Origin of the sequence: Nocardia grenadensis NBRC 108939 (assembly GCF_001613445.1) — a bacterium.
In the GTDB taxonomy this organism is placed as follows: domain Bacteria; phylum Actinomycetota; class Actinomycetes; order Mycobacteriales; family Mycobacteriaceae; genus Nocardia; species Nocardia grenadensis.
Window position 1 is genome coordinate 1 of sequence record NZ_BDCJ01000001.1, and the last position, 56,751, is coordinate 56,751.

At 65.2% G+C, this 56,751-nt stretch carries 53 protein-coding genes, 1 tRNA gene, 2 pseudogenes and 1 riboswitch (1 of these 57 only partly in view); of the genes and pseudogenes, 33 read left to right on the forward strand and 23 right to left on the reverse strand.

Annotated features, from left to right (window positions below):
• From NGR01S_RS00005 to NGR01S_RS33050, 8 genes and pseudogenes are all read right to left on the reverse strand, one after another.
• A pseudogene (locus tag NGR01S_RS00005) lies at positions 1 to 201 on the reverse strand (hypothetical protein); the annotation flags it as partial.
• The gene (locus tag NGR01S_RS30685) at positions 198 to 767 is read right to left on the reverse strand and encodes a hypothetical protein (RefSeq protein WP_157107055.1); all 570 of its coding nucleotides are present in this window, start codon (positions 765 to 767) and stop codon (positions 198 to 200) included. The gene NGR01S_RS30685 and the pseudogene NGR01S_RS00005, both read right to left, overlap by 4 nt.
• A 62-nt stretch (positions 768 to 829) precedes the next feature.
• Complete coding sequence (locus tag NGR01S_RS00010) at positions 830 to 1,498, reverse strand: HEAT repeat domain-containing protein (protein ID WP_169811844.1); 669 nt, start codon at positions 1,496 to 1,498, stop codon at positions 830 to 832.
• Positions 1,495 to 1,857: a hypothetical protein gene (locus tag NGR01S_RS00015; RefSeq protein WP_063034034.1), complete on the reverse strand. Its 363-nt coding sequence runs from the start codon at positions 1,855 to 1,857 to the stop codon at positions 1,495 to 1,497. Before NGR01S_RS00015 ends, NGR01S_RS00010 begins: the two co-directional genes overlap by 4 nt.
• Before the next feature lie 886 nt (positions 1,858 to 2,743).
• On the reverse strand, positions 2,744 to 3,592 hold the full coding sequence (locus tag NGR01S_RS00025; protein ID WP_063034038.1) for an isocitrate lyase/phosphoenolpyruvate mutase family protein: 849 nt from the start codon (positions 3,590 to 3,592) through the stop codon (positions 2,744 to 2,746).
• Between the two features lie 228 nt (positions 3,593 to 3,820).
• Positions 3,821 to 4,132, reverse strand: a complete 312-nt coding sequence (locus tag NGR01S_RS00030; RefSeq protein WP_063034230.1) for a hypothetical protein — start codon at positions 4,130 to 4,132, stop codon at positions 3,821 to 3,823.
• An 87-nt stretch (positions 4,133 to 4,219) separates the two neighbouring features.
• Positions 4,220 to 4,762 carry an enoyl-CoA hydratase-related protein gene (locus tag NGR01S_RS31840; RefSeq protein ID WP_281179675.1) on the reverse strand — a complete coding sequence of 181 codons (543 nt, stop codon included), beginning with the start codon at positions 4,760 to 4,762 and terminating at the stop codon, positions 4,220 to 4,222.
• Positions 4,696 to 5,358 carry an enoyl-CoA hydratase-related protein gene (locus NGR01S_RS33050; protein ID WP_373861372.1) on the reverse strand — a complete coding sequence of 221 codons (663 nt, stop codon included), beginning with the start codon at positions 5,356 to 5,358 and terminating at the stop codon, positions 4,696 to 4,698. Before NGR01S_RS33050 ends, NGR01S_RS31840 begins: the two co-directional genes overlap by 67 nt.
• Positions 5,359 to 5,683: 325 nt before the next feature.
• On the opposite strand from NGR01S_RS33050, the gene NGR01S_RS00040 reads away from it, so the two are divergent.
• Entirely contained in the window at positions 5,684 to 6,097 is a 414-nt protein-coding gene (locus NGR01S_RS00040) for a hypothetical protein (RefSeq protein ID WP_157107056.1), read from the forward strand.
• Positions 6,098 to 6,105: 8 nt separating this feature from the next.
• A complete protein-coding gene (locus NGR01S_RS00045; protein ID WP_157107057.1) occupies positions 6,106 to 6,294 on the forward strand; it encodes a DUF6186 family protein in 189 nt (62 codons plus the stop codon).
• Positions 6,295 to 6,548: 254 nt separating this feature from the next.
• On the opposite strand, the gene NGR01S_RS00050 is transcribed toward NGR01S_RS00045, so the two are convergent.
• Positions 6,549 to 6,625 (reverse strand) — tRNA-Pro (locus tag NGR01S_RS00050).
• Positions 6,626 to 7,130: 505 nt separating this feature from the next.
• Positions 7,131 to 7,362: riboswitch (cobalamin riboswitch) on the forward strand.
• A gap of 284 nt (positions 7,363 to 7,646) precedes the next feature.
• Between NGR01S_RS00050 and NGR01S_RS00055 the strand changes: the two genes are divergently transcribed.
• The 4 genes from NGR01S_RS00055 (at position 7,647) to NGR01S_RS00070 (ending at position 12,983) form a co-directional block, all read left to right on the forward strand.
• On the forward strand, positions 7,647 to 9,074 hold the full coding sequence (locus NGR01S_RS00055; RefSeq protein WP_174551642.1) for a short-chain fatty acyl-CoA regulator family protein: 1,428 nt from the start codon (positions 7,647 to 7,649) through the stop codon (positions 9,072 to 9,074).
• A gap of 332 nt (positions 9,075 to 9,406) precedes the next feature.
• Positions 9,407 to 10,909, forward strand: a complete 1,503-nt coding sequence (gene prpD, locus NGR01S_RS00060) for a 2-methylcitrate dehydratase PrpD (protein ID WP_063034046.1) — start codon at positions 9,407 to 9,409, stop codon at positions 10,907 to 10,909.
• On the forward strand, positions 10,909 to 11,823 hold the full coding sequence (gene prpB, locus NGR01S_RS00065; RefSeq protein WP_063034048.1) for a methylisocitrate lyase: 915 nt from the start codon (positions 10,909 to 10,911) through the stop codon (positions 11,821 to 11,823). The genes prpD and prpB overlap by 1 nt, the downstream gene beginning before the upstream one ends.
• Positions 11,823 to 12,983, forward strand: a complete 1,161-nt coding sequence (locus tag NGR01S_RS00070; RefSeq protein WP_063034050.1) for a bifunctional 2-methylcitrate synthase/citrate synthase — start codon at positions 11,823 to 11,825, stop codon at positions 12,981 to 12,983. The genes prpB and NGR01S_RS00070 overlap by 1 nt, the downstream gene beginning before the upstream one ends.
• Here the strand turns inward: NGR01S_RS00070 and NGR01S_RS00075 are convergent.
• Positions 12,962 to 13,474, reverse strand: coding sequence for a DUF6194 family protein (locus NGR01S_RS00075; protein WP_063034052.1), 513 nt, complete (start codon positions 13,472 to 13,474; stop codon positions 12,962 to 12,964). The genes NGR01S_RS00070 and NGR01S_RS00075 overlap by 22 nt on opposite strands.
• Before the next feature lie 27 nt (positions 13,475 to 13,501).
• Between NGR01S_RS00075 and NGR01S_RS00080 the strand changes: the two genes are divergently transcribed.
• Positions 13,502 to 14,254, forward strand: coding sequence for a MerR family transcriptional regulator (locus tag NGR01S_RS00080; RefSeq protein ID WP_063034054.1), 753 nt, complete (start codon positions 13,502 to 13,504; stop codon positions 14,252 to 14,254).
• A gap of 11 nt (positions 14,255 to 14,265) precedes the next feature.
• Here NGR01S_RS00080 and NGR01S_RS31395 read toward each other — a convergent pair whose 3' ends face one another.
• Both NGR01S_RS31395 and NGR01S_RS32070 read right to left on the reverse strand, forming a co-directional pair.
• On the reverse strand, positions 14,266 to 14,514 hold the full coding sequence (locus NGR01S_RS31395) for a hypothetical protein (protein ID WP_063034056.1): 249 nt from the start codon (positions 14,512 to 14,514) through the stop codon (positions 14,266 to 14,268).
• Between the two features lie 6 nt (positions 14,515 to 14,520).
• A pseudogene (locus NGR01S_RS32070) lies at positions 14,521 to 14,932 on the reverse strand (globin domain-containing protein); the annotation flags it as partial.
• A 274-nt stretch (positions 14,933 to 15,206) separates the two neighbouring features.
• On the opposite strand from NGR01S_RS32070, the gene NGR01S_RS00095 reads away from it, so the two are divergent.
• From NGR01S_RS00095 to NGR01S_RS00105, 3 genes are all read left to right on the forward strand, one after another.
• On the forward strand, positions 15,207 to 17,231 hold the full coding sequence (locus NGR01S_RS00095; protein WP_063034060.1) for a CocE/NonD family hydrolase: 2,025 nt from the start codon (positions 15,207 to 15,209) through the stop codon (positions 17,229 to 17,231).
• A 338-nt stretch (positions 17,232 to 17,569) separates the two neighbouring features.
• A complete protein-coding gene (locus tag NGR01S_RS00100) occupies positions 17,570 to 18,856 on the forward strand; it encodes an ATP-binding protein (RefSeq protein WP_063034062.1) in 1,287 nt (428 codons plus the stop codon).
• Positions 18,857 to 18,942: 86 nt separating this feature from the next.
• Positions 18,943 to 20,280 (forward strand): NAD(P)/FAD-dependent oxidoreductase, encoded by a 1,338-nt coding sequence (locus NGR01S_RS00105; RefSeq protein WP_245664361.1) that lies wholly within the window; start codon positions 18,943 to 18,945, stop codon positions 20,278 to 20,280.
• Between the two features lie 52 nt (positions 20,281 to 20,332).
• Here NGR01S_RS00105 and NGR01S_RS32755 read toward each other — a convergent pair whose 3' ends face one another.
• The 3 genes from NGR01S_RS32755 to NGR01S_RS00115 all read right to left on the reverse strand — a co-directional run bounded on the left by NGR01S_RS32755 (position 20,333) and on the right by NGR01S_RS00115 (position 22,540).
• Complete coding sequence (locus NGR01S_RS32755; protein ID WP_281179676.1) at positions 20,333 to 20,461, reverse strand: hypothetical protein; 129 nt, start codon at positions 20,459 to 20,461, stop codon at positions 20,333 to 20,335.
• 86 nt (positions 20,462 to 20,547) lie between these two features.
• Complete coding sequence (gene menE, locus NGR01S_RS00110; protein WP_063034064.1) at positions 20,548 to 22,071, reverse strand: o-succinylbenzoate--CoA ligase; 1,524 nt, start codon at positions 22,069 to 22,071, stop codon at positions 20,548 to 20,550.
• Positions 22,072 to 22,096: 25 nt separating this feature from the next.
• Positions 22,097 to 22,540, reverse strand: coding sequence for a MarR family winged helix-turn-helix transcriptional regulator (locus NGR01S_RS00115; RefSeq protein WP_063034066.1), 444 nt, complete (start codon positions 22,538 to 22,540; stop codon positions 22,097 to 22,099).
• 318 nt (positions 22,541 to 22,858) lie between these two features.
• On the opposite strand from NGR01S_RS00115, the gene NGR01S_RS33055 reads away from it, so the two are divergent.
• Both NGR01S_RS33055 and NGR01S_RS00130 read left to right on the forward strand, forming a co-directional pair.
• On the forward strand, positions 22,859 to 23,401 hold the full coding sequence (locus tag NGR01S_RS33055) for an amidohydrolase family protein (protein WP_507762088.1): 543 nt from the start codon (positions 22,859 to 22,861) through the stop codon (positions 23,399 to 23,401).
• Positions 23,398 to 25,221 carry an acyl-CoA dehydrogenase family protein gene (locus NGR01S_RS00130; RefSeq protein ID WP_063034072.1) on the forward strand — a complete coding sequence of 608 codons (1,824 nt, stop codon included), beginning with the start codon at positions 23,398 to 23,400 and terminating at the stop codon, positions 25,219 to 25,221. The genes NGR01S_RS33055 and NGR01S_RS00130 overlap by 4 nt, the downstream gene beginning before the upstream one ends.
• 176 nt (positions 25,222 to 25,397) lie before the next feature.
• Here NGR01S_RS00130 and NGR01S_RS00135 read toward each other — a convergent pair whose 3' ends face one another.
• Positions 25,398 to 26,102 carry a hypothetical protein gene (locus NGR01S_RS00135; RefSeq protein ID WP_157107059.1) on the reverse strand — a complete coding sequence of 235 codons (705 nt, stop codon included), beginning with the start codon at positions 26,100 to 26,102 and terminating at the stop codon, positions 25,398 to 25,400.
• 93 nt (positions 26,103 to 26,195) lie between these two features.
• Positions 26,196 to 26,726 carry a hypothetical protein gene (locus NGR01S_RS00140; RefSeq protein WP_063034076.1) on the reverse strand — a complete coding sequence of 177 codons (531 nt, stop codon included), beginning with the start codon at positions 26,724 to 26,726 and terminating at the stop codon, positions 26,196 to 26,198.
• Between the two features lie 142 nt (positions 26,727 to 26,868).
• Here NGR01S_RS00140 and NGR01S_RS00145 point away from each other — a divergent pair, with 142 nt between their 5' ends.
• The 4 genes from NGR01S_RS00145 (at position 26,869) to NGR01S_RS00160 (ending at position 32,269) form a co-directional block, all read left to right on the forward strand.
• Positions 26,869 to 28,470 carry an amidase gene (locus NGR01S_RS00145; RefSeq protein WP_218020686.1) on the forward strand — a complete coding sequence of 534 codons (1,602 nt, stop codon included), beginning with the start codon at positions 26,869 to 26,871 and terminating at the stop codon, positions 28,468 to 28,470.
• 75 nt (positions 28,471 to 28,545) lie between these two features.
• The gene (locus tag NGR01S_RS00150; protein WP_169811845.1) at positions 28,546 to 29,667 is read left to right on the forward strand and encodes a substrate-binding domain-containing protein; all 1,122 of its coding nucleotides are present in this window, start codon (positions 28,546 to 28,548) and stop codon (positions 29,665 to 29,667) included.
• On the forward strand, positions 29,664 to 31,226 hold the full coding sequence (locus NGR01S_RS00155) for a sugar ABC transporter ATP-binding protein (protein ID WP_169811846.1): 1,563 nt from the start codon (positions 29,664 to 29,666) through the stop codon (positions 31,224 to 31,226). The genes NGR01S_RS00150 and NGR01S_RS00155 overlap by 4 nt, the downstream gene beginning before the upstream one ends.
• 2 nt (positions 31,227 to 31,228) lie before the next feature.
• A complete protein-coding gene (locus NGR01S_RS00160) occupies positions 31,229 to 32,269 on the forward strand; it encodes an ABC transporter permease (RefSeq protein WP_157107060.1) in 1,041 nt (346 codons plus the stop codon).
• 85 nt (positions 32,270 to 32,354) lie between these two features.
• Here NGR01S_RS00160 and NGR01S_RS00165 read toward each other — a convergent pair whose 3' ends face one another.
• Positions 32,355 to 33,131 (reverse strand): IclR family transcriptional regulator, encoded by a 777-nt coding sequence (locus NGR01S_RS00165; RefSeq protein ID WP_063034084.1) that lies wholly within the window; start codon positions 33,129 to 33,131, stop codon positions 32,355 to 32,357.
• Between the two features lie 556 nt (positions 33,132 to 33,687).
• Here NGR01S_RS00165 and NGR01S_RS00170 point away from each other — a divergent pair.
• The 12 genes from NGR01S_RS00170 to NGR01S_RS00225 all read left to right on the forward strand — a co-directional run bounded on the left by NGR01S_RS00170 (position 33,688) and on the right by NGR01S_RS00225 (position 48,150).
• Entirely contained in the window at positions 33,688 to 34,809 is a 1,122-nt protein-coding gene (locus tag NGR01S_RS00170; protein WP_063034086.1) for an NAD(P)/FAD-dependent oxidoreductase, read from the forward strand.
• 1,936 nt (positions 34,810 to 36,745) lie between these two features.
• Positions 36,746 to 37,939, forward strand: a complete 1,194-nt coding sequence (locus NGR01S_RS00175; RefSeq protein WP_063034088.1) for an amidohydrolase family protein — start codon at positions 36,746 to 36,748, stop codon at positions 37,937 to 37,939.
• Between the two features lie 132 nt (positions 37,940 to 38,071).
• Positions 38,072 to 38,809, forward strand: coding sequence for an NIPSNAP family protein (locus tag NGR01S_RS00180; protein ID WP_063034233.1), 738 nt, complete (start codon positions 38,072 to 38,074; stop codon positions 38,807 to 38,809).
• Between the two features lie 114 nt (positions 38,810 to 38,923).
• Entirely contained in the window at positions 38,924 to 39,337 is a 414-nt protein-coding gene (locus tag NGR01S_RS00185; protein WP_084480242.1) for a nuclear transport factor 2 family protein, read from the forward strand.
• Positions 39,338 to 39,491: 154 nt separating this feature from the next.
• Positions 39,492 to 40,343: an ABC transporter ATP-binding protein gene (locus tag NGR01S_RS00190; RefSeq protein WP_084480243.1), complete on the forward strand. Its 852-nt coding sequence runs from the start codon at positions 39,492 to 39,494 to the stop codon at positions 40,341 to 40,343.
• Position 40,344: 1 nt separating this feature from the next.
• Positions 40,345 to 41,208, forward strand: coding sequence for an ABC transporter permease (locus tag NGR01S_RS00195; RefSeq protein ID WP_063034092.1), 864 nt, complete (start codon positions 40,345 to 40,347; stop codon positions 41,206 to 41,208).
• A 328-nt stretch (positions 41,209 to 41,536) separates the two neighbouring features.
• Positions 41,537 to 42,403, forward strand: a complete 867-nt coding sequence (locus NGR01S_RS00200; protein ID WP_063034094.1) for an ABC transporter substrate-binding protein — start codon at positions 41,537 to 41,539, stop codon at positions 42,401 to 42,403.
• A 211-nt stretch (positions 42,404 to 42,614) separates the two neighbouring features.
• Entirely contained in the window at positions 42,615 to 44,744 is a 2,130-nt protein-coding gene (locus NGR01S_RS00205; protein WP_084480245.1) for an acetate--CoA ligase family protein, read from the forward strand.
• Positions 44,741 to 45,907, forward strand: a complete 1,167-nt coding sequence (locus tag NGR01S_RS00210) for a thiolase C-terminal domain-containing protein (RefSeq protein ID WP_063034103.1) — start codon at positions 44,741 to 44,743, stop codon at positions 45,905 to 45,907. Before NGR01S_RS00205 ends, NGR01S_RS00210 begins: the two co-directional genes overlap by 4 nt.
• Entirely contained in the window at positions 45,904 to 46,338 is a 435-nt protein-coding gene (locus NGR01S_RS00215) for a Zn-ribbon domain-containing OB-fold protein (RefSeq protein ID WP_084480246.1), read from the forward strand. The genes NGR01S_RS00210 and NGR01S_RS00215 overlap by 4 nt, the downstream gene beginning before the upstream one ends.
• Positions 46,339 to 46,366: 28 nt before the next feature.
• Positions 46,367 to 47,026 (forward strand): TetR/AcrR family transcriptional regulator, encoded by a 660-nt coding sequence (locus tag NGR01S_RS00220; RefSeq protein ID WP_063034107.1) that lies wholly within the window; start codon positions 46,367 to 46,369, stop codon positions 47,024 to 47,026.
• A 185-nt stretch (positions 47,027 to 47,211) separates the two neighbouring features.
• Positions 47,212 to 48,150: a TIGR03619 family F420-dependent LLM class oxidoreductase gene (locus tag NGR01S_RS00225; RefSeq protein ID WP_063034109.1), complete on the forward strand. Its 939-nt coding sequence runs from the start codon at positions 47,212 to 47,214 to the stop codon at positions 48,148 to 48,150.
• Between the two features lie 166 nt (positions 48,151 to 48,316).
• Here NGR01S_RS00225 and NGR01S_RS00230 read toward each other — a convergent pair whose 3' ends face one another.
• A complete protein-coding gene (locus NGR01S_RS00230; RefSeq protein ID WP_063034111.1) occupies positions 48,317 to 49,657 on the reverse strand; it encodes a sensor histidine kinase in 1,341 nt (446 codons plus the stop codon).
• Positions 49,650 to 50,324, reverse strand: a complete 675-nt coding sequence (locus NGR01S_RS00235) for a response regulator transcription factor (RefSeq protein ID WP_063034112.1) — start codon at positions 50,322 to 50,324, stop codon at positions 49,650 to 49,652. The genes NGR01S_RS00230 and NGR01S_RS00235 overlap by 8 nt, the downstream gene beginning before the upstream one ends.
• A 186-nt stretch (positions 50,325 to 50,510) precedes the next feature.
• Here NGR01S_RS00235 and NGR01S_RS00240 point away from each other — a divergent pair, with 186 nt between their 5' ends.
• From NGR01S_RS00240 to NGR01S_RS00250, 3 genes are all read left to right on the forward strand, one after another.
• A complete protein-coding gene (locus tag NGR01S_RS00240; protein ID WP_063034235.1) occupies positions 50,511 to 51,086 on the forward strand; it encodes a TerD family protein in 576 nt (191 codons plus the stop codon).
• 27 nt (positions 51,087 to 51,113) lie between these two features.
• The gene (locus NGR01S_RS00245) at positions 51,114 to 51,794 is read left to right on the forward strand and encodes a TerD family protein (RefSeq protein WP_063034113.1); all 681 of its coding nucleotides are present in this window, start codon (positions 51,114 to 51,116) and stop codon (positions 51,792 to 51,794) included.
• 62 nt (positions 51,795 to 51,856) lie between these two features.
• Positions 51,857 to 52,336: an RDD family protein gene (locus NGR01S_RS00250; protein ID WP_063034114.1), complete on the forward strand. Its 480-nt coding sequence runs from the start codon at positions 51,857 to 51,859 to the stop codon at positions 52,334 to 52,336.
• A gap of 428 nt (positions 52,337 to 52,764) precedes the next feature.
• On the opposite strand, the gene NGR01S_RS00255 is transcribed toward NGR01S_RS00250, so the two are convergent.
• Entirely contained in the window at positions 52,765 to 53,457 is a 693-nt protein-coding gene (locus NGR01S_RS00255) for an alpha/beta fold hydrolase (RefSeq protein WP_218020688.1), read from the reverse strand.
• A 242-nt stretch (positions 53,458 to 53,699) separates the two neighbouring features.
• On the reverse strand, positions 53,700 to 54,644 hold the full coding sequence (locus NGR01S_RS00260; protein ID WP_063034115.1) for a TIGR03564 family F420-dependent LLM class oxidoreductase: 945 nt from the start codon (positions 54,642 to 54,644) through the stop codon (positions 53,700 to 53,702).
• A gap of 63 nt (positions 54,645 to 54,707) precedes the next feature.
• Between NGR01S_RS00260 and NGR01S_RS00265 the strand changes: the two genes are divergently transcribed.
• Positions 54,708 to 55,355 carry a TetR/AcrR family transcriptional regulator gene (locus NGR01S_RS00265; protein ID WP_063034237.1) on the forward strand — a complete coding sequence of 216 codons (648 nt, stop codon included), beginning with the start codon at positions 54,708 to 54,710 and terminating at the stop codon, positions 55,353 to 55,355.
• A 160-nt stretch (positions 55,356 to 55,515) separates the two neighbouring features.
• Complete coding sequence (locus tag NGR01S_RS00270) at positions 55,516 to 56,337, forward strand: SDR family oxidoreductase (protein WP_063034238.1); 822 nt, start codon at positions 55,516 to 55,518, stop codon at positions 56,335 to 56,337.
• 68 nt (positions 56,338 to 56,405) lie between these two features.
• Here NGR01S_RS00270 and NGR01S_RS00275 read toward each other — a convergent pair whose 3' ends face one another.
• On the reverse strand, positions 56,406 to 56,751 hold the end of the coding sequence (locus tag NGR01S_RS00275; RefSeq protein WP_063034116.1) for a mycofactocin-coupled SDR family oxidoreductase. The gene runs 497 nt beyond the window's last position; only the last 346 of its 843 coding nucleotides appear in the window; its start codon lies off the right edge, out of view — the gene reads right to left on this strand; the stop codon is at positions 56,406 to 56,408.

Genomic DNA, 56,751 nt, shown 5'->3' on the forward strand with positions numbered 1-56,751 from the left:
CGTGGTAACGATCCGGCTCAAGGCTTCCAAGTCCGCGCCGCGCTGCTGGTCATACAACGCGGCCAGAACGTCGTAGCCACCCCCAGCAGGTGCCTGACCAGTCCATTCGTGATACCGCAGGAGAAAGGCCTCGAAGTAGCGCAGCCCTTCAGCGCCAGCATCCAGGATCGTGTCGACCCTGTCGGCATCGGAAGGTCTCACTCGAACGCTCCTGCGACAGCACCGAGGTTGGTCGCGGTCGACTGATCGACTCCGACGCAGCTGTCTGCGTCGGCCTGAAGTGCTGAGCCGCAGTCGTGTATACAGTTGGCCCAGGAGAAGAGAAAGCGACCAAGATCGTGAAGGCCATTGCCCAGTCGCTCGCCCATAGCCTGATATTCCCGACCTGTGTCGCTGGTCTCGAATCCCCGCGAACTGTCGGAGACACGCAGTGCTGCGTCGTTAACCGTCCCCGCCGACTGTTGTAAGGAATCGGCGATCCCCCGGATCGCTGCTATATCCATCAGCACCTGAGTCAGTCCTCCCCTGTACGGTGGTGGCCCTGCACCACCTGCCCGCCCAAGCGTGAGCCGTTTACCAAAATCTGTTCTGTTACAGGCTTCGACGCGGCGCGCCATCGCTCGGTTCCATCGTTTTGAGATTCTCCGGTAAGTGACCAGCGCAAGCGCCTGGATGCCGACGATGTCCGAAGGCGGCACCCGAAATCGGTGATCCGGGGCCGCCTTCGTTCGTGTCTCACATCTTGCGAGCTCGACGTCCGAGCTCACAGTTCGTCAGTACGACAGAAAGGACACCGTTCCGCCGCGCTCCCGAATCGCGCGCCCGCCCTTCAGCCGGCGGAGCCGGCACGCTCGCGCAGATTGTCCACGGCAGTCCGCGCAGCCTGGCGGACATCCTCGTGAGAGTCTTCCAACAGCGGCTCGATCAAGGCGATCGCCTCTGTCGAGTCAAGGTCGTCGAGCGCGTCGACCGCGGTCTCACGCACGACGTAGTCGCTGTCGCGAAGACCCTGCACCAGCGCCGCATACGCCGACTCCGGCTCCGCCCGAGCGAGATAGTCCAGCACGCTGGCCCGCACAAACGGCGACGGGTGGTTACCCATTCCACGGATGCGTTCCCCCAGTTCTGTGACACCGAGTGAACCGAGAAGCCTGATCGCATCCCCTGCTATCACCGGTTCGGAATCACCTGCCAGCAACTTGAGCTTCTCGACGAACGCCGGCGCACTGCCCTGGTGCATCGCCAAGACTGTGAGCGCTGCACGCAGCTGCGGAATCCGTCGGCCGTCCAGCTCCTGGGTGAGCACCTCGATACCCGGTTCGCCCTGCTCGTACAGCTCTCGGGCGACGGCCTCGTAGTAGTCATCGTACTCGTCACCGGCCGACCACCTGGCCACGAGCTCGGTCATCGACAGACCCGCGAGGCGTTCGCGCATCTCTTCGGCCGTCAGCTCCTCCGACCATGGACTGTCGCCCGTCGACCCTTCCTCTGTGGTCACTTGATCCCACATTCCTTCCTGATGTCATTGAGAGTCTTGCCCTTGAACTCGCCCGGAAACTCCGACTGGATCTTTCCCGGGAGGTCGTTCGAGGTGATGGTGCCGTTGTTGATCTTTGCCTGCAGCTCGCTCTTCCGCTTCGCTGACAGCTTGATCTTGTACTTTTCGGCCAATCGCACAACCTGGGTGAGCAGCTTCACAGCCTTGTCACACGTCGCCTTCGACGGAGCAGCAAGCACCTGTGTATCGACCGCGGTGTAGCCCGGCGCAGCCGCGGCAACGGCACCCGATCCCACCGATACCCCCATCAGCGCCATTCCGACCACAACAGCCGCGCTGACCAGTCTCTTACCGTACATTCCGTCTCCCCTTCTACAGCTCCGAGCGAGGCATCGAAACTCGATGCAGCCCTACGGGCCGTACCCCTGCGGGTTCAGCCGGGCTCGAAAGGATCGGAGCTCCTCCCTTCACCAATATTCGATGCGCAAGCCACGAATCCGGTTCCCCCCGACTGAGATTCCCTATATATGACTCCCATTACACAGGCGTGGCAGAGGCGTCGAGTGACGTTTCGACACGGCGAGCCAATCGACGACAAAAGTCACGCTTAGCGAGTTACCGCAGATAGCCGCGCACTATGTGCGGCAACTCGGCCACCGAGCTGGCGCAACCGCCCCCGGTGTCGCGGTCGACTAACGAAACTATGCGCGATAGTGCCCCGGTTCGGCACAGCTCTCGGCCCTTGGAAGGCCAATTGGGTGCTGCCGGGACTCTTCGCGCCGATGCTCCTCGACCCCCGATATCGCGCCGATCAGGCCAGTGTCCGACGCAGCGTCCGCAGCCTGCAGCAGCGCGGCCTCGTAGATTGTCAGATGATGGACGTACCGGTTCCCCAGAGAGACTCCCAGTACGCGAAGACGCATGACATCGTGCGCAATGTCCTGGTAGCCCGCCTCACTCCCGCCGGCAGGGCATACCTGAGGAACCTGCACAGCCGCTGAACCCGGCGCTGGGCCGGATGGCTCGATCACCCCGCCCCCCATTCCAGCTGCCTAACAGAGCGACTCGACCTCCGATCGGGTGTAGATGGCGCCGATGCCGTGGGCGTGCAGATCGATGTGGATCCCGGCTCGACGCGCGGCTTCGAGAATTTCGAGGCGCCCGAGCAGCGCGTTTTCCCGTCACCGCCGGCATCTAGGTGCCCCCCTTTTACAAGTCCCCAGGCTGCCGCGCGGGCGAGCTCGGTCAGTTCTTCCACAGCGCGGGTACTGGGCTGGATGAGGACTTTAGCGCCGGGGGCGCGGTGACCACCGCGGAATCACCATCGCCGATGGCCAGGGTGAATTCGCCGACGGTGGCACGACGTTGTTCCGGCTCGGCGGTCGCGGTTTCCGCGAGTACGACACGAGTGTCGAGATACTGGACGGGCCTCGCCATACCTCGAACCCAGGGCTTACCCGGGTTGGGTGTGCCGATGAGAGAGGCCCAACGCTGCGACGGCCGACCCTCGAAGAGCTGTGTCCCGGCGAGGTGCCCGCAGCGTTTGGGCGCGACCTGGTCCTCGAACTGCACCGCTGCGGCTCCGGCCGCTTCGAATCTGGCCCTCGTCTCCTCGACCTGCAGGATTCCGCCGTAGCCGGTGTCGGCGTCCACGATCAGCGGCAGATCACTGACCGCGGTCATCCGACGCACCTGCTCGGCCATCTCCGCAAGACCCAGATAGCCGAGGTCCGGCCGGCCCAGCGCGGTAGCCGATAGGGCCGCGCCCGACACATAGGCCGCGCGGAAACCCGCTGCCGCCGCAGCGCGAATCGTCAGACCGTCGTAGACGCCGGGTGCGGTGACCGTTCCGTAGCACAGCATTTCCGACAGCCGCCGCCCGGCGGAGCGGACCGTATCGGGAACCGCACGCAGTTCCCGGCCGAGTCGCCCGCGAGTGATACGCAGGGATGTGAACATCGCGGCCCGCCGCTGGTGCTCCCGCTTGTCGAACAGGTCGCGGTCCAGTGCGGACTGCGATTCGGCCCGTGCCTCGCGGGCCGCCGAATCCGATTGCCGCATACCGTCGTAGTTGCGCTGCACGACCGCCTGCACATGGTTGACGCGGCATCACGGCGGAGTTCGCTGTACAACCGGCCTACATGGGTGTCCTCGGTACCGGTGAGGGCGGCATCGATGCACCGGGCGGCGGCCCACACGTTGTGGATACCGCTGTTCATCTCCATTCCGCCGAGCTGATCTCACAGCCATCGCCGTCCGTCGGTCGTGTCCCGTGGCCGTGTCGAGCCCGTCCGCCTCCGGTCGAGGCGCCCGGGCTCGGCGTCAACTTGCTGCCGCCAGCACCTGCCATACCTTCCTGGAACGCGAGCGGGCCTGTGGGGCCGCACAGTTGATTCGTCGGCGCGCCTCGTGGGCGCTGATTCGCAGCAGATCGGTCAATAACTCCACGGTGTCCCTATAGCCGGTGTCCGCGGCGAGGCCACGACGTTCGGCCTCGGCGACGGCCGCGCGCATGGCGGCATCCAGGTGCTTTCGGCGGCGTTCGGTTTCGACGAGTGCGCGCAGCAAGTCGACGTCGGCCAGCTCCGGCCATCCTGGTGTTCGGGCAGCCGGCGCCAGCGCGGTCGAATTCATGGTCACCGATGCAGCATACCTCGATTTAGAACGTATGTTCGATAACCCGGCCGGGGGGATGCCCGAGCCGACGTCGCTGTTGCAGCGCTAATCGCGCCAGACGGGTGGGCGCTTCGCCAGGAAGGCCGCCATCCCTTCGCGGGCGCCGGGAAGTTGAGCGGCGGCGGCCATGACTTCCAGGGCGAGAGCATAGGCATCTGCTTCAGGGCGGTCGAGTTGGCCGTAGAGAGTGCGTTTGCCGAGTGCCTTGCTGGCCCGGCTGCCCCGGGTGGCTCGGGCGAGTAACTCGCCTACGGCTGTGTCCAGATCAGCGTCCGGCACCGCTCGGTTGATCAGGCCCCACTGTTCGGCGGTGCGGGCATCGATCGGGTCGCCGGTGAGGGCCAGTTCCATCAGGCGTTTACGGCCGATGGCGCGGGCCACCGGAACCGCGGGGGTATGACAGAACCAGCCACCCTTGCCGCCGGGAAGCGCGAAACCGGCCGATTCGGCGGCGACGGCCAGATCGCATGAGGCCACCAGCTGGCAGCCGGCGGCCGTGGCCAGACCGTGTGCCCGGGCGATCACCACCTGCGGCACCGACTCGATGGTCGACATGAGCTCGGTGCACAGGGTGAGCAGCTCCTGCACGCCGAGCAGGTCGCGACGCCGAGCAGGTCGCGCGCCGCGACGTCGGCGAAATCATGTCCCGCGGAGAATACCGGACCCTGTGCCCCGAGAACTATCCCGGTGGCGTCGGTCTCGCCGCCGGCCCGGAATGCGGCAAGCAGTTCGGCCAGATACTCGCCCGACAGAGCATTGCGCCGCCCCGGCCGGTTCATGGTGATGCGCACCGTGTCGGCATCCCGCGCGACCAGCAGATGCCGACGCCTCAAGGCGGTCATATCTCCACCGTAGATCTCTTCGAGCGACGACACGACACCTCTGGGACGGTCCAAAAGAACCACCCTCCCGGATACAGCCGCAGCAAAGGAGGGTCGGCGGCGGGCCAGGTCCGCGAGGTCGTCCCGGCACGCTACATCCCGACACCGGACGACGAGCGCGTGCCTGCGGCCGGCAGCCGCCGGGGCCGGCCCGCACCGAGCGGAGCGGATGGCGCGGGAGTACCCCACCGACAACTGGACGCATCCGGCACCGTGCCCCGACGTTCCTGGCGTACCGCATCGGTAGCGCGGTCGCTCGCCAACTGACGCCGACCCTTGATGCGGCCTGCTTGCGTCGATCATCACTTGTCCATATCGGCCTCGCCTTGGCTCGGCCGCATCGCTCCCGCGGCGGTCGGTGGCTTGATCCAGCCCGTGGCATGCGCGTGGAACGTCCGGATGGTGCTGGATGGGTAGACCGGGCAAGGTACGTTCCGGCGTCGCGTTCAGCAGTTCGGGAGCTCGGCTGGTAGTGGGATATCCGGTGCCGCAGGATGTCGGCGAGGTCTCCGACCCGGGAATCGTGGCGAGCAATCCGGTACGGTCGCGAGCAGCGGGTCGAGATCGTCGCGGCGTGGCTGGGTGACCGATGGCCCGGCTCCGGCGCCCAGGGCCTTATTCTGCCCATGTGGCAGGGGAACCGGAGCACTCGGCCCGATCATGCCGGCGGCGGATGCCGCTGTTGGCCGCCGGTGCCGTGCTGGCGGCGGGTGGAGCCGCCACCCGACCGTTCGGTTGGCCGGCAACCCTGCTGGTGCTGGTGCCGGTGGTCGTGGCGACGGTACTGGCGTTCCGCGCGGGGTCCAGGCCGATTCCGTCCACCGCCCGGCTGCGGCGCGGAGTGGCAGTCTGGTCGACGCTGCTGGTCACCGCGTCGGCGTGGGAAGTGTACGCCTTTGTGCGGCAACCTGATTGGACGCAGCCGAGCCACGTACGCCCGACATTGTCGACGCTGCTGGATCCGGCACTCGAGCAGTGGCCGCTGCGGTTGGGCGGATGGCTGGTATGGCTGGGTGTCGGCTGGTGGCTGGTGTCGAGATGAGCGATCGGATGATCATCATCGTCGGCTTCGTACTGGTACTGGTGGTCACGCTCGGCATGGTCGCGGTCACGCACGTGCGCCGGGATCTGGTCGCGTCTCTGGGCGAAACAATCGCGTACCTCACGCGCACTCGGGTTGCGAGGATCGCTGGTGTGCTCGTGTGGGCATGGGTCGGCTGGCACTTTCTCGCGCGATAGTGCCGCAAGGGATCGGACGCGACGAGCCGGACAGCCGGCTCGGGTAACTCGGCAGGAGGATACGAGGCGGTGCGGGGGAGGGCACCAAGACCAAGCGGGCCCGGCCGATACCGATCCTCGAGGAGGCGCTACCGGTGGTCCTGCGCCGTACCGACGCCGCGAGCTTCTGGCCGTGCTGGTCCGAATTGGTCCCGAACCCCGACTGGTGGAATAAGAGAAAAACCCTCCCATGCAGGTGGGAAGGGGTTTTTCTATGGTCGGGCTGACAGGATTTGAACCTGCGACCACTTGACCCCCAGTCAAGTGCGCTACCAAACTGCGCCACAGCCCGTTGCGCCGTGTGTTCCGGCGCTCGATGAGATTACCTCAGAGGTGTTCGAGAGAGGAAATCGGCTGGTTGAGCGGGGTGTTGTTTGATTTCGGACCGCATTCGGGCCGCGGGGTGTGCTGCCGTGTGGGCTCGACTGCTGCCCCGGCTCTCCGCGCGCTCGGATCTCCGGTGTCCGGCATCACGTACCTGATGGAATAGCTCCCTGGGGCTCTCTGTTCGACCCCCTGTCGATGTCCGGACAGCCCCGGGCCGCACCTTCTTCTGTCGCTACGAGCGACCACTCGCCGAGAGGCGCCTGTTGGACGTCGACTTCCCGACCGGACGCCGCTGGGCTCTTTGCCCGGCGGCGTTTCGCTGTCCGCCCCCCTATCTACGGCGTCCGATGGGTAGTCCGTGTGCGCCGTACGCCGGTACTGCCCACCGCCCCACTGGAGTCCCAGCTCGAGCCAGGCATATCCTGACGGATGCAGCTGGTTCATCCCGCGCTGTTTCGGTGTGCGCGGGATGTCGAAGCCTGTCGTTCGGTGTCGGTGACATCGGGTGGCGGGTGAGAGGGAACCCGGTGGGAATCCGGGACTGTCCCGCAGCGGTGAGCGGGAGCGACCGCCGTCAGACGCACTGGGCCGGAGGTTCGGGAAGCGACGGCGTGGTAGTAGCAGCCCGGGTGCGGACCCGGGTCGACCGAGTGAGGGTCGGTGCCCGCGAGTCCGAAGACCTGCCGGTTGTGCCGGGCACGCCGTGTCCGGTTGGCTGTCGCCTCGCGGATCGGGCGTTTCGCCGCCGTTCCACGCCCCGGACCGTGCCCGGGGGCGTCGGGTCGCGCGTTCGTGGGTGGTGGTCGTTGGTGCTACCGATGGAGCGTGCGCTGTGCAGGCCTCTTCGAAGCTGTTCGGCGGGAACATGAATGCGCCGCCGGGGTTCCCGTGCGGTCCGGTGCCTGGGGCCCGGGCTCGCTGTCGTTCGAGTCCGGATCGCTGTATCGGGTGGGTCGTGAGTGGTCATGCGAGGAAAGGTGCCGGCGGTGGAGAAGATGTACGGCGGGGGGCGGTTGCGTGCACTGCGGGAGCAGCGGGGGCTGTCGCAGTCGGGGCTGGCCAAGGCGCTCGGGTTGTCGGTGAGTTATGTGAATCAGCTGGAGAACGATCAGCGGCCGCTGACGGTGCCGGTGCTGATGCGCCTGACCTCCACCTTCGACCTGGAGGTGGGGTTCTTCGCGCCGGAGACCGACGCGCGGCTGCTCGCGGACCTGCAGGAAGTGTTCGCCGAGGATCCCGAGACGGCGGCGGTCACCAGTAGCGAACTCGACGACCTGCTGTCCCGGGTGCCGACGGCGGCGCGGCTGCTGATCAGTCAGCATCGTCGGCTGCGCACGGCCGACGGGCAACTGGAACTACTCACCGCCGGGATCGACGGTCCGGCCGAGGCACCGCGCACCGCTATGCCCTACGAGGACGTGCGGGACTACTTCTACGACCGGCGCAATCACATTCCGGTCCTCGACACCGCCGCGGAGGAACTGTTCACCCGGAGCGGCTTCACGCTCGGCGGGTTGGATCTGCAATTGGCGCGTTTGCTGCGTGACGAGTTCGGGGTGGCGGTGCGGATCCGTTCGGAGGATCCCGGCAGGCCGGGACCCAAGCGCAGCTACGACCCGCAGGCCCGCGTACTCGCGCTCGCGCGGCGGCTGACCGCGGGCCAGCGTGCGTTCCAGCTGGCCACTCAGTTGGCGTTTCTCACGCAGTCCGAGGCGCTCGACGAGCTGCTCGCGGAGACCGGGCCGCTACCGGCGGAGTCGCTGCGGTTGCTACGGATCGGGCTGGCGAACTACTTCGCCGGTGCGCTGATCCTGCCCTACGGGCGTTTTCTGGGTGCGGCCGAGCGATTGCGTTACGATATCGACCTGCTCTCCGCGCAATTCGAGGTCGGGTTCGAGACGGTCTGTCACCGGCTCTCGACGCTCCAGCGGCGGGGGCAACGCGGCGTGCCGTTCTTCTTCGTCCGCACCGACCGGGCGGGAAATATCTCGAAACGGCAGTCCGCTACCGCTTTTCACTTCTCCCGGGTCGGGGGGAGTTGTCCGCTGTGGGTGGTGCACGATGCCTTCGCGACCCCGGGCCGGATCCGCACGCAGATCGCCGAGATGCCCGACGGGCGTACCTATCTGTGGCTGGCCCGTACGACCGGGGAGAGCAACCCCGGATATCTGGCGCCGGCACGGCATTTCGCCGTCGGTCTCGGCTGCGACCTGACCTTCGCGGAGAAGCTCGTCTACTCGCATGGGCTCCCGGTGCGCGATCCGGCGGTCGCTGTCCCGATCGGTGCCGGCTGCCGGGTCTGTGAACGCACCGCGTGCGCGCAGCGGGCGTTTCCGCAGATCGGCCGTCCGCTCGCGGCCGACGAGAACCGTCCGGCGAATACTCCTTACGCACCGGCGAGCAACACTCGCTGATCGGGCCCGAACCGGCGGCATCGGGATTATTCCGATGCATGCCGTAATCGGACGCTCGGTATTCCGCGAATTGATATCGCTCGTAATTTCGATCTACGGCCCTTACACGTCATTCGTTTCGGCGTGCTCAGGCCGCGATGCCGGATCGTGTGTCCGGGCGGCTGCTGGCAGTGTCAGTGCAGGTCCGGGCGTATGGCGACCTTCCGCAACTTACGCAAATTCGCAGGATCTATTCTGCATAATTCGCCTTCTGCAACCCGTTTCCGCGGCCCCGGACTCTCGGTAGCGTGCGAATCGAGTGAATTCCACCGATCGTCTGGAGGTCCTGGACCGTGAAGAATCATCTCGTCCGCACCCACCGTTCCGCGGAGCATTTCCCCCGCGAGGAGCATCTGGCGTGGCAGATCGCCGAGGTGGCGACCGATCCGGTGGAGGTCGCTCCGGAGACCGCGGAGATGATCGTCAACCGGATCATCGACAACGCCGCCGTCGCCGCGGCCGCGCTGACCCGACGTCCGGTAGCCAACGCCCGGGCCCAGGCGTTGGCGCATCCCTACCGGCCGGGGGCGACCGTGTTCGGTGCCGAGGGCCGGTTCTCGCCGGAATGGACGGCCTGGGCCAACGGTGTGGCAGTACGCGAGCTCGACTTCCACGACACTTTCCTGGCCGCGGAATACTCCCACCCGGGCGACAATATTCCGGCGATCCTGGCGGTCGCCCAGCACGCCGGACGTACCGGTCGTGACCTGCTCCGCGGTTTGGCGACCGGCTACGAGATCCAGATCGACCTGGTGCGGTCTATCTGCCTGCACGAGCACAAGATCGATCATGTGGCCCATCTCGGACCGTCGGCCGCGGCGGGTATCGGTAGCCTGCTCGGCCTCGACACCGAGACCATCTACCAGGCCATCGGGCAGGCCCTGCACACCACCACCGCGACCCGTCAGTCGCGGAAGGGCGAGATCTCGAGCTGGAAGGCCTACGCCCCCGCGTTCGCGGGGAAGATGGCGGTGGAGGCCGTCGATCGCGCACTGCGCGGGGAGGGCGCGCCGGCGCCGGTCTGGGAGGGCGAGGACGGGGTGATCGCCTGGTTGCTCGGGGGCTCGGGGGCCGAGTACTCGGTGCCGCTGCCCGGGCCGGGGGAGCCCAAGCGGGCGATCCTGGATTCCTACACCAAGGAGCATTCCGCGGAATACCAGAGTCAGGCGCCGATCGATCTCGCCCGCCGGATGCGCGAGCGAATCGGAGACCTGGACCAGATCGCCTCCATCGTGTTGCACACCAGTCACCACACCCATGTGGTGATCGGCACCGGATCGAACGATCCGCAGAAATTCGACCCGGGGGCGTCGCGGGAAACGCTCGACCATTCGGTGCCCTATATCTTCGCCGTCGCCCTGCAGGACGGCACCTGGCATCACGAGCGGTCCTACACACCCGAGCGCGCGCAGCGCCCCGACACCGTGGCGCTGTGGCGCGGGATCTCCACCGCGGAGGATCCGGAGTGGACCCGCCGCTATCACTCCACCGACCCGCGGGAGAAAGCGTTCGGTGCCCGCGCCGAGGTCACGCTGAAGAGTGGGGAGGTGATCGTCGACGAACTCGCCGTCGCCGATGCCCACCCGCTCGGCGCGCGGCCCTTCGCCCGCGAGCAGTATGTCGCCAAATTCCGCACCCTCGCCGAGGGCGTGGTCGATCCGGCCGAACAGGACCGCTTCCTCGAGGTGGCCCAGCGCACAGGGGAGTTGACGGCCGACGAATTGCCGCAGCTGAGTTTCACCGTCTCGCCGGATGTGCTCGCCCGCGCGCCGCACGCCCCGAAGGGACTGTTCTGATGACCGGGCTCCTCGCTGCGCCGACGCCCGCCGCGGACAAGCGGGCCGCGTTCCGGGCCGGCCTGGCCTCCGGGCGGATCCAGCGATTCCCCGGCGCCTTCAACCCACTGGTGGCGACTCTGATCCAGGAGATCGGCTTCGAGGGCGTGTATGTCTCGGGTGCCGTGCTGTCGGCCGAACTCGGCCTGCCCGATATCGGCCTGACCACGCTCACCGAGGTATCGGGACGCGGGCAGCAGATCGCCCGGGTCACCGATCTGCCGATTCTCATCGACGCCGACACCGGTTTCGGTGAGCCGATGAACGCCGCCCGGACGGTCACCGTACTCGAGAACGCCGGGATCGCCGGCTGCCACCTCGAGGACCAGGTCAACCCGAAACGCTGCGGCCATCTCGACGGCAAGGCAGTGGTGCCCACCGCGGAAATGGTCCGCCGACTGCGGGCCGCGGTATCCGCCCGCCGCGATCCGAACTTCGTGATCTGCGCGCGTACCGATGCGGCGGGAATCGAGGGAATCGACGCGGCGATCGAGCGGGCGAGGGCCTACACCGAGGCAGGCGCGGACCTGATCTTCACCGAGGCACTACGCACGCCCGCGGACTTCGCGAAATTCCGCGAGGCGGTGAGCACTCCATTGCTGGCGAATATGACCGAATTCGGTAAGTCGGAACTGATTCCGGCCGCCACCCTCGAATCGATCGGCTACAACATGGTCATCTACCCGGTGTCCACTTTCCGGCTGGCGATGTACGCCGCGGAGGCGGGCCTGCACGAGATCCACACCGCCGGCACGCAGTCCGGCCTGCTGGACCGTATGCAGCCCCGCAGCCGCCTGTACGAACTGCTGCGGTACGAGCGTTACAACGAATTCGATTCGAGCGTATTCGATTTCACTCTGGAAAGGGACCAGTGATGAGCACATCGTCGCGCGGCGAACCGGTGCGGGGCGGGGCCGCGGCCGCGATACCGACCATCTACAAAGGTCTGGCGGGTGTGGTCGTCGATACCACCGCGATCTCGAAAGTGGTGCCGGAAACCAATTCGCTCACCTATCGCGGGTACGCGGTGCAGGATCTGGCCGCCCACTGCACTTTCGAGCAGGTGGCATATCTGCTCTGGCACGGCGAACTTCCCGGTCACGCCGAGCTGGAGCGGTTCCAGCAGCGGGAACGGGCTTCGCGCCGCGCCGACCGGTCGCTGCTGTCGCTGGTGGCGAAACTACCGGAGACCTGCCATCCCATGGACGTCGTCCGCACCGCCATCAGTTATCTCGGTGCCGAGGACCCCACCGAGGAGGACAATTCGGCGCAGGCCAATCGCGCCAAGGCACTGCGGATGTTCGCGGTGCTGCCGACGATCGTCGCGGCCGATCACCGCCGGCGCCGTGGGCTCGACCCCGTCGCGCCGCATTCCCACCTCGGCTACGCCGAGAATTTCCTGCACATGTGCTTCGGGACCGTCCCCGCGCGGGAACTGGTGCAGGCGTTCGAGGTCTCGCTGATTCTTTACGCCGAGCACAGCTTCAACGCCTCCACCTTCGCCGCCCGCGTGGTCACCTCGACGCTGTCGGATATCTACAGTGCTGTCACCGCCGCCATCGGCGCGCTCAAGGGCCCGTTGCACGGCGGCGCCAACGAGGCCGTCATGCAGCACATGATGGAAATCGGTGACCCGACGCGAGCCGAGCGATGGCTGCGCGACAAGCTGGCCAAGAAAGAGAAGGTGATGGGCTTCGGCCACCGGGTCTACAAGAACGGTGACTCCCGGGTGCCCACCATGAAACAGGCCTTCCTGAATATCGCCGCGGCCACCGACGGGCAGCGATGGGTGCGGATGTACGAGGCGCTCGAGCGCGCCATGGACGAGGCCACCGGGATCGAACCGAATCTCGATTTCCCGACCGGCCCCGCCTACCACCTGCTCGGGTTCGATATCGAGGTGTTCACGCCGATATTCGTCATGAGCCGGATCACCGGGTGGACCGCCCACATCATCGAACAGGGCGAATCCAATGCGCTGATCCGGCCGCTGAGCGAATACGTGGGCGTCGCTCAGCGCCCGGTCGTGGCCTGAGGCCGGAGCCCGGCCGGGCGGTCACGGTTCCCGGACCGCCGGTGGGCACGTGCCCGGGCCCGGTCGTAGGCGACCCCCAGAAGTTCCCGCACGGTTTCGGTGGTGGCCGGGCCCGGCGCCACCACCGCCAGCCAGCCGAGCTCGCCGTACACGGGATGGGCGATCACGGTGTCGGTCACGGCGGGGTCGGTGCCGTCCGGTTCCGGGTCGCGGGGAGCGCGTCCGGTCCAAGTGGTGAACAGCTCCCTACCGGCGTGGATGTTCACCCGGAAGACGCCGGTCCGGTCGAGCCGGGATCGTGCGTCGCCGGGGTAGTTCTTGGTGACGAGGGTGGCGAAGGGCTGGGTATTGGCCGGGACCGTGCCGTCGGGTGCGTAGTAGAAGAACGCGTCACCCCACGCGATCTCGGGGGTCCCGTCGCCGGGGCAGGGTTGCTGGATCAGTACGCCGTCGCGGGCGCCGAGGTATTCGATGATCTCGTCGAAAGTCATGTCTTCGAGCGTTACATTGAAGTGCTTATGGAGAGTTGTGGCGAGAAATGGCCGGAAAACGCGACCCGAAGTCGCAACTCCGCAGGTCTGCGGACCGCTGATATCGCCCGGGCCACCGGCTACTCGGTCCAGCAGATCCGCAACCTCGAACGCGACGGTGTGCTCCCGCCGGTGCCGCGCACGCCCGGTGGGTACCGGATGTACGGCGTGGCCCATCTGTGGGCGGTGCGGGCCTATCGCGCGCTGGCGGCCGGATCCGGTCCGGTCGAAGCGAAACGGATTCTGCGCGCGGCGCGGGATCATGGCCCGTCCCGGTTGTTCGCGTTGCTGGACCGCGCGCACGCCGATCTGGATCGGGGTCGCCGCGACCTCGCGTTCGCGCGGGAGGCGGCGCGGGCGATCGCCGGCGAGCCGCTCGGCGATATCCGGCCGGCCGATGCGATGAGCATCTCCGAACTGTCCCGCGCGCTCGGCGTCCGGCCCTCGACGTTGCGGCACTGGGACGCCGAGGGGCTGGTCGTGCCGCAGCGTGCCGAGGGCGCGGTCCGCCGGTACCTGCCCGATGACGTCCGGATCGCGCGGCTGGTCCAGCAGCTCCGCCTCGCCGGATACGGTATCGCCGCGCTGCGGGAACTGATTCCCTGGTTGCGGGGCGCCCACGGCTGGGACGAGATCGGCCGGGCCCTGGCGGCGCGGGACGCCGGACTCGACGTCCGGTCCGCGGCTTTGTTCGAGGCCGGTGCCGCGCTGCATATGCTGTTGCGGGCGGAGCGCGGCTGATTCGCCCCGGGTTACGCCGTGCTGTCCCGCGAGTCGGTGGGGCCGAACTGTTCGGTGCGGATCCGTCCGGACGGGATGCCTTGTTCCAGCAGCGTGCCGCGGACCGTGTGCAGGACGCCGGTGGGGCCGCAGGGGAGGTACTCAGACCACACCGACCGCGCCCCCGGCACCCTGCCCAGCGCCTCCCAGAAGACCGCGCCGGGTCGCCCCCGGACTCCGCGTAGAGCCGGTTCTCCAGTGCGATCAGCACCGTCGGCCATCAGTTAGTACACGCGGTCCCAGGCGGCGGCGATCGGTTCGGTGACCACCTCGGCGCCGAGGACCTCGACGATGGCGGCGAAGAGGTGTTCGTGCACCACGTCGTACTGCCCGGCGGTGATCCCGAGGGACGAGTGCTTGTGCCCGATTCGCGCGAGCATCGAGTCCGGCTGTGGGGCGGTGGGATCGATGAGCCAGGCGGCGAAGCAGGAGATGGACGCCGCCAGCGCGCCGCGGCTGCGTGCCCTGGGCCTGGTCGCCGCGGTTGAACAGGTCGCGGCCGAGCTGCGGATGCCGCTCGAACAGGTCGCGATAGAAGGTGGCGGTGATCGCGTCGAGATGCGCCTCGACCAGCGGCAGCGTGGCACGCACGATATCGGCGTGCCGGGCGTCGAGACCAGGGGCGGGCGTGGTGGTCATAGCGGTGTCCTGCATCGGCCGGGTAGCCCGGCGAGGTGACAGTGCGCGAATCCGGGCGCGCAACGGGCACTGTTTAGCACCGCGCGGGCGGGGAAGCCGCCCGATCAGGGCGAGTACACCGGACCGGGCACACCAGGTCGGCTGGATAGGCGGTGTGCGAGTTGGACGAGAAGTGAAGATCCGCGTCGGCCGCCGCACGGACGTTGTCCGCGTGCGGTGGGCCGCCGTGCCCACGGCGCGGCCGGGCGGATCGTGAGTACGACGAGGAGGATCGATGCGGACAGTGACATCGCTGCCCCAGCAGATCACCGTGGACGAACACCTGTGGATCCCGATGTCGGACGGAACCGGATTGGCGGCCAAGGTGTGGCGGCCGGTCGCCGCCGACGACCGGCCGGTCCCCGGCATCCTGGAGTACATCCCCTACCGGAAACGCGATCTGTCCGCGGTCCGCGACTCAATCCACCACCCCTATATGGCGGGCCACGGATACGCTTGCGTCCGAGTCGATCTGCGTGGCACCGGTGAGTCCGAGGGGGTACTCGTGGACGAATACCTCGAACAAGAGCATCGCGATGCCGAGGACATCATGGAATGGATGGCCACGCAGCCCTGGTGCGACGGCCGGATCGGAATGATGGGTATTTCCTGGGGCGGGTTCAACTCGCTGCAGATCGCGGCGCGCAAACCACCGCACCTGCAGGCCATCGTCATCTCCTCGTTCACCGACGACCGTTACTCCGACGATATGCACTACATGGGCGGCGCATTGCTGTCGGACAATATCGCCGAATCGGCCACCATGTTCGCCTACAGCACCTTGCCCCCCGATCCGGCACTGGTCGGCGACCGATGGCGCGATTTGTGGTTCGAACGGCTGGAGAACTGCAGTCTGTGGGCGGCCAATTGGCTGGAACATCAGCGTCGCGACGAGTATTGGCGCCGGGCCTCGGTATGTGAGGACTATGCCGCCGTCCAGGTGCCGGTGCTGGCCTCGAGCGGGTGGGCCGACGGCTATTCGAACGCGGTCGGCCGGTTGCTCGCCAACCTGGATGTCCCACGCAAGGGACTGATCGGTCCCTGGTCGCACAAGTATCCGCATCTGGGCGAGCCCGGCCCCGCGATCGGGTATCTCCAGGAAGTCGTGCGCTGGTGGGATCACTGGCTCAAGGATGTCGACAACGGCGTGCTGGACGGGCCGGTATTGCAGACCTGGATGCAGGAGAGCGTGCCACCGTCGACGGCTTACGAGGACCGGCCCGGCCGGTGGGTGGGGGAGCCCGAATGGCCCTCACCGAATATCGAGTTCACCGAATATCCGCTGGGCCGGTACCGGATCGCCGAGCCCGGCGAGGAGGTGGCGCCGGTGGCGCTGCCCGTCGAATCGCCGCTGTCGGTGGGGCAGTTCGCCGGGAAATGGGCGTCCTACAACGCTCCGCCCGATCTGCCCTACGACCAGCGCGAGGAGGACGGCGGCTGCCTGGTCTTCGAGACCGACGCCCTCGCCGAACGGTGCGAGATCCTGGGCGCACCGACGGTGACCCTCGAGGTGTCGGCCGCCGAACCGGTCGCCATGGTCGCGGCCAGGTTGTCCGATGTGGCGCCGGACGGACGGGCGACCCGGGTGACCTACGGTCTGCTCAATCTGACCCACCGCGACGGTCACGACGATCCCCGGCCCCTGGTCCCCGGCGCGCGCTACCGCGTCACCGTGCAGCTCAATGCCGTGGCCCAGGCGTTTCCGGCGGGGCACCGGATCCGGCTGTCGCTGTCCACATCGTACTGGCCGCTGGCCTGGCCGCCGCCAGTGCCGGCGCAGGTCACCGTGTACACGGAGGGGAGCGGCCTGCGGCTGCCGATCCGGCCGATGGCGGACGCCGACGAAGGCTCGGTGCAGCCGTTCGGCGAGCCCGAGGGCGCGGAACCGATGCGGGTGACCCAGATCAGCCCCGGTGAGCAGAAATGGACCGTGTCCCGTGACCTGGTCGACTACCGGTCCGCCCTGGAGATCGTCAAGGACGCCGGCCTGATCCGCTACGACGAACACGAACTGGAAGTGGATCGGAAGGTCCGGGAACGCTACGGCTGGCAGGCCGACGATTTCTGCTCCGCCACCGCGGAGACTTCGTGGTCGATGAGTTTCGCCCGGGGCGAGTGGCGCACCCGGACCGAGACCCGCACCCGGGTCACCTGTACGCCCACCCATTTCCTGGTGCACGCCGAACTCGACGCGTTCGAGGGCGAGCAGCGCACCTTCTCACGGAACTGGGACAGGAGGGTCCCGCGTGACCACGTCTGAGGTCCGGTCGGCGGTTCCCGCGAATCCGCCGCGACGAGTCTGCGCGCCGGCTGCTGATCGCCGCCCTGCGGCTGATATGGGCCGGTTCCGCGCGCGGTGCGCCCACGAAGGCGTCGACCTCGGGTATCACGAATTCGCCGGAATGTTCATGCCTGGCCGCCGGCGGATATTCCGGAGGCCCGCCGTGCGCTGCGTGACCTGGTGCGAATCGTGAATCTGCCACCATCGTGACGATCGTTCGCCCCCGGGCCGCTTCGTTTTCCGGACGGTTCCGGGGCTACGATTTTCGTTCACCGGCCGAAGCGTTTGAGTTCGGGACATATGGTTAGCCGGTCGGTGTGAGGAAGAATATTTTCGTACCTGCTCTGACCGATTCCCAGCGCGAAGAAATCTCGACCGTGGAAGTTCCGGGTGGATTTTCTCTGCACGGCTTGCTCGATTACGAAACTTTGATTACGGCCGACGAATACGACTTCGACGAGCTGCTCGATCGGGCCCGCGCGGAACTGCGTGCCTTCGATGGCCGGGTGGATGCGATCATCGCGCACTGGGATTTCCCGACCAGTGTGCTCGTGCCGATCCTGGCGGACGAATTCGGATTGCCTTCACCCAGTTTGGAAAGCGTGCTGAAGAACGAGCACAAATACTGGAGCCGGGTATTGCAGCGAGAATCGGTGCCCGAATGTGTACCGGATTTCTGCGCCTTCGATCCGTTCGACCCCGACGCGCTGGACAAGATCGATATTCCGTTCCCCTTCTGGGTGAAGCCGATCAAATCTCATTCCTCGCAATTGGGATTCGAAGTGACCGACGCCGACATGTTCGCCACGGCCATCGCACAGATCCGGGCCGAGATCGGCCGGATCGCCGACCCCTTCGACCGCGCACTCGAACGGGTGGACCAGCCGGCGGAGATCCGCGTGGCGGGGGGACGCACCTGCCTCGCCGAGCAGGTGGTCACCGGCACCCAGGCCGCGCCGGAGGGCACGATGTTCCGCGGTGAATTCCATGTGCACGGCCTGTTCGATATGCGAAAGGACGCGGCCGGGCACAGTTTCGACCATCTGGACTATCCGGCGCGGACCGTCCCCGAGGACGTCCAGCAGCAGATGATCGATCTCACCGAGCGCTATCTGCGGCACACCGGATACGACAACGGTTGCTTCAACTCGGAGTTCATGTGGGACGCCGACACCGGTAAGCTGTGGTTGATCGAGGTCAATACGCGTATCTCTCAATCGCACAGCGACCTGTTCGCGAAGGTCGACGGCAGCTCCAATCACGGTGTCGCCATCGATATCGCTCTGGGCCACCGGCCCCGGATGCCCCATCGCAAGGGGGAATTCGCGGTCGCCGCGCAGTGCATGGTGCCCCGGTACGCGGACGGGATCGTGCGCGCGGTACCCGGCGAGGCCGATATCGCTGCCCTGCAGCGCCGTTTCCCGGGCACCGTGGTGCATATCGAGGTCGAGCCCGGTGATCGTCTCTCCGATCTGCCCAACCAGGATGCCTACCGATACAAGCTGGCGACCCTCTATATCGGTGCGCCCGACGCGGATGAACTGGAGCGGCGGTACCGCGAAGCGATCGACGCCCTGCCGTTCGAATTCGCCGAGACCGACTGAGGAACGTCGCCGGGGTCGCCGCCGTATGTTTCGGCGGCGATCTTCCGGGAACCGCCGAGGGAGCCGAGACGAAGGAGGAGGTGGCCGTGCCGGACGTCGAGAGCACCGTCGACCGCAGTGCCGGACCGCAGCGGGTGGTGATCGTGGGCAGCGGTTTCGCCGGGTTCACCTGTGCCCGTCATCTGTGCCGCCTGCTGGCGAAGCAGGAACGCGATACCGAGGTCGTGCTGGTCACGCCGAACGACTACATGCTGTACACGCCGCTGCTGCCGGATGTCGCCGGCGGGCTCATCGACCCGCGCTTCGTGGCGGTGTCGCTGGCCGATGCCCTGCCCCGGGTCCGGCTGGTCGTCGCCACGGCCGAATCGATCGATCTGGACAACAAGACGGTCACAGTATCCAGCGAGCACCACGCGCCGCGGGAACTGTCCTGGGATCGGCTGGTGCTCACCCCGGGGTCGGTGACCCGGCTGTTCGACATCCCCGGGCTCCCCGAGCACGGCCGCGGCCTCAAAACGGTCGCCGAGGCGCTGTACCTGCGGGAGCAGCTGCTGCGGCAACTGGAATTGGCCGATCAGGAGGAAGACCCGGAGCTGCGCCGGGCGCGCCGGACCGTGGTCGTGGTCGGCGCCTCCTACGCCGGTACCGAGCTCGTCGCGCAGTTGCGGGCCCTCGCCGACACCTACGCGAAGCGCCGCGGTTTCGACCCCGCCGAGGTCCGTTTCGTGCTGCTGGACATGGCCGACCGGGTGATGCCGGAGGTCGGCGAGAAACTCAGCGACAAGGTACTGACCGTACTCCGCAACCGCGGTATCGATATCCGGCTCGGAATGTCGTTGAAGGAGCTCGCCGAGGACCATGTCGTGCTCACCGACGGCACACGGATCGCGAGCCATACCGTTGCCTGGGTGACGGGTGTGACCGGCGCGCCCGTGCTGGGCACCCTCGGGCTGCCGATGGAACGTGGGCGGCTGACCGTCGATGCAGATCTGCGCGTACCCGGCCACCCCGATGTTTTCGCCGGCGGTGACGCGGCCGCCGTCCCGGACCTGACGAAACCGGGCAAGATCACCCCGCCGACCGCGCAGCACGCCACCCGGCAGGGCAAGGTCCTGGCCCGCAATGTGGCCGCCAGTCTGGGGATCGGCACGCAGGCGGTGTACAAGCACCGCGATATGGGGCTGGTGGTGGACCTGGGGCCCGGATTCGCGGTCGCCAATCCGGTGGGTATCCGGCTCTCCGGCCTGCCTGCCAAGGCGGTGACCCGCGCCTATCACACCTATGCGCTTCCCCGCGGGATCAACCGCTGGGCGATTTCGCTGACCTATCTGACCAACGCGTTCGCGTCGCGTCCGCTCACCCTGCTCGGCCTGGTCGGCCCGGAAGAGGCCAGCTTCGGTAGTAGCGAGGGCATCCGCCACTGAGCACACCGCGTTTCCGAGCGGCGCACAGGTTGCTGCCAGTCGGCGTGGATGTTCACCCAAAAGACACCGGGCCGGGACCGGGAGTGCTCGTCATCGGGTAGTCCTTGGTGACGAGAGTGGCGAATGGCCAGATTTCGGCCGGGACCCCGCCGTGCGGATTCTGCGCGAGGCGCGCGAGCATGGCCCGATTCGAGGACGCCGATCATCTGCGTCCTACCGACGCCGGCGCGCCACGGTTGCCGAATTCGCCGGCTCGAACCGGACGAGTCAGGAACTTCCGTGCAGCGCGCGAAGCCGATGTTTGGCAATCTTGCCGGACCCTGTTCGGGGAAGCTCATCCACGAAAGTGATGAAGCGTGGCAGCTTGTACTTCGCCAAGCGCGACTCCAGATAGGTGCGGAGGTCGCCTGGAGAAGGTTCGATGTGCCCGTTGAGGATGACGAAGGCATGCCCGATCTCACCCCAGGTCTCGTCCGCGACGCCGATCACCGCGCATTCCGACACAGCAGGATGCCGCGCGAGTATCGACTCGACCTCGGCCGGGTAGACATTCTCGCCGCCGGAGATATACATGTCTTTCATACGATCGATGATGTAGATGTAGCCTTCCTCGTCGTAGGCAGCGATGTCGCCGCTGCGGAACCAGCCGTCATCGGTGAACGCTGCCGCTGTCGCCTCGGGCGCCTCCCAGTAGCCAGGCATGACGTTCGGCCCTTTGATGAGGATCTCCCCCGGTTCCCCTACTCCGGCGTTCCGTAGCTCATCGCGGGCGATCCGAACGTCGGTGAAGAAATGGGGAACCCCGGCAGTGCCGATCTTCTGTGTGCTGGCCAAGCTGCCGACGATCATTGTGCCGGGTGCTGCCTCTGTCATCCCGAAGCCCTGCAGAAAGGTCAGTTCGCGCTCTTGAAATGTTTCGATCAGTCCACGCGGCACGGGTGCTCCACCGGTAACGAGTAAGCGGACCGACGAGAGGTCCGCTGTGGTCCAGCGAGGCGCATCAGCGAGGCCCGCAAACATACTCGGCACACCGAACATGAAAGTCACCCCATGTCGCTCGATCAGATTGTAGCAGGCGTCGATATCCCAGCGGTCCATCAGAACCGCGGTCCCTCCTTTGAGAATCGTCGGCAGCATCGTCATGTTCAACGCGGCGACATGGAAAAGCGGTGCGCTCACCAGCGTGACCTCGGTGCTGGTGACGTCGATGTCGACGACGACATTCATACAGTTCCAGGTGATATTTCCGTGTGTGAGTGTGGCACCCTTCGGTTTTCCGGTAGTCCCCGACGTATACAGGATGAGGGCGGGGTCTCCCAGTTCCACCGTCTCGTCCAGGTCGGTCGACTCGGCTTTACGGAGCAAGGTCTCGTAGTCGTAGGTTTCGCCCGGGGAGGCGGCGTTCTCGCTGATGAGGATACGGATCGTACCGCCCCGGAGTTGCTGCGCGGTGGATGTGTTCGCAGCTGCGGCGATCAACACCTGCGCTCTGCAATTGTCGAGCTGGTAACGAAGCTCGGCAGTGGTCAGTCGAGTGTTGAGCGGGACAAAGACCGCCCCGATTGCCTGGACGGCAAACATCGATTCGACGAATGAGGGCAAGTTCGGGCCGAGATACGCCACCCGACTGCCTTTCCCTACCCCGAGCTCCCGCAGCGCATTTCCCAGCCGGTTGATGCGCTCGTGCAAATCGGCATAGGTCAGACGCTGATCGCCGAAGATTATCGCGGTCTGTCCGGATGAGCCGCGGCTCCGACGGGCCGGCCAGGAGCCGACACCTTGATTCCTCATTGTTCGAGTTCCTCCTGTGACGGCCCTATGTGGGGCGTTCTGTCATGGCCTTGCGGAGCAGCGCCGGCAGTACTTGTTGCTCGCTGGGTGAGAGCATGCGCAGGGCCTCTTCCCGCGCGGCCGCGATCGCCGCCTGCGCTTGCTGCTGGGTCACCCTTCCCCGCTCCGTGGCGGTGACCTGGCGAAGTCGCCGGTCGGCCGCATCGACGCTGCGGGCCGCGAGACCCGCTGCTTCGAGCTCGTCGACCAGGGCGACGACCTGACTCGAGTCGAGCCCGAGCTGTTCTGCGAGGAGGCGTTGGGGGATGCCCTCATTGGCGCAGAGAAGCGTGAGCGTGGCGTACTGGCGGACTCTGAGCTCATGCGGCGCAAGGTGCTCGTTTGTCTTGCGTACGACGATTCCACTCAATCTGGCCAGCAGGAAGCCCGTGTCCTCGGCAAGTGCTTCGAAGTCTGTCGGTTGGCTCATGCGGTCCCCTTTTGCGCAATTGATCAATGGTTGATGAATTCATCTATTGACAGTTGCATCCAATGTAAGTTAGATGAGCAATGATTGACATGTTCAACGAATCTACCTAGATGTACCCGGGAAGGCAAGATGGATCTGCAGGGCAGAGTGGCGGTCGTCACGGGCGGTTCGGGGGGCGCGTACGCCCTCGGCCTCGCGACCGCCGGAGCGCGAGTCGTCGTCAACGACATCGATGAGGAAAACGCTCTTGGGCTCAATCGGTCGTTGCGTCACTTCGGTGTGGGGGACAGAACTCCGAGCGTCGATGAGATGGCCCGGATGTATCGCGAGCCCCGGATGGCCGCGGTTGTCTTCACTGTCGATCGCCGGCCGGCTACGGGACATCACCCAATCACCAATGAATTCGTCGCGGAAGCGGCAGCGAGACATCCGGACGTGCTCATCCCGTTCGCGAGCGTCGATCCCGCCCGTGGTGGGGAAGAGGTCGCCGCGGCCCGCCGGCTCGTCGCCGGACACGGCGTTCGCGGGTTCGAATTTCATCCCGGCCGCCAGGCGTTCGACCCGTCGTGCACCGCGCACTTCGCGCTGTACGAGGCCATCGCCGAACTCGGAGTACCCGCCGTGTTCCATACCGGGCAGACCGGCCTCGGTGCGGGACTACCCGGAGGCGCCGGTACGGTTCCCCGCGCCGACTCCGGTCGGCTCCCGTGTCCGAGTCGGCGTCGTCCTGCGTGGGGTGGCGCATATCGCCGGCGAGCAGCAGATCCTCCTCGACGCGACCGTCGAGGCCGAGGGGATCGAGAAACCGGTATGTGTCGCACAGCGGGTCTTCCGCTGGTACGAATGAGGGCTTCCGAGTGAGTCATTACCGCGGCAACCTACGAGATCTCTATTTCAACCTGTTCGAGGTACTCGGGCCCGCGCGGGTGACGCCGCCGAGTCGAGATCTCGACGACGAGGCAACCGCGCGGGAGGTGCTGGCCGAGGCGGCCCGGCTGGCGGAGGGGCCGATTGCGGCCTCGTTCACCGATGGTGATCGGCAAGCGCCCGTCTACGACCCTCGAACCTGTTCGGTCGCTCTCCCCGAGCCGATACGCGCTGCCTTCCGAATACTGCACGCCGCGGGTTGGTGGCGCGTGGATGTGCCCGAGGAACTCGGGGGCATCGACGTGTCGCGGCCGTTGGCGTGGGCGATCACCGAACTCCTTGTCGGAGCCAACCCGGCGTTGCAGCTCTACCTCGCCTCTGTCGTGTTCGCCTCGACCCTGCACCGGCACGGCACCCCCGAGCAACGCTGCATGGCCGCTCGGATCATCGAGCGGGGCTGGGGTGCCACAATGGTTCTCACGGAGCCCGAAGCGGGTTCAGACGTCGGCGCGGCCAGAACCCATGCCGTTCAGCAGCCCGACGGCTCTTGGCATATCGAGGGTGTCAAGCGGTTCATCACCTCCGCGGAGCACGACCTCACCGAGAACATCGTGCACCTCGTTCTCGCGCGGCCCGTCGGAGCGCGTACCGGGACCAGAGGGCTGTCCATGTTCATGGTGCCGAAGTTCCACGTCGATCCGCGGACAGGGGAGCTCGGTGCTCGCAACGGCGTATATGCCACCAACTTGGAGCAGAAGCTGGGTATCAAGGCTTCGGCGACGTGTGAGCTGACATTCGGTGCGCGGGACCCAGCGGTCGGGTGGCTCGTCGGTGACGTCCACGACGGAATGAAGCAGATGTTCGAAATAATCCGGCATACCCGCATGCTCGTGGGAACGAAAGCGATCGCCACCCTGTCGACCGGCTATCTCAACGCTGTCGAATACGCACGGACTCGGGTGCAGTCCGCAGACCTAATGCACTTCAACGATGCCGATGCGCCGAAGGTCGCGATCATCGAACACCCCGACGTGCGTCGGACCCTGCTCCTCGGTAGGGCGTACGCCGAAGGATTGCGCGGGTTGGTCCTCTATACGGCGTCCTGGCAGGAGCTCGCGATCGGCAACGAACTGGACAGCGACGCTCGCGACGCCACAGCGATCGTGGATTTCCTACTGCCGGTGCTGAAGGGCGCGGGAGCCCAACGGGCCGACGAACAGCTCTCGCAACTACTCCAGGTATTCGGCGGGTCCGGGTACCTGCAGGACTTCCCGATGGAGCAGTACGTCCGCGATGTAAAGGTCGACTCCCTCTACGAGGGCACCCTGGCGATCCAGGCCAACGATCTGCTACTACGCAGGGTGATCCGCGACGACCGACGCGGGTGGCGCTTGCTCGCCGCGGAGATCCGTTCGTACTCGACGTCTGCCGGGTCATGTGAGGAGCTCCGGCGCGCGGGAAAGGAAGTGGGTAGGGCACTGGACAATATCGCAGAGATGATCGAGGTCCTGGCCGACCGGTGGGCGCGGCGACACGACGACGCGCGGAACGCCCATCGAGTGGGTGAAGAATCTGTGCGATTCCTACTCTCTGTAGGCGATCTGCTCGTGGGTTACCTGTTGCTTCGGCACGCGACGGTCGCCCATGCGCAGCTTGTTGCGGGAGAAGCCGGCGGCGACCGTTCTTTCTATGAGGCGAAAGTATCGGTCGCGCGTTTCTTCGCGCGTTCTGTGCTTCCTGAGCTCGCTGCGCGCAGGGAGATCGTCGTCGCCGGCGACGACGATCTCGCCGCACTTTCCCCAGAGACATTCTGAGGGACAGGCCGCCCGGATTTCGTTGTCCTACCGGTGGCATTCGGTTTTGTGTTCTTCAGATTTTGGCTGCTGGTATCGGTGGAGAGTGTAGGATTCGATGGTTGCCGACCACGGGCCTCCGCTTCCGGCGAATACGTTGTCTACAGCATTCCATTTCCGGTGGACCACCGAGCCGATTATTGCGCGGGCCCTGCGTGTGCTGCCCGATCGGCCCGCTGGGCCTGGATATCGTTGTACTTCTGCGTAGCGACGGCGATACCGACGGGAAGTCCGACGGCGACCGAACCGACCGAAGCCCCGAATCCGCCGACTGCGACCGAACCGACGACACACCCTGTGATCGCGCCGGGGACGGTCAGCACTCCGCCTGAGACAATAGTGGTCAGGGCGCCACCGGTCACCGCGCCGAGCGGGCAGCCGACAGCAATGCCGATCAGGCCGCCGGCCGCTGCCCCGGTACCGGCCGCAAGCCCGGTATGCGGCCCCGCGGCATTCCACGCCGCGCGGGCGTCGGCAAGGAAGTCTTCACCGGGAGCGGCCACCGGAATGGCCTCGACCGAGCTCTCGCTCGGCGCTGCTTCGGCATCTGTCGTTGCGGCGGCAGGGTCGCCGAGCACGGGCCGACCGGAAGTATCCGCGACATGCAATTCGGTTCCATGCATGATCAGCGTCCCCAAGGGGGTGACGAGCCCACTGCGGCTTTCCGGAACGTAACCGGTGTAGTGCACGCCGGGGAGCGCTTCGACTCCGACGGGGTGACGGTCGAAGGGTTGCGGAGCTGCCGGCCGATCCGGGTCGGCACCGGCTGTCGCGGTGGCGAGTGTGGTCACTGTCAGGGCAGTGAAGGCCGTGAGAACGGTGAGCTTGCTGATGGTGTTCATTCCGATACTCATATCTTGGTCCGGATTCGTGTATTCCGGACCGATCCGGAATGCAGGAATCGACGAATTGTTGGCTGGGGTTGGTCGGTGGCGTCAGGAGGACGGCATTGCGATAGGCGCCGAAACGAGGCCTTTGGATTGCAATCCGTTGTACTGTTCGGTTGCGGCGGCCGCGAGAGCAGGCAGACCGGTGACGGCGCCGCCGATGGTGCCGCCGAGGAACCCGAGAGCCCCGCCACCCAGAATGCAGCCGCCGACCACGCCGAGCGGTGTCAGCGCTCCCGCGCTCACCAGCATGGTGAGCGAGCCGCCGGTCACCGCGCCGAGTGGGCAGCCCACGATGATGCCCGCAGCCGTCCCGAATAATTGACCGTCTCCCTTGGCCGCGGCGTATGCGCCACCTACCGCCGCGACGGCTTTGTCGATCTCCGCGCCGCGGTCCAGCGGAGTGGAAGGTGTCCCGTGATCGCCTGCTGCGTCGATGGAGTCACCGGCGTCGGATACGACGGCCGGTGCGGCGAGCTCGGTGGGCTCGGTGGGCGTGGCAGACGCCACCCCCACAGTGAATGTCGTGACGGCGAAGACAAGTGTCGCCGCGGCCGTGAATCGCGTGGTTGTTTTCATAGCTCCTCATAAACAGGTCGGGACTTGCCGATGAAAATTGCGGCAAAGCTGGTTCAGGTTCCGAAATGTGGAACGATGTGCCCGCAGTGGGTGACAATATGGTTCAGATCACATTCGGCGTGAGCATATTCTGCAGAACAGAATGTGCGGTTTCGCTCGATACGAGGTCTGGCGCCGAAGGACCCGGAAAATTGCTTTGCTTAGGCAAAGATTCTTTCATCCAGAATCTCAAGTACAGCCAGAAGGAATCTGGATATCGTTGCAATCCCACGCTACGAGAGCTCGAGACGACCTCGTTCAGCGCTGGCGAGCCAAAGGAGGCGGATCAACTGTGGACCCGTTCATGTCGGCAGTCGAATCAGCTCGGCTCATCCGCACTCGCGAAGTGAGTCCGGTCGAAGTCGCGGAGTTGTATCTCGACCGCATCGACCGCTTCAACGGCGAACTCAACGCATTCGTCTGGCGCAACGACGACCACGTTCTGGCCGCGGCCAGGGCGGCGGAGCAGGCGGTGATCCGGCGAGATGAGTTACCACCCTTCCACGGCGTCCCACTGCCGCTCAAGGACTTGACCGCAGCTGCCGGTCAACCCGATACCCGCGGCTCGCTCGGTATCTCGAACGAGCCGAAACCGGAGAACGAGCTGGTGGTCGATGCGTTTCTGCGGGCGGGGTTCAACTTGACGGGCCGGACCAACACCCCCGAACTGGGCGTTATGACCGTCACCGAGAATCGGCGGTACGGAATCACCCGGAATCCGTGGAACCTTCGATACTCACCGGCCGGGTCGAGTGGCGGTGCAGCGGCTGCTGTCGCCGCCGGTCTCGCCCCCATTGCCCACGGCAACGACGGCGGCGGATCACTGCGCATGCCGGCGTCGGCCTGCGGTTTGGTCGGTTTGAAGCCGAGTCGCGCGCGAGTTCCGCAGCGGGTGCAGTCCTGGTGGCTCTACTGCACCACTGACGGCGTGCTGACACGAACGGTCCGCGACACTGCGGCTGTCCTCGACTGCATCTCCGAACCGGACCGGCTTTCGTGGTTTCAGGCACCGCGACCCGAGCGGGCTTTCGTCGACGAGATCGGCCGGGAGTCCGGCAGGTTGCGGATCGGCCTGCTGCTCGATGCGCCGACGGGGCAACCGGTGGATCCACAGTGCGCGGTGGCGACGATACAGGCGGCGCGCCTGCTCGAGGGATACGGGCACATCGTCGAGCCGGTAGCTCCAGAGCTGTTCAGCGGCAATGCGATCCGCGCATACGTCGAAACAGTTATTCCGGCTTCGCTCTATACCTACCCTTTCGAAGATCCGGATCTCGCCGAACCATATAACCGGCACCGATGGCTGCAGGCCCAGCGAACACATGCCGGTGAATACGCACAGGCCGCGAGGATCCTTGAGATCGAATCGAGAACTGTTGTCGCGCAATGGAAACGGGACTTCGACGTTCTACTCACGCCCACCATGGCGTGCACACCCCCGCTTGCGGGAACCATCGTCGACGAGGCAAACCGATATCCCGACGAAGCGCGGCCGAGCGCCCTGGGGATGGTTGCGTTCACGACTGTTGCGAGCATCAGCGGACTACCGGCCATCAGCTTGCCGGTCCATCTCGGTCCGGACGGACTACCGGTGGGAGTGCAGCTCATCGGGTCGCCGTTCGATGAGTCCACCCTATTGCGCCTGGCAAGCGCCCTCGAACGTGACGTCGCCTGGACGACTCGTATTCCGGAGAACTTCCGGTGAATCAGGCTTTGGAGGCATCAGAAAATGAAGTGGATCACCCCCGGCCGGACCGCGCTGACCGGTATCGCCCTCGCCTTGACACTGCTTGTGTCGTGCGCCTCCGAAGGAGGCGGCCGCGCGGATCCGGCAAGTGCAGGTACTGATCCCGGGCTCGTCGCCGAGGCTACAGCGGCGACCGAAGCCGCCTACCGAGGTTCCTCCACGGAGCCCCCGGCCACCGCGCCGGCGCCGGCTGTCGACAAGGAGATATGGATCATCTCCGCCTTTCAGCAGGTACATGCCCTGGCTTACCAATCCGAACAACTTGTGGAAGCCGGCGCGGCGATCGGCTGGACCACGCGAGTGTGCGACGGCCGCAACAACGTCAACGGCGGGTGGTCGGAATGTATCCGCCAAGCGACCGCAGCGGGAGCCGAAGGCATCGTCCTGGTCTCCGTCGACTGCGCTCCTGTCCGACAAGCACTGATCGAAGCACGCCGGGCGAACGTGAAGATCGCATCTTTCAGCGGTTTCGACTGCGATGACCCCACTCAGGGCGCAAGTACTCCACTGTTCGACGCTCCCGCCAGCTACCTCGCCGGTGGTGGTTCGATCGCGGACCTCTACACCCGACTCGGTGAGCTGCGCGCCGACATCGTCATCTCGAAGACCGGAGGTTCCGCGAAGGTCCTGCACGTCGCCTTCCAGGACGTGGCATTCGGGACTTATCTCGCCGACGGCTTCAGAAAGCGGATGGAGAAATGTGGCGGTTGCACGATCGTGGACACCGTGTCCATAGTGCCGCCGGACGTCCCCAACATTCGGCAGCGGTTCGAGACAGCGCTGGCGAGACATCCTGAAGCCAGTGTCGTCGCGGTCGATGTCGACTACTTTTTCGTCGCCGGGATCCAGCAGGCTCTCGTCACCTCCGGCCGCCCGGACTTGCTGGTGCTGGGCAGCGAGTGCCAACGTAACGATCTCGACTACGTCCGCAGCGGGCAGGGCGAGCAACTCTGTGTCGGCGTGTCCAGCGGCTACCGGTCCTACGCGTCGATCGATTCGCTCAACCGAGTGTTCAACGGTGCGGCAGCCGTCCCGGCGGGCGTAGGCATGCAGATCGTGGACGCTGACAACAACTTGCCCGCTCCCGGCTCGGAATATGTGGGAACGATCGACTTCTCGAGTCACTACAAGCAGGCATGGGGACGATCGCGATGACCGTTGTCGAGCAGAGTGAAGTCAGAGAATTCGGGCCGCCTGCGGTCGAACTGCGGAGTGTCAGCAAGACCTTCGGCGGTGTGCGCGTCCTCCGCAGCATCGATTTCGAGGTTGCCCGGGGAACGGTGCACGCACTTCTCGGCGGCAACGGTTCCGGCAAATCGACGACCCTGAAAATCCTTGCGGGTGTCCATCAAGCCGATCGTGGCGGAACCATTGGACTGAATGGTCATCTGCACGCGTGGAACGCATACAGTCCGGCGGTCGGGAAATCAGCTGGCCTGCGGTTTGTCCACCAAGATCTCGGTCTTGTGCCGGATCTCACGGTCAGCGAGAACTTCGCACTGGAATCCGGCTATCCGCGCCGGCTCGGGCCGGCGATCGCTTGGAGCGCGCTCCATCGAAGCACCGCAGAACAACTCGCGCATATCGGGCCCGATATCGATCCTCGCAAACTCGTGCGTGAGCTGCGCCCGAGCGACCGGACCCTCGTTGCCATCGCGCGTGCACTCCGCAATACCGACACCGGGGAAACCGTGACATTGGTCCTCGACGAACCCACGGCGAGCCTTCCCAATCATGAAGTCGACCTGTTGTTGCAGGCGGTCGAGCAGCTGCGGGCGCGGGGGCAGACGGTGATCTATGTCAGCCACCGATTGCCCGAGGTCCTGCGCCTGGCCGATCGGGTGACCGTACTGCGCGACGGCGCAATAGTCGCCACGGCCGATGCCCACGCCGATCTCGATGAAGCCGCGCTGATCGAGTTCATGACCGGCTCCGCGCCTCGACCGCAGACGCGTGACAAGACGCCGGCCACCAGGGGACCGGTGTTGCTGGCGGTGCGCGACCTCGCCGCCGGCCCGCTCGAATCGGTGAGCTTCGAGGTGCATCGAGGTGAGATCCTCGGTGTGGCAGGACTGCTCGGCTCCGGCCGGTCAACCTTGCTGCGTACCCTGTTCGGTGCGCGTGTGATCGACGGCGGAAGGATCGAGGTCGATGGTGCGCCTGTGAGATTCGGCAGCACCGGTGATGCCATCCGCGCCGGATTCGCCTTCGTGCCCGAAGACCGGGCCCGTGATGCGGCGTTCCTCGAGCAGTCGGTGGTCGCCAACCTCTCGATATCGATCGTCAGTCGATATTGGCGAATCTGGCGCATGGCCCATGGCCTAGAGCGTCGAGAGGCCGGCGATTTGATGACCGAGTTCGACGTCCGGGCCGCCGGGCCGGACACGGCTTTGGCAACACTGTCAGGCGGTAATCAGCAGAAGGTCGTCATAGCTCGATGGATCCGGCTACGACCGAAAGTGCTCCTGCTCGACGAGCCGACTCAGGGCGTGGACGTCACGGCTCGCGCCGAGATCCACGCGGCCATTCGATCGCATGTTCGCGACGGCGCCAACGCCGCGATTGTCGTGTCGTCGGATTTCGCGGAGCTGGCGGCGCTCTGTGACCGCGTCATTGTGGTGACGGGTGGCCGGATCCGAACCGAGCTGGCTGCCTCCGAGGTAACCGAGGGGCGGCTCTCCGTGCTCTCACATGCAGTCCCAGAAGGAGAATAGCTGTGATTCCTACTGACCAGGCCATTGCCGCCACGCCGGCGGCCGCATCGGATTCGGCCGTTGTGAGCCGGAAGTTCTCCGGATGGCCTCGCCTTCTTCAGCGGTACGGACTGCTGCTCCTACTCGTCGCGATGGCCTTTATGTTCGCCGTTCTCCCCGAATCCGGTGCGGCGTTTCGGAGTGAAGCCAACCTGCGGGCGCTCGTGGCGAACCAAGCCGTAGGGCTGGTGGTAGCACTCGCACTGCTGTTCCCTATGGCCGCGGGATTCCTCGACTTCTCCGTCGGTGCCGTGACCGCGACCACCAGTGTCGCCGCCGCGGCGGCGATGGCGCACTTCGGTCTCCCGCCCCTGGTGGCCATCTGTATCGCTTTGCTCGGCGGAGTGGCCGTCGGCGGGTTCATAGGTCTGTTGGTCGCGAAGTTCGAGATGAATCCCTTCATCGCGACGCTCGGGATGGCCACGCTGCTCGGCGGCGTGATCCTCGCCTACACCGATGGTCTGCAGATCACCAATGGGATTTCCCCCCAGGTCACTGCCCTTGGTTCGGGGACGTGGTTCGGGCTTCCGAGGATCGTGGTCGTGGCCGCGGCGATTGCCTTCGGGGTGTGGTTCGTCATGGAACACACACCGCTCGGGCGCTATCTTTTCGCTGTCGGTTCCAACTCGAACGCGGCTCGACTCACCGGCATCAATGTCGTGAAGGTCAAGTTCATCTCCTTTGCCCTGTCCGGTCTCGTCGCCGGCGCTGCGGGGGCTCTCCTGCTCGCCCGACAGGGTTCGGCGACGTCCGACTCGGGAATGAGCATGTTGTTTCCCGCGTTGACGGCCGTTCTACTCAGCACGATCGTCGTTTACCTCGGGAGGCCGTCTGTACTGGGGACAGTCATCGGCGTGCTGTTTCTGGCGGTCAGCGTCAGCGGACTGACCTTGATCGGGGCACCGGCGTGGGTGGGCCAATTCTTCAACGGGGCCGCTCTGCTGGTTGCCGTCGGCGTGTCGAGCGTCGGGAACATCAGCCGGTCGAGGGCGCGCGCTGGTTGAGTCGACGAACGCGTCGAGTCGACCAGTACGTGCTGTCCTGTTGCCGAGTGCGGCCTTGTCCGGAGGCGGGCTCGATCGAGTCCGCTCAGCCCTTTATGAAGTCGGCCTGAATCGCTTTCACGGCGAGCGCAAGTGTCGACACGATCGCGGGAAGTTTCTCCGGGTCGTAGCGAACGCTCGGCATGGAAACGGACACGCCGGCCAAGGCGTGACCGTCATCGGAACGGATGAGGCTTCCGATCGCGGTAACTCCACGCTCGGACACATCCTTATTGACAACGAAGCCGTTCTTTCGGATCTGGTTCAGGGTACGGCGCAGTTGCGACAGGTCGGGCCGGTCGTCGTCGGGCTGGCCCGACTTGTAGCCGTCGGAATAGACCTGCTGCAATTCCTCGTCGGACAATTCGGCGAGCAAGAGCAGGCCTCCTGTGATCTTGTGGGCGCGAAAGACCATGCCTTCGCGGGTCCCGACCCGCAATGCTCGCGGACTTTCCACACTGGCGATGAACCGCGCCGTACTGCCGGTGCGGATGATGAGATTGGCCGACTCTCCCAGGACATCGACCAACCGACGGAGATGCGGGAGGGCCGCCGTGCGTAGCTGCGAGGTCTGGGATTGCGAATGTGCAGCCAACTCGAGTACCGGACCGGCTCGGTAGCAGCGGTTCTCACTTTGTACCGCGAAATCGCGATAGACCAGCATCGCGAGGAGGCGGTGCGCAGTCGATCTGGCCACGCCCAGTCGGTCGGCGATCTGCGACACAGTGACTTCGCCCTCCAGCTGCAACATGACGGCGATGTGGAGGGCATGATCGACGCTGGTGATCGCGTACGACGGCTGTTTCTTGAGAGGGCCCGCCATTGTTACTCCGATCTTCTGCAGTCCAGAATACGCTGTTTCTTTATCACGGGGTCGGGCACGATCGTGCGAGACCGCCGATAAGGCTTGATGGAGTTCTATGACCGACCTTGTTCAAGCATCCGCTCCTGGCCGTCACCTGGACCGGCTCGTATCGGCGCACGCCGAATTCGGTGTTGTACCGCGTTCCCGGACAAGAGTCGATGAACCCGCTGCGGCGGCGATCGGTGACCATATGCCGATAGTAGAGAAAGCCGTCGGACCTCCCGGCGACACCATCCACCGAAATGGAACCGAGCAGACCAAGGTTCCAGAACTGGGAGTTGTGGCATCTCGACGACAGCCGGCAGCGGCGACAGCGCAATGCTCGATCCTATGCGCGGAATTCGCACAACTCGTGCGTGTTCGGCACGACTGTGCTGGCACCGGCCGGCGGCCATCACTACTCCCGCTCACCCCGCCGGAATCTGTATATGCCGCTACCGAGCCAATGGGATACCGGTTCCCCGTCGAGGGAATCGTCTCGCGGTGAACTACCGAAGAATAGAAGGAAACCAGAATGCCTCATATCGTTGTCATCGGCGGCGGATTTGCCGGTGTATGGAGCGCAGCCTCGGCAGCGCAGGTTCGGCACTCCACCGGTGCCGACCTGAGGATTACCCTGATCGCGCCCCAACGCGATCTGGTGCTGCGCCCTCGGCTGTACGAAGCAGACCCGAGCCGGGCCACGGTGGCGCTCGACCGCATATTGAAACCGATCGGCGTCGACCATGTCCGCGCGAGCGTTCGCCGGATCGACGTCGCGCGACGCCGGGTGACCACTGACGATGGTCGCGACATCGACTACGAACGTCTTGTGTTGGCTGCCGGCAGCCGCCTGATTCGGCCGGAGCTACCCGGTGCGGATCGATTGTTCGATATCGACACCTTGGGCGGGGCTCAGCGTCTGCAGGCCCACCTGCGGAAACGGTCAGGGTTTCACGCGACCGTGGTCGGCTCCGGATTCACCGGCTTGGAGCTCGCGACCGAACTCGCATCCAGGGGCCGAGTCCTGCTGGTCGACCGGGCTACCGAAGTCGGCCCGGAGCTCGGCGCGGGCCCGCGGCCGCAGATTCTGACGGCGCTCGACGAGCTGGGTATCGTTTGCCGGCTCGGCGTCACGGTCACCGAGGTCGGCGACGGCTTCGCCGAACTGTCCGACGGCTCGCGGATCGACACCGACGCGGTAGTGTGGACCGCCGGCTTGCAGGCCAGCCCACTCACCCTGCAGATCCCAGGTCCTCGGGATCAGCTGGGTAGGTTGCAGGTGGATGAGTGGCTCCGGGTCACCGAGGATGTCTTCGCTGCGGGTGATACGGCCGCAGCTCGAATCGATCCGGATCACTCGACGGTGCAGAGTTGTCAATACGCAGTGCCTCTCGGCAAAACCGCCGGCCACAACGCTGCCGCCGACCTTCTCGGCCTCGCGGCCTTGCCTTTCGCACCGGACCCTTATGTGACCTGTCTCGACCTGGGTGCCGCCGGCGCATTGCTGACAGACGGCTGGGACCGTCGAGTACAGGCGTCCGGCTCCGAAGGGAAGAAAATCAAAAAGTACATCATGCAACTGATTCACCCACCGGTCGATGACGCCGACGCCATATTCACTGCGGCCCGGGAAATTCGAGGACGCGATGTATAAGCGGTCCGAGACCGCGTGAACGGATATCGCCTCCGAGCGGAGCGGTGAATCCTGCGGCTCACCCGGATCGCCCACTTTCCGAGCTGATCCGCCGCTGCGGATCAGCTCGGAAAGCAGCTTGCGGAAGTAGCGGCCGGTTGAGCAGCGACCGGGCGCGGGTATGTCGCGATGCCGAGTTGCGCGCTTTCGCGGGACGCTCCGATTCCGGCTGTCCGACGCGTACATGCCCGGGGGCCTGCTGATCGTCGCCACGGCCGAATCGATCGGTATGGCCGACAAGGCGGTCACGGTGACCAGCGAGTACCATGCTCCGCGGGAATTGCCCGGGGTCGGCTCGCTGACCCCGGGGCCGGCTACCCGGCAATTCGACTTTTCCGGCCTTCACGAGCACAGCCGCGGCCTGGAACTTTCGCCGACCGAGGCGTTCGCCGCGCGACCGGTCACCCTTCTCGGCTCGGAGGAGGCGGGCGGGCCTCGGCAGCAGCGAGGGACCCCCACTGAACACAGGGCATTGCCGAGCGGCGCACAGGTTGTTCCCAGGTTCGGCGGGAAAGGTGGACAAGGAAACCAGTACGAGGAGGTTCCCCATGATGGTCTACGCGACGGTTGCCGCCGGATTCGCCGTGCTCACACTGATGGTGTTGTCCAGCCATATGGCTGCCGTGGCGCCGCGCACACTGGTCCGGGTGCGCAACCGCTGACCTGCGTTTCAGCGATGGATCGATCCCGTGTTCGCGTAGAGCGTCATTACCGTCGCGCCGCCGAGCCCGACGTTGTGCTGTTCGCGTAATCGACCCGGCGGGCTCGCGTCGGCCCACGTGGCTGCCAGACCGATTCCGCGTACTGCGCCACGCCTGTCGCACCCAGCGGGCGGCCTTTGGCCGGCGTGCCGCCGGAGGGATTGGTCACAACCCGCCGCCGTCCGTGGTGGCGGCGTCGGCGACGACTCGTTCTGCGGTCGCCTGTGGGGTGAGAGTCCGGGGCAGAACGGGTCACGCGGACGCGGTTTCGGAGGTCGAGGCGAGAGCTGATCGAATGCCCGAGCTGATATGCCCGGGCAGGATCGGGGTCGCGCCCCTGTTGACCATTCCACGTATGTATCGATCCGGACCGGATGGGCTTATGTGCCGCTTGTGTTCGACGTGTTCTCCCCGGGTGATCGTCGGCTGGGCCGCAGCGAGTTCGACGACGACCGCGCTGGTCGCCGAAGCGCTCGAAAGGGTGTTCTGGCGGAGGGAGAACTACCGCCATCCGTGCGAGTCCCGGTCTGGTACTCCACACGGATGCCGGGTGAAATTCGCATTGGTGACTTGAATTGAATTGGCCTGCTGTACAGATTATTTCGCTGTCGGTCGACCGTGGCAGTTCATTCTTCTTGACGAGTGAACAGGCCGGGCAATGTGTCGATTCGCCTGGTCGCCAAGGAGTTTCGTGCTGGGATGATTCCGACTGGCTTCGGTCGGCGCGGCCGGCCGGGCTCGCGCGCACATCGGCAGTAGCGTGTGTTCCGCAGACTGCCGAAGCTGCTGGACACGCCCGTCGGCAACGTCGGTTTCCCTGAATGCCAACTGATTTCGACCGTGCTTCACGACGTCATCGGTGACCGATTTCGACGCCGGACTTCATCGGCACTGGTATGCCGCAGTCTGCTTGACGACACGGTCACCCCCGACGTGGATGTTGCGTGAGTCGACCGACTCGCGAACGAACTCGGTAAGCCCCCGAAACCATCGCACGGAAAACACGGGCCGTTCTGCGGGGCCATGGGTGCGGCGGCCCTACAGCGGAGGACGCGCCCGTGGCCACTGACGGTTCACCAAGCCGCTCACCCCGGAGGCGGGCGCCACGGAAAAGTGAGGCTGGACACACAGCTCGCTCTATGCCAAACTGCGATCTGACGAACAGTCAGATTGAGTCAGCGAGACATAGGACTTATATGTCGGACCTCCCGAGAATCATCAGCGTCGACGACCACATAGTCGAGCCCGCTCATTTATGGCAGACCTGGTTGCCGAGGAAATATCGCGAGCACGGTCCCCGTGTCGAGCGTCGTGGAATCGGCGATATCCGACATGTCGGAGGCGGGCGGTATGAGCAGACGTTCGATCCGGACGGACCAGCAGCGGATTGCTGGGTATTCGAAGATCTCGTATATGTTCATAAACGTCACGTCGCGGGGGTCGGATTCAGCCGCGAGGAAATGACGATGACCCCGATGACCTATGATGAGATGCGCCCCGGGTGCTACGACCCGGTCGAGCGTACCAAAGACATGCTCGCGAACCACGTCGACGGATCGCTCTCGTTCCCGACCTTTCCCCGGTTCTGCGGACAGACATTCACCGAGAACTCGGACAGGGAGTTGGGGCTGGAATGTATCAAGGCCTACAACAACTACATGGTCGAGGAATGGTGTGGTGACAGTAACGGGGTGCTGATTCCGCTGATCATCGTGCCGCTCTGGGATGCCGAATTGGCTGCCGCCGAAGTCCGGCGTAATGCCGAACGGGGCGTGCATGCTGTTTGCTTCAGCGAAATTCCCGCGCATCTGGGCTTGCCGAGCATCCACAGTGGGTTCTGGGACCCGTTCTTCCAGGCCTGCGAAGAGACGTCCACGACGATCAACATGCATATCGGGTCTTCGTCGAGGATGCCTGCGACCTCGGCGGATGCGCCGGACGGAGTCGCTGCCACGCTCTCCTTCAACAACTCCATGACATCGTTGGCGGACTGGCTGTTCTCCGGGAAGCTCGTCCAGTATCCCGATCTGAAAATTGCTTATTCCGAGGGCCAGATCGGATGGCTGCCATATCTTCTCGAGCGCGCGGATACCGTTTGGGAGGAACATAGAGCGTGGGTGGGACGCGACGGAATCACTCCGGAACCGCCCTCTGAGTACTTTCGGCGTAACGTGTTCGGCTGTTTCTTCAAGGACTACCATGGAATCGCCTCACGTGATGCTATCGGAATCGACAACATCACGTTCGAGACCGACTATCCACATACCGACTCTACGTGGCCGGATTCGAAAACTGTCGCCGAGAAGCATCTACTCGGACTGAGTGACGAAGAGAAATACAAGATACTTCGAGGCAATGCTATCCGGATGCTGAGTCTGGACCGGGTCTGACGGGAGTTGTGAACTCCTGCATCCGAACCACTTCTCGTGCCGACGGTGCCGACCGCCATAACTATATTGCCATCCGTTCGGAATCGAATGGGACCGATCAGCTATCCGGTGGGTCGCATTTGGAAGGTTCAGATGAACGACAAGATCTATATCCACGAGTACATCGACATAATCGGCCACAATCGCAGCAAGTACATGTACCACATGACTGCCAATTTCAGCCCCATCGGACAGGAAGAACGCAACCAGAGCTGCTACGGAGTCTGGGGTGTGGTGGGGAGTACTGGGTACTGGCCGCAAGTGGTGAATATTTGGGAAGAAGATGGGCTTTCCGGACTCGCCGCATCCTTTCGGCACGAGCTTCAACATGAGGCGCTACAAGATCCAAAGCTCGCAAAATGGTGGGCTACCGCAGCAGAGTTTCGTTCGGGAGGTCGCGATCGTCTCCTGCTGCCCGCGCCTTGGAGTCCCACGTCCGCGGATCTCTGCGCTGCCGGAGTGACCGGCGATGTCTACGCCCAGGAGGAGGTGCACGTCGCCCCCGGGCAAGCGGGCGAGTACCTGCGCAGAGTAAACGAGATCGCCGCACCGCTCTACGAGCGCTTCGGGTGGCGGCTCGTCGGGGCCTGGGAGACATTGATGACCAACGACAGTGAGGCCTTCGTGCTCTGGGCCATACCGTCGTGGACTCAGTGGGCCGAGCTCGAGAAGGCTCTGCGCAGCGATCCCGCCCTCTCGGCATGGCGCGTGCAGAGCAATGAGCTGACCACTGCCTTCGATCGATACCTTCTGGTCGATGCCCCGCTCTCGCCGTTCCGGACCGGCCGGCAGCCGCGGCGAGAGGATCGCATCGAGCAATGGGTGGAGTGATCGAGGAGGCGGGATCAGCGGCGGTGCCGCATCGGTCTCACCGCGACCGACGGTGCACCGATATCGAGTTGCCGGAGCGGCACCGCGAGGTTTGATTGGAAGGACACACTGGTCATGACGATTGCACGCCCGGGCTCGATGGCGGCGGAACTGGAGGTCCGCGACCTCCTCGGCCGTTGCGCCCTCTGTGCCGATGAGGGCCATGCTGCGGAGTACCGGAACTTCTACAGCGAGGATGTGGTCTGGGAGACCACCGGCACACGACAGGTCGGCATCGCCGAGGTGATCGCTGCCGCCGTCGAGCGGCGCAGGACGGGCGTCAGCGGACCGGGCTCACACACACGCCACGTGATCACCACGCTCACCGTGGCCATCGACGGCTCGAAGGCGCAAGCGCTCAGTTATGTGCAGTTCTATCGCAACACTCACGCCACACCGATAGCAGGACTGCTCGTGCGGTACTCCGATCAGCTCCGCCGCAGCGACGCCGGCTGGAGAATCACCCACCGTCGCATCACCCCCGGATAAGCGTCAGAGGCCGAAATCCGGAATCTCCACGGCAATTGATTGGAGCGTTACACATTGCGCGACCGAATCTCTGCCCACGAATCGGTCCTGGACCGTCCGGTGACACCGAGTTCCATCGAACACGGCCTACCAATTCATGGTGAAGGTATAGAAAATGACCACAAACAGCTCGATCGCTTCAGGGGCTCGGGAACAGGACCGTACCATCGATCTATCCAGTGGTTCCCGTCCAAAGATTGTCGCGAATGGTGTCGAACGGTCCTTCGGGTCGGGCAACGGTAGTGTCCATGCGCTCGGTCCGATGGATGCAAGTATCGATGAGGGCGAGTTCGTTTGCATTGTCGGTCCCTCTGGCTGTGGTAAATCCACCTTCCTGAGGATAGTGGCCGGACTGCTACCACCTTCGAAAGGGAAAGTTACCGTCGCGGCGAAATCGGCTCATCCGGCGTCGATGATATTCCAGGATTACGGAATCTACCCGTGGAAGACAGTCGAGGCCAACGTGCGCTTCGGTCTCGACATCCAGGGAGTGCGTAAATCAGAAGGTCGTAAACGTGCGCGTTCATGGCTGGAGAAGATGAGAATAGCCGAGTTCGCCGATGTTTATCCGGCTCAGCTCTCCGGCGGAATGCGCCAGCGAGTTTCGATCGCTCGTGCCCTCGCGTCCGAACCAGAAATCCTGTTGATGGATGAGCCCTTCGCCGCGCTGGATGCTCAACTTCGCACGATTCTGCAGGAAGAACTGCTCGAGTTGTGTCAAGCCGAGCGCCGTACCGTTCTCTTCGTCACACACAGCCTGGAGGAGGCGATCATCCTCGGTGACAGAGTGGTGGTGATGAGCGCACGACCGGGGCGAATCCTGGCGGAGCGACGCTCGCCGTTCCCTCGTCCCCGGTCCGCCGCCGTCCGCGATGCTCCAGAGTTCGCGGCATTCAAGGCAGAGCTGTGGGAGCTGCTCCGCGATGAGGTCGAGGCGGGGCAAGGTTCCGCTGGTAGGAGAAATTGAGATGTCGCAGATTTCCGAGAGCTTCAGCGATCGAGTATTGGTGCGATTACCAGGCCGAGCGGAAATAAACTCGGCCGGCGCAATTCGACGCCGCAGAGGTATCGATGCCACACTGGCAATCGGCTTTCCGGTGCTGCTGCTCGCGCTATGGCAGCTGTCCAGCACCATGGGCTGGATAGACAGTCGCCTCTACCCGGCGCCTACGGACATCATCCGAGACGGCTGGGACCTCCTGAAATCCGGAACGCTATGGCCCGATATTCGCGTAACGACCATGCGGGTCTTCTATGGATTTGTCATCGGCGCGTTCGCGGGTATTGTTGTCGGTCTCGTCATGGGTTCGATCCGCTGGATTAGAAAGATGCTCGAATCGACACTCGATGCGCTGTATGTGGTTCCGAAACTCGCTCTTCTCCCGATTCTTTTGAATATATTCGGACTGGGCGAAGGGCCGAAGATCGCCCTCGTTGCCACGACCGTGTTCTTCTTTGTCTGGATCTCCACCATGTCGGCTGTTATTTCGGTTCCCGAGGGCTATCGAGAGGCTGCGCAGTGCTTCGGCGCCAACCGGTGGGACATGTTTCGACATGTACTCGTGCCCGCTTCGCTACCGCAAATCTTCGTTGCCATGCGGGTGGGCGCCGGGATAGCTTTCCTGGTGATCGTCGCCGCCGAATTCATCGTGGGAACGGACGGGCTCGGCTATCTGATCTTCAACTCTCGCGCGCTGTTCCTCAATGGCCACATGTTCGTCGGCATCGTTGTCGTCGCCGTCGGTGGCGTGATCTTCACCGAGATCGTCCGATTCATCGGTCGACGGTTGACGAAATGGGCTCCGCACGATGGCGCTGCTACGAACGCCTGACGGCGAGGCTTGTCCCCCCTATGAGAATGCTGAGGGCAGCATGAGAAGAACACGTACGTCGCTGGGGCTCATCTTCGCCGCGGTGCTCACGTTGGCCGTCTCGGCCTGCGGGAGTGGGGGGTCGGATGCCTCTCGATCCGCGGGTCCGGTAACCCCGAGAGCCGCGACGGGTCTTCCCGTCGCGGGCTGTGCGGGTGGCTGGACCGATCCTGACGACCGTGCACCGGACCGGCACCCCGCCCGATGTGAGGCGAATTCTCCCCAACCGCAACCGCTACCGGGCAAAACCAAGCTGTTGGTGACTTCCTCGACACTGCAGAGTGAGTTCATGGCCAACGTTCGCCTCGCGATAGCGAGCGGTGAGTTCGAAAAAGAGAACCTCGAGGTCGAACTCAAACAAGTCCCCGCGGCGGACAGTATCAATCTTTTGGCCTCGGGAAAGTCTGATATATCCGTCGGGGCACCGGATTCGGCATTCTTCAACGGGTTGGCAGCCGGAATCGACCTGCGATGGGTGCTGGGGAATTACTTCTCCGCCGCCGACTCCAAGGCAGGATTATGGATTCGAGACGTGGATGGTCGTCCGGGGAAGATATCCGACCTGAAAGGTGAAAGTATCGGCGCGATCGTGGGCTCGGGTAGCGTTACCATGTATCCGCTCACGCACGGGTTCGCCAAAGCGGGTGTCGATATCGACGATGTGAAATTCCAGTCGTTGCCTGCGGCCGACCTGGTTACGTCGTTGGAGAACGGAGCGATACCGGCAGCGTGGCTGAGTGACCCCTACTGGACCCGGATCAGCGGCCGCGACGGGTACACGTTCGCGGTCGGCCAACCACCTGCAGAGCCGCTCGGTGGGATTATCTTCGGACCGAACATGCTCAGAGAGAAGGGTGAGGCGGGCGTCGCTTTCGTCAGGGCTCTCGTGCGGACGGTCAATACGTATCTGACCGGCGACTACAAGGCCGATCCGAAGGTGGCCGCGAGCGTTGCCGAGGCGGTCGAACTTCCGCTGGAGATCATGACACGGACTCCATCGCTGGTATTCGACTGGGAGATCCGCGAAGGCACCACCGACCTCCTGCAAGAGAGTTTTCAGAAGACCGGTGTATTCAAAGGGAGTCAGATCCTGCCGGAGTCCGAGGTCGTGGATCGTTCGTATTATGCGGAGGCAGTGGGGCAGCCCGCCGGCTGACCTGATATGTAATAACCACTCTGCGGTATCCGATGGTCTCGACTGTCGCCGTTACGCCCTGGTAAGGGCAGTCGCGACCGCAGAAACTGTGTGATCGGGGAGGGTGGCCGACCTCGGCTCCGGTTCAGACATCGAGAGAGTTTGTGTCTAAACCTGTAGTAGCAGGTCGGCTGTCCTTTCCCAGAGTAATAGCATCACCAAGGAGTGCTATATGGCGAATACAGAGTCGACAACGGAGCCCATACATCCGGTGCTGGATTCGAATATCGCTTCTACGGACCCATTGAATCTTCGGACTTTTTATCGACCGCGGTCCATCGCGGTGGTAGGAGCCCATGACACGCGTGCGGGTCTGGCCAGCGTCACCAGCCGCGCGCTGGCACATGCCAAACGAATCGGCGCAGCCTTCTATCCGGTGAATCCGACCAAGGACAAAGTCTTCGATATTCGCGCTGTGGCAGACCTCGCCGCACTTCCGGGGCCGATCGACGTGGTCTTGATCCTGGTACGAGATGCCGAGGCCGTGGTGAACTCCGCGAGAGACGCCCGGCTCGACGTCGGCTTTTTTCTGGTATTCGCGAACGGCTATTCGGAACTCGGCACAGATGAGGGCATCGAACGGGAGAGGTCTCTGGTCAGGGCGGTGCGCAGGGCAGGCGCCCGGCTGATCGGACCCAATACCAACGCGAACGCGTGGGACCCGCTCGATGAGCTGCCGGGTCGGCGGATCGGGGTAATTTCACAGAGCGGCGCTCAGGGGCGGCCGCTGACCCAGGCCCAGCAGCTCGGCGTCGCGTTGAGCTACTGGGCACCGACCGGAAATGAAGCAGATCTTGCTGCGGCGGACTTCGTCGAGTTCCTGGCGCGGGATCCCGATACTGCCGTCATCAGTGCGTACATCGAAGGGTTCACCTCGGGCCGGCGCTTACGAGAAGCGGCGGTTGCCGCGATCGAGAACGAGACACCCATTGTCGTGGTGAAGGTCGGGCGCAGTGAGGTCGGCCGGGTGATGGCCCAGTCCCACACCGGGCATCTGGTCGGCACCGACGAAGTGTGGGACGTCTTCTTCGAGCAGTTCGGTATCGTGCGCGTCGATGATCTCGACGAACTCATCGAGATCGGTGCGGCGCTGGCCCGCTGCCCGCTACCCACCGCGGACGGGGTCGTGGTGTGCAGCGTTTCCGGTGGCTCGGCGGCACACGTGGGTGATCTCGCCACGGTGGGCGGATTGCCGCTTCCAACGCTCAGTTCCGCGACGCAATCCTCGCTGCGCGAGGTGATTCCAGCGGAATTGAACATCTCGAACCCGGTGGACAATGGCGGTGTGACCGTGCTTGCCGGCAATGGGGCCCGTATCCTGGACTTGTGTTTGCGTGATGACGCCATCGGCGTGATGCTGTGCCCCGTCCCCGCGCCGGGCGGCGGGCTCACAGAGGCTGTGGGCGCCAGTCTTGTCGAGTTCGCGCGAACCGCGAAGAAGCCGGTGCTGCCGATCTGGAATGGGGCATCCGCCGACCATCCGGTGTATCGGGAGCTCTGGGCCGCTGGTCTGCCGGTCTTCCGGAATGTTCGTAATGCTGTCGGCGCCACGCGGGCGTTGCTCAGGCACCCGGCACGAGACCCGGAGCTTCGCGAGGTTGTTCGGCTCGCGCGTGGGTTACCCGGTCCGCCTCGCCCTGCCCGGTCGACCACCCTGTTGGACGAGAGCCAGTCGACCCGCTGGTTGGAAGATCGTGGGTTCGAGTTCGCCGCTCATCGGACGGCCGACACTGTGGCGGATGCCTGCGCAGCCGCGGACGAGATCGGTTATCCGGTTGTTTTGAAAGGACGTGGCCACTCCCACAAGAGCGAGCACGGGCTCGTTCGGACGGGGCTGGACGGCCCCGAAGCCGTGAGTTCGGCCGCCGTGGACATGCGATCACGTGGTGCCGAGGGTTTCCTGGTCGCACAGCAGGTCTCGGAGGGGATCGAGCTACTGGCCGGGATCAGCGTAGATCCGGTGCTCGGCCCAGTTGTCCTGGTCGGTGCGGGCGGGGTCAACGCCGAGTTGTATCGCGATGTTGCCCGCGCCGTTCTGCCCCTCACCCGTTCACGCGCGGAGAGAATGGTGGCAGGCTTGCGGATCTCTCCGCTGCTCGACGGCTGGCGTGGCGCCCGGCCTGCCGACAGGACCGCGGTCGTCGATGCCGTGCTGCGCCTCGCCGAACTCGCAGCGACCGGCGAGGTTGCCGAATTGGATATCAATCCCCTGCTCGCGCGGGCCGATGGGGTGATCGGGCTGGACGCCCTGGTGCGGCTGACGACTCCGGCAGCCGACACTTCCGAAACGCAGGCGCGATGAACCCGGCCGCTCATTGCGCGATCGTCGGTATCGGACAGACGGTCTACACCCGAGGAACGGACAGGTCGACGCTGGAACTGCACTTGGAGGCGTGCCGGCGCGCGCTGGACGATGCCGGCTTGACGGTAGCCGACGTCGACGGATTCATTCCCAGTTCGCTGGCTCAGGCCACGGTCGAAGACTTCATCGTCAACCTCGGTTTGCGGGACCTGGCGTTCAGCACCTCGGTCCAGCTCGGCGGCGCAAGCCTGATTGCCTCGGTGCAGAACGCCTGCATGGCGATCTCGACGGGGGTGGCCTCATGCGTCCTGATACCGGCGGGTCGACGTGGATATTCCGGTGAACGGGTGTCGACCGGCAAGGCTGTGACAGCGCCGTCGATGGCGACCGTTCGCGAGTTCGAGTTTCCGCTCGGAAACATAGGCGCCGCACAATGGTTCGCCCAAGCGGCCCAGCGTCATATGCACGAGTTCGGCACAACGAGTGAACAACTCGGCCATGTGGCGGTGAACAGCCGCGCGAACGCCAACTTGAACGAGCGTGCGCTCATGTACGGCAAACCCATGACGCTGGACGATCACCAGAACTCGAGGATGATCACCTCACCGTTCCGCTTATTCGACTGCTCATTGGAATCCGACGGGGCGGGAGCACTCGTGATCGTGGGTGCCGAGCGCGGTCGGGATCTTCGAAAGCTGCCTGTTCTGATATCGGGTGTGGGTACATCCCATAGCGATTCGCCGACGTCGATCACGCAGAAGCCGCATATCGCCGGTGTCCCCGCGATAGGGGTAGCTGCGCGCCGCGCATTGGGGATGGCGGGTATCGACGTGACGGATGCAGATTGCCTGATAATCCACGAGGGGTTCACCTGGTACGTTATCGCCGCACTGGAGGCGCTCGGGGTGGTGGGAATGGGCGAAGGCGGACCCTATGTAGAGGAGGGCCATATTCGCCTGGACGGACGCACCCCGGTCAACCCCCATGGAGGTGCGCTTTCGGAGGCACACGTATCGGGTATGAACCACATCATCGAGGGTGTCCGGCAACTCAGAGACGAAGTGGAGCCGGCCCGGCAAGTCGCCGGATGCGAGAACATTCTGGTGGTGAACGAGGGCAACTTCTTCGACGGTGCCGTCCTGTGCTTGCGGCGCGCGTCATGATCCCGCGTCCGGCGCCAGAGCCCACATCGCTGACTCGCGGCTTCTGGGAGGCCGCGCGCCGTCACGAATTGGTGATACAGCGATGTAGCGCCTGTGGTGTGTACCGCCACTACCCTCGTGTGTTGTGTCCGGACTGTCACAGCGCGGATTGGCAATGGACTCCGGTCAGCGGCCGCGGCACGATCTTCACATTCACCGTCACGCACCGGGCTTTCCATCCCGCCTGGGTCGACCGGGTGCCGTATGTCTGTGCCACCATCGAACTCGATGAGGGAGTTCGTATGGTCAGCGATCTGCCCGCCGAGGACACCACCCGCGCAGCAATCGGAATGCGTGTCGAGGTGTTCTTCGAAGAGCAGCCCGATAGCGGTGCCACGCTGCCGAGGTTCCGTCTCTGTGAAAATCCGCCCGCCTATATCGTGCACGAGTAGCGCGGTCGATCGAAGGGAGTATTTCAGTATGTCGCCGGACACTTCTGGCCTGGATACCCAGCACGTCAAAGCCAGCGATGGTCGCGTACCTCGGGCTCGGGGATTGGCGACGCGCACGAAGCTGCTGGAGTCGACATCCGCATTACTCCAGGTGCACAGGTACCACGACATCACGGTAGCGGATATCGCCAGTGAGGCACAGACGAGTACTGCGACATTCTATCAGTACTTCCCCGATATCGCCTCGGCCGCGCTCGAACTGGTCGGGCTCGTGATCGACAAGGGGGAGAGTATGGCAAAGATCGTCCGGGAGACCGACTGGAGTGGGCCGTCGGCGTATAACGGCTCGGCTGTACTCGCGTCCGAGTTCCTCTCGTTCTGGGAAGAACACATGGCCATACTCCGGGTGCTCGATCTTTTCGTCGCCGAGGGGGATCGGCGATTCTACGAATTGCGCCTCCGGTTTCTCGGGGCGGTCACCGACGAGATCACCCATGCCGCCGGCAGGTGTCACGAGCACAGCGGTGAAACGAACCCGGCGGAGCCGCGAGCCATCGGGGCGGTTCTGGTGTCGATGCTCGCACACGTCGCGGCACATCAACGAGGAATGCAGACCGAGGGCATCGCCAGGACAGACACACATCAGGTCATGGCAGAGATCATCCACCATGCGATCACAGGCAGGTGAGTATCAGCCGTTCCAGGACGATGTCTTGCCCGGCAAGTGGACCGCTCGAGTCTTCAACTGGTCCGGATATTACTTCGGTGCTGCCACGCGCAGCTCATTCCCTGGTCCTATCGAACTTGCTCAGGCGCCGCGGTCCCCGAAGTCACCTTCCTGGCCGGTCGCCGATCCGAAAGAAATCGTAATCCATGAAATTCGATGTCATCCTCCCGGGAAGCAATCATATTCCGGGCCTGAACCCTTGGTCACATACGCTCGACGCGAACGGTTTTCGGCGTATTCTCACCACTCTCGATGAATCGGGCTTCCATGCCGTGTCCGTCTCGGAGCACCTCGCGATGCCACTGTTCGAAGTATCGAGGCTGGGCCCGTATTGGCAGGATGCTTTGTCGGTGATGGCGTTTGCCGCCGCAGCGACCCACCGGATCCGATTGGACGCGGCCGTTCTGGTGTTGCCATATCACCATCCGCTACGGCTCGCGAAGGCGTTGGCGACGATCGATGTGCTCTCCGGCGGCCGCGTCAATGTGTCGATCGGTGTCGGCCATGCCGAACAGGAGTTCGCGGCGATGGGAGTGCCTTTCCGGGAACGTGGCGCACGGAGTGACGAGATCCTCGAAGCGCTGACCACCCTCTGGACCGCCGAACTGCCCGCACACCGCGGCACGTACTTCGAGATCACCGGCCTCGCGGTGGAGCCGCGTCCACTGCAGAAACCGCGTCCGCCCATCTATATCGGCGGGAATTCGAAGCCGGCCCTGCGTCGCGCGGCACGCTTCGACGGCTGGCAGCCGAATCCGACGGACTTCACGCTGGAGGAGATCCCGCCACTGCTGGACTACATCCGTGAACAGCAGGATTTTGCCGGCAAGGAGGACAGCTTCGATGTCAACTGGCTCAAATCCCCTGCTGGTGTCATTCTGCGCAACGGCTTCGCCGACGCGACCGCCAGAGAGTTGAGCGGTTTCCGGGACGAGCTGATCGAAGCCTATTCCGGCGCCTATCGGCAGGCCGGTATCACCCGCGCGGTCGTGGAACCGCCGGGCCCCGTGGGTTCCGAACAGGAGTATCTGGACTATCTGCGTTGGTTCGCCGAGGAGGTCGCGCCGGTAGTACGGGCAGAGTGAGTATCCCGCGCCGATAGCGCTGCTGCGGTGGATCGGCCTGTTGTCGATCGTGCCGGCCTGTCCCAAGGTGTGGGTAGCGGCCATCGCGCCTGCCGGGTGCTCCGCTGGTGGCCCGAAGGTGCCCGCCCCGTCCGTCCGGGATCACGCTGGACGATCTGCGTCCGGGTCACTCATCGGTGTGTTCGGGCAGGGTGATCTCGAGGCGGGCTCCGCCGAGGGGCGAGCTCGACAGTCGCGCGCTGCCGCCGGTGTGACGGGCGGCTTCGGCGATGATTGCCAGGCCCAGGCCGGCGCCGCCGTGGGTGCGGCTGCGGTTGTCGTCGCTGCGTTCGAAGCGGCGGAAAAGCCGGTCACGGTCGGATTCTGGAACCCCGTCGCCGTCGTCGTCGACCCAGAGGACGACCTGTCCGTTCTCGCAGCGCAGCGTGAAGTCGACACGAGTACGTGCGTGGCGGCGCGCGTTGTCGGTGGCATTGCGGACCGCCCTGGCCAGTAGCCCTTCGTCGGCGAACACCCGGGCCGGTCCCACGGCCGCGATATCGACGGTGACACCGAGTTGGCGCAGCCGACTCGATTCGGCGAGAACTATATCGTCGAGATCGACTTCGCCGCGGTTGTGGCCGGGCCCTTCCCCGAGACGTGCCAGCAGCAGCAGATCGTCGACCAGACCGTGTAATCGGGCGGCCTCGCTGTCGACGACCCCGGCCAGCGATGCCAGATCGGTCGCCCCGGGATGGTGCAATGCGACCTGTGCGTGCTGGCGGATGGCGGCCACGGGGGAGCGCAATTCGTGGGAGGCGTCGGAAACGAACCGTTGTTGAGCCCGGTGCGAGGACTCGAGCCGGTCGAGCATCCGGTTCATGGTCGCGGCCAGCCGAGCGACCTCGTCTTTCCCGGCGGGTGGATCCACCCGCCGGGAAAGATCCGCACCGATGGATTCGGCGTCGAGCCGTATGCGCTCGACCGGTCGCAGCGAGCGGCCGACCACCGCCCACATCAGTGCCGCGACGAACGCGCTGACGGTGGGCACCGCGGCGGCCAGCAACAAGGCCGCCGATCGTACCGCGCTGTCGGCGTCCTCGAGCGAGCGCGCGACGACAACGGATTGCACCGCTCCCGACGCCGATGTGATCGGCGCCGACTGCACGACATAGCTGTCCCCACCGAGGGAAAGGCGGTCTGCGAACGGTCCGGGCAGGATCGGGCCCCCGGCGGAATCCCCCTCCGAGGTGGCGATCACGCGACCGTCCTGCTGCAGCTGGATGATCACATCGTCGACTTCCGAGATCGGTAGCAAGATCGGACCGGCGGCGTGCTCGAGCCGGTGCTGTGCGTCCGTGGCGATCTGGGCGGCCTGGATATCGGCGGCGTTCGATTGCGCTGTGACCAGGGCGTGGCGGAACAACGCCAGGAAACTCACCGCACCGCCGGCCAGGACCGCCAGCACGATGGCCGTGGTCGTCACCGTGATCCGTACCCGCAGCGACGGCAGGCGCAGGCTAGACATCGGGCATCAGCCGATATCCCGCGCCGCGGATCGTGCGGATGCTATCGACGGCGAACGGTTTGTCGATCTTGGCTCGCAGGTGCGCGATATAGACCTCGACGATATTGGAATCACCGTCGAATTCGCCGTGCCAGACTCCGGCCAGGATATCGCTCTTGGACCGGATCACGCCCGGTTCTCGGGCGAAGAATGCCAGTATCGCGAATTCCCGGGCGGTCAACCGCACCGGAGTATCACCGCGGCGGACCTCTCGGGTGGCCGGGTCGAGACGTAGGCTGCCTACCTGCAGCGAGGTGGGGCGCTCCGGGCGTCCGCGGCGGATCAACGCGCGAAGCCGGGCGACGAGTACCGGGAAATCGGCGGGTTTGATCACGTAGTCGTCGGCGCCGGTATCGAGACCTTCGACCTGGTCCCATTCACCGTCCTTGGCGGTGAGCATGAGGATGGGTGTCCAGTTTCCCTCGTCCCGCAGGGTTCGGCACACCGCGTATCCGCTCATGCCCGGCATCATCACGTCCAATATGAGGGCGTTGTAGCGCACCTCACGTGCCCGCCACAGGCCGTCGGCCGCGGTATAGGCCAGATCGACGGCGAAGCCCTCGGCCTGAAGCCCTCGCCTCAGCCCGTCGGCGAAGCGGATCTCGTCGTCGACCACCAGTATGCGCACGGCACCCAGTATGGATCGACGACCATGAATACTCCTTCGACCGTGCTGTTCGCACACTTCGCACCGCGGTCGAAGCGGGATCGGCGCGTGTACCGCGGCGCCGCACCGAACCGTCGTTAATGCTGGCTTAAGCATTCGCCGGGCACCATGGCCACGGCCGTTCACCACGAGAAGGAGTACAACAGGATGGGCGTGACCCTCGCGAAGGGTGGCAATGTATCGCTGTCGAAACAGGCACCGGATCTGACCGCGGTCGCGGTCGGTCTGGGCTGGGACGTGCGGTCGACCACGGGCGCCGAGTTCGACCTGGATGCCAGCGCCCTGGCGACCGGGCCGGATCAGAAGGTCCTCTCGGATCGGCATTTCGTGTTCTACAACAACCTGCGCTCCCCCGAAGGCAGCATCGAGCACACCGGTGACAACCTCACCGGTGAAGGAGACGGCGACGACGAGGTGATCAATGTCGACCTGGCCGCCACGCCACCCACGATCACCAGCATCTTCTTTCCTGTCTCGATCCATGACGCGAACGCGCGGCAGCAGTCGTTCGGACAGGTCCGCAATGCGTTCATCCGGGTCGTGGACCGGACGACCGGCTCGGAACTGGCCCGCTACGACCTGACCGAGGACGCCTCGACCGAAACCGCCATGGTCTTCGGGGAGCTCTACCGCCACGGTGCGGAGTGGAAGTTCCGCGCCATCGGCCAGGGGTATGCCTCCGGGCTGGCCGGAATCGCTCGCGACTACGGCGTGAACATCTGACCTCGTCTGCGATCGGGAGGACAGTCGATGGGCATCGACTACACCAAGTATCAGGCGCCGTCCGCGGTGGGCGGCGTGAACCCGGCAGCCGGCCCGGAGAAGCTGACGCTCACCAAGAACGAACGCAGCGTCGACCTCGCCAAAGGCGGTGAGCGTCAGGGCGTGATGCGGGTGAACCTGAACTGGACGAATCCGGAGCCGGTCGGGAAGCCGGGCTTCTTCGCGAGACTGCTCGGCGCGAGCGGCGGTATCGACCTGGACCTCGGCTGCCTCTATGAACTCGCCGACGGCTCCAAGGGAGTCGTCCAGGCGCTGGGCAACAGCTACGGCGATCTGAACAAACCTCCGTTCATTGCGCTGGATCGTGACGACCGCACCGGTGCGGTGACCGACGGGGAGAATCTGCACATCAACCTCGCCGACCCCGCTGCGTTCCGCCGGATACTGGTCTTCGCCATGATCTACGAGGGAGCCGCGAATTGGGCGGCGGTCGACGGTGTCGTCACCATGTATCCGACAGCCGGGCCGCAGATCGAGGTCCGCCTGGACTCCGCGGTCGACGGGGCACGCATCTGCGCGGTCGCGCTGCTGACGAACACGGGTCGTGGCCTGACCGTCGGACGTGAGGTCGAATATGTGAACGGCAGCCAGGCCGACCTCGACCGTGCCTACCAGTGGGGTATCCGCTGGGCGGCCGGTCGCAAGTAGCGCGACCGACCATTCGGCTGGCGGACCCGGGTCCGCCCGGTCCTTATCACAAGGAAGAAGCAATGAGCACAGACGGATACGATCCCCGGCTCGCAGCCCCCGTGGGACTTATCCCGGGTGGCCTGGGTAAGCGCGCCGGCGCCCGCTTCATCGACTGGATCATCGCCGGTATTGTCGGAGCGATCCTGTTCTGGCTGTTGAACAAATCCGTGCACACCCCCGAATGGGTCTCCATCCTGCCGGGCGCGGGATTCGCCTTCCTGTACTTCGTCGGCTTCGAGGTCACCACCGGCGCCACGCCCGGTAAGAAACTGCTCGGGCTGCATGTCGAAGGGGTCGGCGGGGCAGCCCGGCCCGGCCTCAAGGAATCCGCGTTCCGCAACTCCTACATGCTGCTCAATCTCATCCCGTGTATCGGTGGCGTGCTGTGGTTGTTCGCCGCCCTCGGCATAGCTGTGACCATCGGCTCGAGTCCCACCAAACAGGGCTGGCACGATCGCTTCGCAGACGGGACGCGGGTCGTCGAGGACGGGCCGAGGTAGCGCTGCCCGGCTCGTCGGAACCTGTTGGGCCGGCACCGAAGATCGTGGCCCCCGGGATCCGCCGCAATGGGTTCGGGGTGTGACGATGGAGAAGTTGTGGTGGGACTTTCGAGCAACCGGCCGCACCGGCCTCGCGCACAAGCCGGCGCGACTGGCCTGCGCCCGCACCGCAGGATAGACGGTGGGGATCGTCTTCTCTCCCGACACCGCTGCGGCCGGCCCGCATCATGCTCGTTGCAGTGGTATCCATGGTGTGGGTGATCACGCCGATGCTGTCCCGCTGCTTCGGCCACTGATCCACTACGGGTTCCGATGACGGTTCCGGCCGCTGGCGGGATGGAAACCGTCGCCCGGGCCGACCGGCTGCCCTGGATCGATGCCTGTGCCGCGGGACCGGTCGACGGTGGTGACCTCATGGCATCGGGCGATCACGCGAGGAGTTGTTCGAGAATTTCGTGGGCATGTGTCCACAGCAGTGCGGCGCCGCTGTCGGGTAGGTAGTGGCGGGTGGCGTTCGGGATCCGGCCGGCGAGCGTGACACCGTGATCGGGGGAATGGGTGGGGTTACCGTCGCGCCCGCCGTACCAGAGATGTACGCGAGCGGTGAGCTCCTCGACCCGGAACGGCCAGCGCGCGAAGTGCAGGACCGTATCGCGGGCATAGCCCGCCGAGCCGTGTGCGAAGCCGGCATCCAGCGCGCGACGGAACGCGCGGGCGAAGCCCGGTCGCAGGTAGATCTCACGGTCGACCTCGGAGCTGCCCTCGATGCTCAGCTGCCATAGGGTCTCGGCGCTCCCGAAACGCGCGAACTCGCGCTCGGCGCCGACCGGATCGGCGGCCACCAGCTCGACCAGCCGCCGGACCTCCTGTGGCAGAACAGTTCCCGGATAGGCGAGCTCGTCGCCGCCGGACACGATCGCCACCGCGGAGGTGAGCCCTCGCGCAGCCAAGGCGAGGGCGAACGGGGCGCCCTGCGAAAAACCTACGACCGCGGGGTCGGCGAAATCCAACTGCCCGATATCGTCGGCCCAGTCCAGCAGTGTGCGCCCCGGCATCCCGGTGGATTCCCCGGAACCGGGCCGCTCCACCGAGACCAGCCGGACGCCCGATCCGGCCGGCACGCTCGAGCCGAATCCGAGTCGGCGCCCCCACCCTGCCCCGGGGCAGAACAGAACCGGTCGGCCGTCCACCGGGCCCCACTCGGCCCAGGCCAAGCGGCGGCCGTCTCGCAGCCTCGTTTCTCCGGTCCGGGCAGGATCTTCCACATTCGGCGCGTCCATGCCGCCCATGATCGCCGGTAACCCGCCGTTCGGCGCCAACGGTTTTTCGAAGCCACTGGACGAGCCGGGGTCGGAGCGGGTGTTCAGTGGCTGCCGGTCCTGCTGAGCTCGCCGAGCAACGCCCAGGTTCGCTCCTCGTCACGTTCCGAACCCAGGGCGGTGAGGGTGAAGACGAGTTCGTCGGCGCCGGCTTCGGCGTAGCGGGCCACCGCGTCGGCCATGGTCTGCTCGTCACCGATCACGGCCAGTTCGGCCGGGTCGGTGATGTTCTCGCGGTCCAGTAGCGCCCGATACGCGGGCATCTCGCCGTATCTATGCATCTGCCGCGCCGCTCGCTCACGTGCGCCTGCCACATCGGCTGTCACCACGCCACCCACCATGCCGAGCACCCGAGGCGTCGGCCGACCGGCATCCGCGGCTCGTCGGGCGAGAGTGGGGATGGTGAAGTCGGCCAATGTATTCGGCCCGGTGAGCAGCGGGAGAGCTCCGTCGGCGAGTTCGGCCGCGACCCGCAGTGTCAGCGGGCCGGAGGCGGCCAGCAGGATGGGCACCGGCGAATGGAGGGCCGGCATGGTGCTGCGGGCCGGCGATCTGGCGACCAGCGTCTCGCCGGTGTGGTCGACTGCGCCGGTGTGCAGCAGTTCGCGCAGCGCGGTGAGGTATTCACGCAGATATCGGATGCGCGGGTGGGTATTGCCGTAGCCGGCGGCGATCTCCGGCAGGGACAGGCCCAGGCCGAGTTCGAATCGGCCGCCGGCCGCCTGCGCTGTGTGCGCCTGCATGGCCAGCGCGTTGGGGTGGCGCGGATGGATGGGCACGATCGCGGTACCGACCGTGGTGCCGGGCAGTTCCCGGCCGATCAGCGCGGCGACCGCCAATGCGTCGTAGTCGAAACGCTGGGTCAGCCAGACTGCTGGGACGCCGAGTTCGGCGAGCTTGCGGGCCTGATCGAGCAGGTACTCGACGGGATTCACGCCGGGAGTGAGTTGTTCGTAGTAGTCGGTGGGCAGGGCAACGCCGATTCGCATATCAACAAATGTATACCAAGTTTACTTATTTACCAGGTTTACCCTTCGGTTAGAGTGTTCGGTATGAACCCCGAGCCGGGCCTCCGCGAGCGCAAGAAGCGTCGAACCCGCGCGGCCATCTCCGATGCCGCTCTACGGTTGTTCCTGACCGACGGGTTCGACGCGGTCTCGGTGGTGGATATCGCGACGGCCGCGGAGGTGTCCAAACGCACCCTCTTCCAGTACTTCCCGTCCAAAGAGGATCTCGTAGTACACCGATTCGCCGACCACATCGACGACGCGGCCAGCGTGGTGCGGGATCGGGTCCGGGGGCAGACACCACTGAACGCGCTCCACAACGCGTTCCGCGCCGGCCTGGACAACCACGAACCCGCCACCGGCCTGTGTGACGCACCCGAAGTGGTGGCCTGCTACCGGTTGGTGCTGGACACTCCGGCGCTCACCGCGCGGCTCGCCCACTTCCTCAGCGGCGGCGAGATCGCGCTCGCCGGAACCCTCGGCCCGCCGGATGATCTGGACGCGCGACTGGCCGCGAGCGCGATCACCGCGGTGCGCCGCAACCTGTGCGAGGCCAACTGGCGCGAGATGGCTGCCGGGCGCAGCGCGGCACAGCGGCACCCGGTCGCGATCGCGGAGGCCGACCGCGCCTTCGAACTGCTCGCCGACGGATTCGCGCGGACGCTCGGCCCACATTGCCCGGCCGGTCACTGAGGCGGGTCGCGGCCGGCGTGGCTGTGGCGATGGTGTGTGGACTGGCCGGCGCGCCGCCACGCACCGCGCGGATGGTGCTGTCGCGGAACAGGGACCGCGAGGGGACACGCGCGGGAAATCACTTGCGTCGACGGCCGGTGGACAGGTGCAATGGCCGCTGATGCATGCCGAACGAGACCTCACCGGACGAGTGGCCGTGGTGACCGGAGTGGGCCGCCGGGCCGGGATCGGCTACGCGATCGCCCGGCGGCTGGCCGACCGTGGCGCCGCGCTCTACCTGACCCACTGGCGGCCCCACGACGAGGAGCAGCCCTGGGGCGCGGACGATATCAACGCGGTCCGCCGCGGATTGTCCGCCGCGCCACGGGTGGTGGACCACAGTGTCGATTTCGCCGACCCCGCCGCACCGGCGGAGGTCGTGGACGCCGCGGTCGCCGAATTCGGACAGGTGGACATCCTGATCGCCAATCACGCCCGCAGCGGCGGTGACGGGACCCTGTTCGAGATCGACGCCGCGGTGCTGGAGGCGCACTGGGCCGTGGACGCCCGCTCGGTATTGCTGCTCACTCAGGCGTTCGCACGACAGTTCCGTCCCGATCGCGGCGAGGTCGCCGATCGCGGCCGGGTGATCTGGATGACCTCCGGTCAGCATCTGGCGCCGATGCGCGCCGAAATCGCCTACGGCTCGGCGAAATCGGTGCTGGCGGGGATGACAGCGACGGTCGCCGACGAACTGATCGACCGCGGCATCGTGCTCAACACCGTCAACCCCGGCCCGGTCGACACGGGCTTCCTCGCCCCGGACACCACGGACCTGCCCCCGGAATTCGTCGAGCAGGTGCACTCCGCCTTTCCGCGCGGTCGGGCCGGCCGCCCCGACGACCCGGCCCGGCTGATCGAATGGCTGGTCTCCGACGCGGGCCGCTGGGTAGTGGGGCAGGTGCTCGATTCCGAGGGCGGTTTCCGGCGGTCACGCTTCTGATCGGGCGCCCCGGGCGGGTGCGCTGATCCCGCGGAGAGTCGGATCCGGCTATCCGGCGGCCACGTGGTTCAGGCATTGCCCTTCGCGCCGGCTCCGGCGTCCACCGGGAACACCAAGCCGGTCAGGTGGGCGCTCGCCTCGGCGGCCAGGAAGAGCACGACCCGGGAGACCTCCTCCGGTTCGAGGGCCGCGATGGGCAGCAGGTGGGTCAGACCGGCGAGGATCGGCGCCACATCCTCCCAGGTGGGATCGGTGAGGTCGGGCCGGAACCGGTGGTACATGGCGTCGTTTTGCACCATGGGAGTGGCGATATTGCCCGGGGCCACGGAGTTCACCGTGATGCCGTGCGGGGCGAGTTCCATCGCCAGCGATTTGGTCAGGCCGATCACACCCCATTTGGACGCCACATAGGAG

Bases quoted from the DNA above. Each gene is read 5' to 3' on its own strand.
- NGR01S_RS00015 (WP_063034034.1), bottom strand. From the start codon at position 1,857: ATGTACGGTAAGAGACTGGTCAGCGCGGCTGTTGTGGTCGGAATGGCG.
- NGR01S_RS00030 (WP_063034230.1), bottom strand. From the start codon at position 4,132: ATGAATTCGACCGCGCTGGCGCCGGCTGCCCGAACACCAGGATGGCCG.
- NGR01S_RS33050 (WP_373861372.1), bottom strand. From the start codon at position 5,358: ATGATCGACGCAAGCAGGCCGCATCAAGGGTCGGCGTCAGTTGGCGAG.
- NGR01S_RS00045 (WP_157107057.1), top strand. From the start codon at position 6,106: ATGATCATCATCGTCGGCTTCGTACTGGTACTGGTGGTCACGCTCGGC.
- prpB (WP_063034048.1), top strand. From the start codon at position 10,909: ATGACCGGGCTCCTCGCTGCGCCGACGCCCGCCGCGGACAAGCGGGCC.
- NGR01S_RS00070 (WP_063034050.1), top strand. From the start codon at position 11,823: ATGAGCACATCGTCGCGCGGCGAACCGGTGCGGGGCGGGGCCGCGGCC.
- NGR01S_RS00075 (WP_063034052.1), bottom strand. From the start codon at position 13,474: ATGACTTTCGACGAGATCATCGAATACCTCGGCGCCCGCGACGGCGTA.
- NGR01S_RS00080 (WP_063034054.1), top strand. From the start codon at position 13,502: ATGGAGAGTTGTGGCGAGAAATGGCCGGAAAACGCGACCCGAAGTCGC.
- NGR01S_RS31395 (WP_063034056.1), bottom strand. From the start codon at position 14,514: ATGGCCGACGGTGCTGATCGCACTGGAGAACCGGCTCTACGCGGAGTC.
- NGR01S_RS00095 (WP_063034060.1), top strand. From the start codon at position 15,207: ATGCGGACAGTGACATCGCTGCCCCAGCAGATCACCGTGGACGAACAC.
- NGR01S_RS32755 (WP_281179676.1), bottom strand. From the start codon at position 20,461: ATGCTCGCGCGCCTCGCGCAGAATCCGCACGGCGGGGTCCCGGCCGAA.
- menE (WP_063034064.1), bottom strand. From the start codon at position 22,071: ATGAGGAATCAAGGTGTCGGCTCCTGGCCGGCCCGTCGGAGCCGCGGC.
- NGR01S_RS00115 (WP_063034066.1), bottom strand. From the start codon at position 22,540: ATGAGCCAACCGACAGACTTCGAAGCACTTGCCGAGGACACGGGCTTC.
- NGR01S_RS33055 (WP_507762088.1), top strand. From the start codon at position 22,859: ATGTATCGCGAGCCCCGGATGGCCGCGGTTGTCTTCACTGTCGATCGC.
- NGR01S_RS00135 (WP_157107059.1), bottom strand. From the start codon at position 26,102: ATGAACACCATCAGCAAGCTCACCGTTCTCACGGCCTTCACTGCCCTG.
- NGR01S_RS00140 (WP_063034076.1), bottom strand. From the start codon at position 26,726: ATGAAAACAACCACGCGATTCACGGCCGCGGCGACACTTGTCTTCGCC.
- NGR01S_RS00145 (WP_218020686.1), top strand. From the start codon at position 26,869: ATGTGCGGTTTCGCTCGATACGAGGTCTGGCGCCGAAGGACCCGGAAA.
- NGR01S_RS00155 (WP_169811846.1), top strand. From the start codon at position 29,664: ATGACCGTTGTCGAGCAGAGTGAAGTCAGAGAATTCGGGCCGCCTGCG.
- NGR01S_RS00165 (WP_063034084.1), bottom strand. From the start codon at position 33,131: ATGGCGGGCCCTCTCAAGAAACAGCCGTCGTACGCGATCACCAGCGTC.
- NGR01S_RS00170 (WP_063034086.1), top strand. From the start codon at position 33,688: ATGCCTCATATCGTTGTCATCGGCGGCGGATTTGCCGGTGTATGGAGC.
- NGR01S_RS00175 (WP_063034088.1), top strand. From the start codon at position 36,746: ATGTCGGACCTCCCGAGAATCATCAGCGTCGACGACCACATAGTCGAG.
- NGR01S_RS00180 (WP_063034233.1), top strand. From the start codon at position 38,072: ATGAACGACAAGATCTATATCCACGAGTACATCGACATAATCGGCCAC.
- NGR01S_RS00185 (WP_084480242.1), top strand. From the start codon at position 38,924: ATGACGATTGCACGCCCGGGCTCGATGGCGGCGGAACTGGAGGTCCGC.
- NGR01S_RS00190 (WP_084480243.1), top strand. From the start codon at position 39,492: ATGACCACAAACAGCTCGATCGCTTCAGGGGCTCGGGAACAGGACCGT.
- NGR01S_RS00195 (WP_063034092.1), top strand. From the start codon at position 40,345: ATGTCGCAGATTTCCGAGAGCTTCAGCGATCGAGTATTGGTGCGATTA.
- NGR01S_RS00200 (WP_063034094.1), top strand. From the start codon at position 41,537: ATGGCCAACGTTCGCCTCGCGATAGCGAGCGGTGAGTTCGAAAAAGAG.
- NGR01S_RS00205 (WP_084480245.1), top strand. From the start codon at position 42,615: ATGGCGAATACAGAGTCGACAACGGAGCCCATACATCCGGTGCTGGAT.
- NGR01S_RS00210 (WP_063034103.1), top strand. From the start codon at position 44,741: ATGAACCCGGCCGCTCATTGCGCGATCGTCGGTATCGGACAGACGGTC.
- NGR01S_RS00215 (WP_084480246.1), top strand. From the start codon at position 45,904: ATGATCCCGCGTCCGGCGCCAGAGCCCACATCGCTGACTCGCGGCTTC.
- NGR01S_RS00220 (WP_063034107.1), top strand. From the start codon at position 46,367: ATGTCGCCGGACACTTCTGGCCTGGATACCCAGCACGTCAAAGCCAGC.
- NGR01S_RS00225 (WP_063034109.1), top strand. From the start codon at position 47,212: ATGAAATTCGATGTCATCCTCCCGGGAAGCAATCATATTCCGGGCCTG.
- NGR01S_RS00230 (WP_063034111.1), bottom strand. From the start codon at position 49,657: ATGTCTAGCCTGCGCCTGCCGTCGCTGCGGGTACGGATCACGGTGACG.
- NGR01S_RS00240 (WP_063034235.1), top strand. From the start codon at position 50,511: ATGGGCGTGACCCTCGCGAAGGGTGGCAATGTATCGCTGTCGAAACAG.
- NGR01S_RS00245 (WP_063034113.1), top strand. From the start codon at position 51,114: ATGGGCATCGACTACACCAAGTATCAGGCGCCGTCCGCGGTGGGCGGC.
- NGR01S_RS00250 (WP_063034114.1), top strand. From the start codon at position 51,857: ATGAGCACAGACGGATACGATCCCCGGCTCGCAGCCCCCGTGGGACTT.
- NGR01S_RS00260 (WP_063034115.1), bottom strand. From the start codon at position 54,644: ATGCGAATCGGCGTTGCCCTGCCCACCGACTACTACGAACAACTCACT.
- NGR01S_RS00265 (WP_063034237.1), top strand. From the start codon at position 54,708: ATGAACCCCGAGCCGGGCCTCCGCGAGCGCAAGAAGCGTCGAACCCGC.
- NGR01S_RS00270 (WP_063034238.1), top strand. From the start codon at position 55,516: ATGCATGCCGAACGAGACCTCACCGGACGAGTGGCCGTGGTGACCGGA.